General features: G+C 39.0%; 57 protein-coding genes (1 of these 57 running past the window's edge). 20 read left to right on the top strand and 37 right to left on the bottom strand.

Going from position 1 to position 57,671, the window contains the following annotated elements:
* On the bottom strand, positions 1 to 1,819 hold the 5' portion of the coding sequence (gene gcvP / locus ACTHN6_RS04260) for an aminomethyl-transferring glycine dehydrogenase (protein WP_440434479.1). The gene continues 1,064 nt to the left of window position 1, outside the view; the window shows 1,819 of its 2,883 coding nt (coding positions 1-1,819); it begins with the start codon at positions 1,817 to 1,819; the stop codon falls past the left edge of the window.
* A gap of 159 nt (positions 1,820 to 1,978) precedes the next feature.
* On the opposite strand from gcvP, the gene ACTHN6_RS04255 reads away from it, so the two are divergent.
* The gene (locus ACTHN6_RS04255; protein WP_440434478.1) at positions 1,979 to 3,115 is read left to right on the top strand and encodes a TlpA family protein disulfide reductase; all 1,137 of its coding nucleotides are present in this window, start codon (positions 1,979 to 1,981) and stop codon (positions 3,113 to 3,115) included.
* A gap of 53 nt (positions 3,116 to 3,168) precedes the next feature.
* Here ACTHN6_RS04255 and ACTHN6_RS04250 read toward each other — a convergent pair whose 3' ends face one another.
* Positions 3,169 to 4,107 carry a sterol desaturase family protein gene (locus ACTHN6_RS04250; protein WP_440434477.1) on the bottom strand — a complete coding sequence of 313 codons (939 nt, stop codon included), beginning with the start codon at positions 4,105 to 4,107 and terminating at the stop codon, positions 3,169 to 3,171.
* A 96-nt stretch (positions 4,108 to 4,203) separates the two neighbouring features.
* Positions 4,204 to 4,551 carry a hypothetical protein gene (locus tag ACTHN6_RS04245; protein ID WP_440434476.1) on the bottom strand — a complete coding sequence of 116 codons (348 nt, stop codon included), beginning with the start codon at positions 4,549 to 4,551 and terminating at the stop codon, positions 4,204 to 4,206.
* Between the two features lie 99 nt (positions 4,552 to 4,650).
* On the opposite strand from ACTHN6_RS04245, the gene ACTHN6_RS04240 reads away from it, so the two are divergent.
* Positions 4,651 to 5,103 (top strand): YkgJ family cysteine cluster protein, encoded by a 453-nt coding sequence (locus tag ACTHN6_RS04240; RefSeq protein ID WP_440434475.1) that lies wholly within the window; start codon positions 4,651 to 4,653, stop codon positions 5,101 to 5,103.
* A 29-nt stretch (positions 5,104 to 5,132) separates the two neighbouring features.
* Here the strand turns inward: ACTHN6_RS04240 and ACTHN6_RS04235 are convergent, their stop codons facing one another.
* A complete protein-coding gene (locus ACTHN6_RS04235) occupies positions 5,133 to 6,488 on the bottom strand; it encodes an APC family permease (protein WP_440434474.1) in 1,356 nt (451 codons plus the stop codon).
* Between the two features lie 83 nt (positions 6,489 to 6,571).
* Here ACTHN6_RS04235 and ACTHN6_RS04230 point away from each other — a divergent pair, with 83 nt between their 5' ends.
* Complete coding sequence (locus ACTHN6_RS04230; RefSeq protein ID WP_440434473.1) at positions 6,572 to 7,837, top strand: alpha-amylase family glycosyl hydrolase; 1,266 nt, start codon at positions 6,572 to 6,574, stop codon at positions 7,835 to 7,837.
* Positions 7,838 to 7,929: 92 nt separating this feature from the next.
* Here ACTHN6_RS04230 and ACTHN6_RS04225 read toward each other — a convergent pair whose 3' ends face one another.
* Both ACTHN6_RS04225 and ACTHN6_RS04220 read right to left on the bottom strand, forming a co-directional pair.
* Positions 7,930 to 8,307 (bottom strand): DUF1573 domain-containing protein, encoded by a 378-nt coding sequence (locus tag ACTHN6_RS04225; protein WP_440434472.1) that lies wholly within the window; start codon positions 8,305 to 8,307, stop codon positions 7,930 to 7,932.
* Position 8,308: 1 nt separating this feature from the next.
* A complete protein-coding gene (locus tag ACTHN6_RS04220) occupies positions 8,309 to 8,761 on the bottom strand; it encodes a DUF1573 domain-containing protein (protein WP_440434471.1) in 453 nt (150 codons plus the stop codon).
* 205 nt (positions 8,762 to 8,966) lie between these two features.
* On the opposite strand from ACTHN6_RS04220, the gene pckA reads away from it, so the two are divergent.
* A complete protein-coding gene (pckA, locus tag ACTHN6_RS04215; protein ID WP_440434470.1) occupies positions 8,967 to 10,571 on the top strand; it encodes a phosphoenolpyruvate carboxykinase (ATP) in 1,605 nt (534 codons plus the stop codon).
* An 84-nt stretch (positions 10,572 to 10,655) separates the two neighbouring features.
* On the opposite strand, the gene ACTHN6_RS04210 is transcribed toward pckA, so the two are convergent.
* The 8 genes from ACTHN6_RS04210 to ACTHN6_RS04175 all read right to left on the bottom strand — a co-directional run bounded on the left by ACTHN6_RS04210 (position 10,656) and on the right by ACTHN6_RS04175 (position 16,762).
* Positions 10,656 to 11,054 carry an Hsp20/alpha crystallin family protein gene (locus ACTHN6_RS04210; protein ID WP_440434469.1) on the bottom strand — a complete coding sequence of 133 codons (399 nt, stop codon included), beginning with the start codon at positions 11,052 to 11,054 and terminating at the stop codon, positions 10,656 to 10,658.
* A 23-nt stretch (positions 11,055 to 11,077) separates the two neighbouring features.
* Positions 11,078 to 11,299, bottom strand: a complete 222-nt coding sequence (locus ACTHN6_RS04205; protein ID WP_440434468.1) for a hypothetical protein — start codon at positions 11,297 to 11,299, stop codon at positions 11,078 to 11,080.
* 26 nt (positions 11,300 to 11,325) lie between these two features.
* Positions 11,326 to 11,622, bottom strand: a complete 297-nt coding sequence (locus ACTHN6_RS04200; protein ID WP_440434467.1) for a hypothetical protein — start codon at positions 11,620 to 11,622, stop codon at positions 11,326 to 11,328.
* 175 nt (positions 11,623 to 11,797) lie between these two features.
* A complete protein-coding gene (locus ACTHN6_RS04195; RefSeq protein ID WP_440434466.1) occupies positions 11,798 to 12,166 on the bottom strand; it encodes an STAS/SEC14 domain-containing protein in 369 nt (122 codons plus the stop codon).
* 53 nt (positions 12,167 to 12,219) lie between these two features.
* The gene (locus ACTHN6_RS04190; protein WP_440434465.1) at positions 12,220 to 13,977 is read right to left on the bottom strand and encodes an ABC transporter ATP-binding protein; all 1,758 of its coding nucleotides are present in this window, start codon (positions 13,975 to 13,977) and stop codon (positions 12,220 to 12,222) included.
* Entirely contained in the window at positions 13,961 to 15,682 is a 1,722-nt protein-coding gene (locus ACTHN6_RS04185; protein ID WP_440434464.1) for an ABC transporter ATP-binding protein, read from the bottom strand. Before ACTHN6_RS04185 ends, ACTHN6_RS04190 begins: the two co-directional genes overlap by 17 nt.
* Before the next feature lie 170 nt (positions 15,683 to 15,852).
* Positions 15,853 to 16,188 (bottom strand): hypothetical protein, encoded by a 336-nt coding sequence (locus tag ACTHN6_RS04180; protein ID WP_440434463.1) that lies wholly within the window; start codon positions 16,186 to 16,188, stop codon positions 15,853 to 15,855.
* A 10-nt stretch (positions 16,189 to 16,198) separates the two neighbouring features.
* Positions 16,199 to 16,762 carry an RNA polymerase sigma factor gene (locus ACTHN6_RS04175; RefSeq protein WP_440434462.1) on the bottom strand — a complete coding sequence of 188 codons (564 nt, stop codon included), beginning with the start codon at positions 16,760 to 16,762 and terminating at the stop codon, positions 16,199 to 16,201.
* Between the two features lie 177 nt (positions 16,763 to 16,939).
* Between ACTHN6_RS04175 and ACTHN6_RS04170 the strand changes: the two genes are divergently transcribed.
* Entirely contained in the window at positions 16,940 to 17,647 is a 708-nt protein-coding gene (locus ACTHN6_RS04170) for an MIP/aquaporin family protein (RefSeq protein ID WP_440434461.1), read from the top strand.
* 89 nt (positions 17,648 to 17,736) lie between these two features.
* Here the strand turns inward: ACTHN6_RS04170 and ACTHN6_RS04165 are convergent, their stop codons facing one another.
* The 7 genes from ACTHN6_RS04165 to ACTHN6_RS04135 form a co-directional block, all read right to left on the bottom strand.
* Positions 17,737 to 18,729, bottom strand: a complete 993-nt coding sequence (locus ACTHN6_RS04165; RefSeq protein WP_440434460.1) for a sugar phosphate nucleotidyltransferase — start codon at positions 18,727 to 18,729, stop codon at positions 17,737 to 17,739.
* A gap of 333 nt (positions 18,730 to 19,062) precedes the next feature.
* The gene (locus ACTHN6_RS04160) at positions 19,063 to 19,947 is read right to left on the bottom strand and encodes a sugar phosphate isomerase/epimerase family protein (protein ID WP_440434459.1); all 885 of its coding nucleotides are present in this window, start codon (positions 19,945 to 19,947) and stop codon (positions 19,063 to 19,065) included.
* A 51-nt stretch (positions 19,948 to 19,998) separates the two neighbouring features.
* On the bottom strand, positions 19,999 to 20,586 hold the full coding sequence (locus ACTHN6_RS04155; protein ID WP_440434458.1) for a TMEM175 family protein: 588 nt from the start codon (positions 20,584 to 20,586) through the stop codon (positions 19,999 to 20,001).
* Between the two features lie 168 nt (positions 20,587 to 20,754).
* Positions 20,755 to 23,319, bottom strand: a complete 2,565-nt coding sequence (gene priA, locus ACTHN6_RS04150; RefSeq protein ID WP_440434457.1) for a replication restart helicase PriA — start codon at positions 23,317 to 23,319, stop codon at positions 20,755 to 20,757.
* A 26-nt stretch (positions 23,320 to 23,345) separates the two neighbouring features.
* A complete protein-coding gene (locus ACTHN6_RS04145; RefSeq protein WP_440434456.1) occupies positions 23,346 to 23,726 on the bottom strand; it encodes an endonuclease domain-containing protein in 381 nt (126 codons plus the stop codon).
* Between the two features lie 82 nt (positions 23,727 to 23,808).
* Positions 23,809 to 24,504: a lysophospholipid acyltransferase family protein gene (locus tag ACTHN6_RS04140; RefSeq protein ID WP_440434455.1), complete on the bottom strand. Its 696-nt coding sequence runs from the start codon at positions 24,502 to 24,504 to the stop codon at positions 23,809 to 23,811.
* A 90-nt stretch (positions 24,505 to 24,594) separates the two neighbouring features.
* Complete coding sequence (locus tag ACTHN6_RS04135) at positions 24,595 to 26,016, bottom strand: chloride channel protein (protein ID WP_440434454.1); 1,422 nt, start codon at positions 26,014 to 26,016, stop codon at positions 24,595 to 24,597.
* Positions 26,017 to 26,132: 116 nt separating this feature from the next.
* Between ACTHN6_RS04135 and ACTHN6_RS04130 the strand changes: the two genes are divergently transcribed.
* Both ACTHN6_RS04130 and ACTHN6_RS04125 read left to right on the top strand, forming a co-directional pair.
* Positions 26,133 to 26,564 (top strand): OsmC family protein, encoded by a 432-nt coding sequence (locus ACTHN6_RS04130; protein WP_440434453.1) that lies wholly within the window; start codon positions 26,133 to 26,135, stop codon positions 26,562 to 26,564.
* Positions 26,565 to 26,627: 63 nt separating this feature from the next.
* Positions 26,628 to 27,806, top strand: coding sequence for a trans-sulfuration enzyme family protein (locus ACTHN6_RS04125; RefSeq protein WP_440434452.1), 1,179 nt, complete (start codon positions 26,628 to 26,630; stop codon positions 27,804 to 27,806).
* A gap of 47 nt (positions 27,807 to 27,853) precedes the next feature.
* Here ACTHN6_RS04125 and ACTHN6_RS04120 read toward each other — a convergent pair whose 3' ends face one another.
* The gene (locus tag ACTHN6_RS04120; RefSeq protein ID WP_440434451.1) at positions 27,854 to 28,810 is read right to left on the bottom strand and encodes a hypothetical protein; all 957 of its coding nucleotides are present in this window, start codon (positions 28,808 to 28,810) and stop codon (positions 27,854 to 27,856) included.
* 135 nt (positions 28,811 to 28,945) lie between these two features.
* Between ACTHN6_RS04120 and ACTHN6_RS04115 the strand changes: the two genes are divergently transcribed.
* Positions 28,946 to 29,872 (top strand): S66 peptidase family protein, encoded by a 927-nt coding sequence (locus ACTHN6_RS04115; protein ID WP_440434450.1) that lies wholly within the window; start codon positions 28,946 to 28,948, stop codon positions 29,870 to 29,872.
* Between the two features lie 63 nt (positions 29,873 to 29,935).
* Here ACTHN6_RS04115 and ACTHN6_RS04110 read toward each other — a convergent pair whose 3' ends face one another.
* A complete protein-coding gene (locus ACTHN6_RS04110; protein ID WP_440434449.1) occupies positions 29,936 to 30,634 on the bottom strand; it encodes a L,D-transpeptidase family protein in 699 nt (232 codons plus the stop codon).
* A gap of 158 nt (positions 30,635 to 30,792) precedes the next feature.
* The gene (locus ACTHN6_RS04105) at positions 30,793 to 31,368 is read right to left on the bottom strand and encodes a thymidine kinase (RefSeq protein ID WP_440434448.1); all 576 of its coding nucleotides are present in this window, start codon (positions 31,366 to 31,368) and stop codon (positions 30,793 to 30,795) included.
* Positions 31,369 to 31,431: 63 nt separating this feature from the next.
* Between ACTHN6_RS04105 and ACTHN6_RS04100 the strand changes: the two genes are divergently transcribed.
* Positions 31,432 to 32,127 carry a hypothetical protein gene (locus ACTHN6_RS04100; protein ID WP_440434447.1) on the top strand — a complete coding sequence of 232 codons (696 nt, stop codon included), beginning with the start codon at positions 31,432 to 31,434 and terminating at the stop codon, positions 32,125 to 32,127.
* On the opposite strand, the gene ACTHN6_RS04095 is transcribed toward ACTHN6_RS04100, so the two are convergent.
* Positions 32,100 to 33,368, bottom strand: coding sequence for a 3-deoxy-D-manno-octulosonic acid transferase (locus ACTHN6_RS04095; RefSeq protein ID WP_440434446.1), 1,269 nt, complete (start codon positions 33,366 to 33,368; stop codon positions 32,100 to 32,102). The two genes, ACTHN6_RS04100 and ACTHN6_RS04095, sit on opposite strands and share 28 nt — an antisense overlap.
* A gap of 130 nt (positions 33,369 to 33,498) precedes the next feature.
* Positions 33,499 to 34,086, bottom strand: a complete 588-nt coding sequence (locus ACTHN6_RS04090; RefSeq protein ID WP_440434445.1) for a DUF4142 domain-containing protein — start codon at positions 34,084 to 34,086, stop codon at positions 33,499 to 33,501.
* 212 nt (positions 34,087 to 34,298) lie between these two features.
* Here ACTHN6_RS04090 and ACTHN6_RS04085 point away from each other — a divergent pair, with 212 nt between their 5' ends.
* The 5 genes from ACTHN6_RS04085 (at position 34,299) to ACTHN6_RS04065 (ending at position 38,674) form a co-directional block, all read left to right on the top strand.
* Positions 34,299 to 34,907: a hypothetical protein gene (locus ACTHN6_RS04085; RefSeq protein ID WP_440434444.1), complete on the top strand. Its 609-nt coding sequence runs from the start codon at positions 34,299 to 34,301 to the stop codon at positions 34,905 to 34,907.
* A gap of 112 nt (positions 34,908 to 35,019) precedes the next feature.
* Positions 35,020 to 36,156 carry a DegT/DnrJ/EryC1/StrS family aminotransferase gene (locus tag ACTHN6_RS04080; RefSeq protein WP_440434443.1) on the top strand — a complete coding sequence of 379 codons (1,137 nt, stop codon included), beginning with the start codon at positions 35,020 to 35,022 and terminating at the stop codon, positions 36,154 to 36,156.
* A 117-nt stretch (positions 36,157 to 36,273) separates the two neighbouring features.
* Positions 36,274 to 37,260: a UDP-glucuronic acid decarboxylase family protein gene (locus tag ACTHN6_RS04075; protein WP_440434442.1), complete on the top strand. Its 987-nt coding sequence runs from the start codon at positions 36,274 to 36,276 to the stop codon at positions 37,258 to 37,260.
* Positions 37,261 to 37,305: 45 nt separating this feature from the next.
* The gene (gene rfbD / locus ACTHN6_RS04070; protein ID WP_440434441.1) at positions 37,306 to 38,214 is read left to right on the top strand and encodes a dTDP-4-dehydrorhamnose reductase; all 909 of its coding nucleotides are present in this window, start codon (positions 37,306 to 37,308) and stop codon (positions 38,212 to 38,214) included.
* A 49-nt stretch (positions 38,215 to 38,263) separates the two neighbouring features.
* Positions 38,264 to 38,674, top strand: a complete 411-nt coding sequence (locus ACTHN6_RS04065; protein ID WP_440434440.1) for an EVE domain-containing protein — start codon at positions 38,264 to 38,266, stop codon at positions 38,672 to 38,674.
* 40 nt (positions 38,675 to 38,714) lie between these two features.
* Here the strand turns inward: ACTHN6_RS04065 and ACTHN6_RS04060 are convergent, their stop codons facing one another.
* Together ACTHN6_RS04060 and ACTHN6_RS04055 are read right to left on the bottom strand one after the other, a co-directional pair.
* Positions 38,715 to 38,957, bottom strand: a complete 243-nt coding sequence (locus tag ACTHN6_RS04060; protein ID WP_440434439.1) for a hypothetical protein — start codon at positions 38,955 to 38,957, stop codon at positions 38,715 to 38,717.
* A gap of 17 nt (positions 38,958 to 38,974) precedes the next feature.
* On the bottom strand, positions 38,975 to 39,610 hold the full coding sequence (locus ACTHN6_RS04055) for a hypothetical protein (RefSeq protein ID WP_440434438.1): 636 nt from the start codon (positions 39,608 to 39,610) through the stop codon (positions 38,975 to 38,977).
* 155 nt (positions 39,611 to 39,765) lie between these two features.
* Between ACTHN6_RS04055 and ACTHN6_RS04050 the strand changes: the two genes are divergently transcribed.
* The gene (locus tag ACTHN6_RS04050; protein ID WP_440434437.1) at positions 39,766 to 39,972 is read left to right on the top strand and encodes a helix-turn-helix domain-containing protein; all 207 of its coding nucleotides are present in this window, start codon (positions 39,766 to 39,768) and stop codon (positions 39,970 to 39,972) included.
* A gap of 338 nt (positions 39,973 to 40,310) precedes the next feature.
* A complete protein-coding gene (locus tag ACTHN6_RS04045) occupies positions 40,311 to 41,186 on the top strand; it encodes a DUF4349 domain-containing protein (protein ID WP_440434436.1) in 876 nt (291 codons plus the stop codon).
* A 151-nt stretch (positions 41,187 to 41,337) separates the two neighbouring features.
* On the opposite strand, the gene ACTHN6_RS04040 is transcribed toward ACTHN6_RS04045, so the two are convergent.
* The 6 genes from ACTHN6_RS04040 to ACTHN6_RS04015 form a co-directional block, all read right to left on the bottom strand.
* Complete coding sequence (locus tag ACTHN6_RS04040; RefSeq protein ID WP_440434435.1) at positions 41,338 to 42,150, bottom strand: hypothetical protein; 813 nt, start codon at positions 42,148 to 42,150, stop codon at positions 41,338 to 41,340.
* A 216-nt stretch (positions 42,151 to 42,366) separates the two neighbouring features.
* Positions 42,367 to 42,492, bottom strand: a complete 126-nt coding sequence (locus ACTHN6_RS04035) for a hypothetical protein (protein ID WP_440434434.1) — start codon at positions 42,490 to 42,492, stop codon at positions 42,367 to 42,369.
* A gap of 17 nt (positions 42,493 to 42,509) precedes the next feature.
* Positions 42,510 to 42,926: a carboxymuconolactone decarboxylase family protein gene (locus ACTHN6_RS04030; RefSeq protein ID WP_440434433.1), complete on the bottom strand. Its 417-nt coding sequence runs from the start codon at positions 42,924 to 42,926 to the stop codon at positions 42,510 to 42,512.
* A gap of 98 nt (positions 42,927 to 43,024) precedes the next feature.
* Positions 43,025 to 44,572 (bottom strand): phosphatase PAP2 family protein, encoded by a 1,548-nt coding sequence (locus ACTHN6_RS04025; RefSeq protein WP_440434432.1) that lies wholly within the window; start codon positions 44,570 to 44,572, stop codon positions 43,025 to 43,027.
* A gap of 20 nt (positions 44,573 to 44,592) precedes the next feature.
* Positions 44,593 to 45,546 carry a hypothetical protein gene (locus tag ACTHN6_RS04020; protein WP_440434431.1) on the bottom strand — a complete coding sequence of 318 codons (954 nt, stop codon included), beginning with the start codon at positions 45,544 to 45,546 and terminating at the stop codon, positions 44,593 to 44,595.
* A 124-nt stretch (positions 45,547 to 45,670) separates the two neighbouring features.
* Positions 45,671 to 46,228 (bottom strand): hypothetical protein, encoded by a 558-nt coding sequence (locus ACTHN6_RS04015; RefSeq protein ID WP_440434430.1) that lies wholly within the window; start codon positions 46,226 to 46,228, stop codon positions 45,671 to 45,673.
* 232 nt (positions 46,229 to 46,460) lie between these two features.
* On the opposite strand from ACTHN6_RS04015, the gene ACTHN6_RS04010 reads away from it, so the two are divergent.
* The 4 genes from ACTHN6_RS04010 (at position 46,461) to ACTHN6_RS03995 (ending at position 49,400) form a co-directional block, all read left to right on the top strand.
* Entirely contained in the window at positions 46,461 to 47,339 is an 879-nt protein-coding gene (locus tag ACTHN6_RS04010) for a helix-turn-helix transcriptional regulator (protein WP_440434429.1), read from the top strand.
* Between the two features lie 68 nt (positions 47,340 to 47,407).
* Complete coding sequence (locus tag ACTHN6_RS04005) at positions 47,408 to 48,010, top strand: short chain dehydrogenase (RefSeq protein WP_440434428.1); 603 nt, start codon at positions 47,408 to 47,410, stop codon at positions 48,008 to 48,010.
* 339 nt (positions 48,011 to 48,349) lie between these two features.
* Positions 48,350 to 48,778: a pyrimidine dimer DNA glycosylase/endonuclease V gene (locus ACTHN6_RS04000; protein WP_440434427.1), complete on the top strand. Its 429-nt coding sequence runs from the start codon at positions 48,350 to 48,352 to the stop codon at positions 48,776 to 48,778.
* A gap of 205 nt (positions 48,779 to 48,983) precedes the next feature.
* The gene (locus ACTHN6_RS03995; protein WP_440434426.1) at positions 48,984 to 49,400 is read left to right on the top strand and encodes a hypothetical protein; all 417 of its coding nucleotides are present in this window, start codon (positions 48,984 to 48,986) and stop codon (positions 49,398 to 49,400) included.
* A 450-nt stretch (positions 49,401 to 49,850) separates the two neighbouring features.
* Here the strand turns inward: ACTHN6_RS03995 and ACTHN6_RS03990 are convergent, their stop codons facing one another.
* From ACTHN6_RS03990 to ACTHN6_RS03980, 3 genes are all read right to left on the bottom strand, one after another.
* Positions 49,851 to 53,144 (bottom strand): VCBS repeat-containing protein, encoded by a 3,294-nt coding sequence (locus tag ACTHN6_RS03990; protein WP_440434425.1) that lies wholly within the window; start codon positions 53,142 to 53,144, stop codon positions 49,851 to 49,853.
* A gap of 367 nt (positions 53,145 to 53,511) precedes the next feature.
* Positions 53,512 to 55,173 carry a RagB/SusD family nutrient uptake outer membrane protein gene (locus tag ACTHN6_RS03985; RefSeq protein WP_440434424.1) on the bottom strand — a complete coding sequence of 554 codons (1,662 nt, stop codon included), beginning with the start codon at positions 55,171 to 55,173 and terminating at the stop codon, positions 53,512 to 53,514.
* A gap of 18 nt (positions 55,174 to 55,191) precedes the next feature.
* Positions 55,192 to 57,671, bottom strand: a 2,480-nt coding sequence (locus tag ACTHN6_RS03980; protein ID WP_440434423.1) for a SusC/RagA family TonB-linked outer membrane protein, incomplete at its 5' end; no start/stop codon positions are given.

Here is a 57,671-nt window from a genome sequence, read left to right as displayed (position 1 = left end):
GATTGGTGCCATGTGCCGAAATAGGAATCAACATTATATTTCTATGCGCTTCGCCCCTGCTTTCATGGTAAGCCTTTATAGTTAATAAGCCCGCATATTCGCCCTGTGCGCCGCTGTTGGGTTGCAGGCTGCAGGCATCGAATGCGGTTATCTCGCTTAAATAATCTTCCAGCTCTTCAATCATCAACTGGTAACCGCCTGCCTGTTCTTTTGGTGCGAAAGGATGTATTTTACTCCAGTGATTCCAGCTCAATGGAATCATTTCTGTTGCTGCATTTAATTTCATGGTGCAGCTTCCCAAAGAGATCATGGAAGTATTTAAAGAAAGGTCTTTATTCTCCAAACATTTTATATAACGCATCATCTGGCTTTCGCTGCGATGCATATTAAAAACAGGATGTGTTAAGAATGATGATGATCTTTTTGCAAAAGGAGGAATATGTTCGGGTTCGATGTTTTCTTCAATGCCAAAACCAACCGGGTCAGTATCGTTTTCAAAACAGTTAATGAGATCATAGAGATCGTCCACCATCACGGTTTCATCCAGGGAAATGCCAATCAAATTATTATCAATATAACGGAGGTTGATCTTCTGGCGTTCCGCTTTTTCCTTTATAGCTTTTATATCATCAACCTTAACGGTTATGGTATCAAAATAGTTTTGCGATATAAGCTGAAAGCCTCTTGCTTCAATACCGTCAGCTACAATTTGTGCAAGCACCGCAACGCGTTTGGCAATATTTTTCAGGCCTTCGCCGCCATGGTACACGGCATACATTGCCGACATATTGGCCAATAAAGCCTGCGCCGTACAAATATTGGATGTAGCCTTTTCGCGTTTTATATGCTGCTCCCTTGTTTGTAAAGCCATGCGTAAAGCGCGGTTGCCCTGCGCGTCTACGCTAACACCAATAATACGGCCGGGAATGTTTCTTTTAAATTCATCCTTCGCTGCAAAAAAGGCTGCATGCGGCCCGCCATAACCAAGCGGCACGCCAAAACGCTGGGCGGAGCCAACCGCACAATCTGCATCTAATTCTCCGGGAGAAGTTAATAATGTTAGCGCAAGCAAATCTGTGGCCATTACCACAAAAGCATTGTTGCTGTGCACTTCGTGAATAAACTCACGATAATCTTCTATCGAACCCTTATCATTGGGATATTGAACAATTGCGCCAAAGAAAGATTTATCTATGGAAGCCGTTTTATAATCGCCAAATACCAGTTCAATGCCAACAGGTTTTGCCCTCGTTATTAAAACAGCTTTTGTTTGTGGGAAAATTTCTTCATCAACAAAAAACTTTGCCCTTTCAATATGATCATGATCGCGGTTAAGCAGGTTAAAGAACATGGTCATAGCTTCCGCTGCCGCCGTGGCTTCATCCAGCAATGATGCATTGGCTATAGGCAAACCTGTAAGATCGCTTACCATGGTTTGAAAGTTCAATAAACTTTCCAAACGCCCCTGTGAAATCTCGGCCTGGTAAGGTGTATATTGCGTGTACCATCCCGGGTTTTCAAAAACATTTCTGAGGATAACGGAAGGCGTTATAGTATCATAATAACCCTGGCCTATATAATTTTTGAAGATTTTATTTTTAAGGGAAATGTTTTTTATATGCTGCAGGTATTCGTATTCGCTCATAGCTTCAGGCAGCTTCAGCTCATGGTTCATACGTATGTTTGCCGGTACGGTTTTTTGCACCAATTCACTTAAATTGTTTACCCCGATCACTTTCAGCATTTCTTTTACTGATGTGTCATCAATGCCCATATGCCGCCCTGCAAATTCGCCGGACTGAGATTCAAATAGATTCATACTAACTCCTATAAAAAAGGGATTAAAAAAAGATGCGCAAAGTTACGCGCAATCATTTGTTAATAAAAGTGAAAGTGGAAAAGGTGTGAATGGAGCGTTAATCAGATTAGCTGACTAAAAAATTATATTTATTTTGATACAGAAAAAAACCCTTATTATATGATAGCATCATTAAAATTTTTTTTAACGATACCCTTTCTGATAATTGGAACCTGTTTGTTTGCAGCGGATTCAGCTTATGTAAAACTTAATTTTGATACTTCATTACCATTGGGCAGATTTTCTGTAGTGATTAATGATGGAATTACAGCATATAATTTCAAACCGAAAAATGATGAATATTGGAAAGGAGAATTGTTCTCTCCATTTGGGTATATTTCAATCAGATGTATAAACAGTGATACTACCAGTGCAGTTAAAAATTTTTTCTTTGCAAAAGGCAAATTGGACATTTTTATTAAACCAGCTAAAGATGAAAAAGAAATCTTTTCCATTGATGAAAAATCTTTAGAAAATTTGATTTCATACAACAAAATGGGTGGTGACCTTTTGGATTCATTTATATCGAAGGAAAACAAGAAGTTTTGGGATTTTTATCATGCAAACAGAGCTCAATTCAATGATAGTCCCTGGCTGGTACACCAGGCGTTTTTGCTTTCTGACACCGTAAATTATAAGAAAATTGAGTTCATTAAAAAATATCCAGATTCTTTCATGGCTTTCTGGCTTTTTGAAAGCCATATTGTACATACAGAAACAGTAAAGCCTGATACGCTTATGAATTTATACAATACAGTATTGACTGACAGGTATAAAAATTCTAAAGCAGGTGCCTTTATTGCTTCATTAATAAAAAATAAAATAGCAATTACCTCAAATGCGAATTTTCCAGATTTTTCCGTTTCAGATATTCGTGGAAACAAGGTTGAATCGTCAAAGTTGAGGGATAAGCTTGTATTAATTCAATTTTGGGCATCCTGGTGCCGCCCATGTTTGGAAGAGCTGCCTGTTTTAAAAGAATTGAATGAAGAATATAAGGATCAGGATTTTAAACTTATCTCGTTTAGTATTGACGAAGACTCAACTGCTTTTCAAAAAGCAATTGAAAAATATTCCATGAACTGGACACAAATTTTTAAAGGCATGCCTCTTTTTAATTCTTTGGGAGGAAGTGGAGTGCCTCAACTTTATCTGATAGACAAATCGGGACAAGTTATTTACAATAGGGATACAACAAATGATTCGGATTTGGTTTTATTGAGAAATATATTATCGGAGCATTTAAAAAATAAATGAGTTACTTTCTTGTAATTAACAAGCCATATTAAAGGAAAAAAAGATTTTATAGTTTATGCAAAGCCACTGGTTCTAATGCAACATCTTCCTTCTAAAGCCATCTCGTTTTCTTCTGCTACCCGCATTTCATCGCTCGTCATGCGGCTCCCATCATGGCTCCAGCCGGGCGGGCCAAACAAATAGCCGAGCCTTTGCTTGAAGCTGATGCCTTTTTGAAAAACGTCTTTCCACATCTGCGCCCATTCATGAAAAATAATGGTTACGGCATTTAGGTTTTCAATGTTTTTAGTAAGGCCATATTTTATGGGCTGGTATTCCTGTTCGGGCAACTCCTGTTGAAAGGTCCCGAATAATTTATCCCATACAATTAAAAACATGCCCATATTTTTATCCAGGTATCTTGGGTTGGAAGCATGGTGTACGCGGTGATGCGAAGGCGTAACAAGTATATATTCCAGCCAGCCCATTTTATTGATCATTTCCGTATGCACAAAAATGCCCCATATTTGCGTGGCAGAATACATAAATACAATGTCGATGGGTTTAAAGCCCAGCCAGGCCAATGGTATAAAATAAATAAAACGGTACAGCGGCTGAAACACAGATGAGCGGAAACCCACAGAAAAATTTAATTTTTCCGAACTGTGATGCGTAACATGTGTTGCCCAGAAAAAGCGGACTTCATGGTCGAAGCGGTGCAGCCAGTAATACAAAAAATCTTCTGCCAGCAATAATACCAGCCAATATAAGAAAGCATTATGCCATTGCATGGCAGCATGCAGAAAAAAATATTGCAGAATGGCAAGATACACGATACGAAAGGCAAGGTCAATACCGGAATTCACCAGCATTAAATACAGGTTTGTAACCGTATCTTTTAAAGTATAAGCTTTGCGATGGCTGAGATGTGAAAGCAAAATCTCAAGCCCGATTATAATAAAATAAATGGGGGTTGAAATTAAAATAAGCCATTGTTCCCTTAAAGCATCCATCAAACAGTTTTGCAGCAGTTTATTTAAAAGTGCAAAAATAACTGATGTGTTGTGAAAGGCACGTTAGAAAAATTCAGGGAAATTTAAACAGCAGATTTACCTGTATTTAAACCCTATATCTTCATAAGATTTTTTTTGGTTATCACTATTTAGTGTAGTTGCATAAATGGTTTTTCCCGTTTTACAACTACAGGCAGCACAAGATGCATCGCCGGCACTGGTTTGTTCTATCGACAATCCGGCAATATATAGATCATGTGCATTTAAATAACTGGCTACATTTTCCAGGGTTACACTATCGTCGCCACTGGTTTCCCAGGGATCGCTGCATTTTGTTTGTTCGTAATAAAAACCAATATATTCATGTTTTCCAAGAGATTCTTTTTTAGAGCACGCATAAAAGGCAATTGCGGTGATACAAAAAACAGCCAATTTAGTTTTCATTGTTAAAGTATTATATAAATCCTGCCAAATGACAGCAGCTTATTTAAAAACGTTGGAATTGCTTGTCAAAACATTTCAGCTTCCAATACCTTTGCTTTTATGCAGGTTAAAACAGATAAACTTCAACTGAAAAAATATAAGCAATTCTTGCAGCGCGCTGATAAAAACAAAGTGCTGAAAGCTTTGCCCGCATTGAATGACGAAGCCTTTGAAAAAATAAACTGCCTTGACTGTGCTGCCTGCTGTAAAAACTATTCACCCCGTTTTAAAACGCCGGATATTAAACGTATCAGCAAACATTTAAAGCAAAAGGAAAGCGATTTTATTGATACCTATTTAAGGCTGGATGAAGATGGCGATTATGTGGTAAAATCTTCCCCCTGCCCTTTTCTTGGCGCCGATAACTATTGCAGTATTTACGAAGTGCGCCCTTCTGATTGTGAACGTTTTCCCTATACAGATGAAGACGTGTTTATAAAGCGGCCAAACATTACTTTAAAAAATGCGGAGTTTTGCCCTATTGTAGTGCATGTGCTGGAGCGGCTGGTGTGATGAATTATTGCGGCGGTTTACCAGTCTCATCAATCCTTCATCAACGCTTCATCTTTAAACGGAAATTCTTTTTGATAAAATGCTTTAATCACATAAGCGATTATTCCTGCCAAAATAATTACACCTGCAATCAGCATCATCCGCACTTCTGTAGAATAAAAAATAAACAACCACATCGCAATAGCCAGCAATACAGGCAATGGAAACAAAGGCATTTTCCATTTAAAAAAGCCGCGCCCTTTGCGTTTGTGCAATAACAACAAGCCAATGGCCTGCCCCACAAATTGTATCAATATGCGCATGGCGAGAATGGCAGTAATAACATCGCCCAGCCTGAAAAGCAAGCTGAAAACAAAAGCAACGGCGCCTAATATCAGCAAAGAAATATAAGGGAAGTTTTTGGTGGGATGCAGTTTTGCAAATACAGAAAAAAATGCACCGTCTTTTGCCGCCGCATAAGGTATGCGGCTATAACCAAGTGTTGCGGAAAATACGGAGGCAAATGCCACCCATAAAATAATGGCCGTTGCAATCATGGCGGCAGTTGGCCCTGCAATTACATTAATGTATTCACTCACCACAAAGCTGCTTCCCGCAATGGTATGTAAAGGCAAAACCGAAGCCACGCTTACATTCATCATCAAATACAAAAAACAAATAACGGCAATGGAAATGAACATGCTTCGCGGAATATTTTTTTCAGGATTAATGATCTCGCCCCCCAAATGGCAAACATTATAATAGCCTAAATAGCTATACACCGTTTTAACGCAGGCAAAACCCAATGCCGCCGCAAAGCCACTGTTGAGTTCAATATTATCATTTAAATGCTGCAAAGGCATCGCTACATTGCCATGCATAAACGCGCCGATAATTATCCAGCCCATTATTACAAATACCCCAATCCAAAGCAATACGCTTATTTTACCAATAGCTTCAATTTTTCTATACAACAAAAAAACGATAAGCACCACTACAGCGCCACTTACAATTTTGCTTTCAAACCCGCTTAATGGAATGAGATAATTAAAATATTGTGCAAAGCCTATGGCTGCAGAAGCAATAACCAACGGCGCCTGTATCATGGTTTGCCAGACAAATAAAAAACTCATCGGCCTGCCCCATTTTTTACCGAAACCTTCTTTCAAAAAATTATAGCTGCCACCGGCTAACGGAAAGGTTGCGCCTAATTCGCTCCACACCATGCCGTCAATAAAAGACAGGATAGCGCCGGCAATCCAGGCATAAAGAAATGAATATTCTTCATGCATTTTTTCAACCACAAAACTCATAACCACAAACGGGCCTATGCCCACCATATCAATCATATTGATGGCACTGGCCTGTAACAAACTTATTCTCCGGGAAAGGTGTGCACTGCTCATTTTAACACGGCAAAATAATAGTATTTGTTTTGAATGCAAGCTATTTGCCACAGTTGCTTTATTTTGCTTTGCAATAATTATGTATGGCTGAAAGTATATATACACAGGAGTGGAAAAGCAGCGCCAGTATTTATGAAGTAAATATTCGACAGTTTACTGCGGCAGGAACGTTTAAGGCATTTGCCGCGCATTTGACGCGCCTTAAAAACATGGGCGTAAAAATAATATGGCTGATGCCCGTAACGCCAATAAGTATTGAAAAAAGACAAGGTACATTGGGCAGTTATTATGCCTGCAGCGACTATGTTTCCATTAATCCTGAATTTGGCAGCCTGGATGATTTTAAGGATTTGGTGAAACAGGCGCATGATTTAGGTTTCACATTAATTATTGATTGGGTTGCTAACCATACCGGTTACGATCATCACTGGGCAAAAGAGCACCCGGACTGGTATGAAAAAGATGCTGCAGGCAATTTTGTTGAACGACATGGCTGGGCAGATGTAATTGATTTGAATTATAAAAATAAAGACCTGCGAGCCGCCATGATTGCAAGTATGCAATACTGGATAAAGGAATGCGATATCGACGGCTTTCGCTGCGATATGGCGCATTTGGTACCACTTGATTTTTGGATTGAAGCCAAGGCGCAATGTGAAACCATCAAACCATTATTCTGGCTGGCAGAATGTGAGGTGCCCGAATATCATAAAGTGTTTGATGTTACCTACGCCTGGAAATGGATGCATGCCACAGACAAACTGGTAAATAATTTTGGCAGCCTGCATAATTTGAAGGTTGTTTTAAAAGAATACCAGGATTACCCGCCGGGCGCATTAAAACTGTTCTTTACCTCTAACCATGATGAAAACAGCTGGAACGGAACAGAATATGAGAAATATGGAGCGGCTGCCGCTATGCTGGCCGTATTTAGTTTTGTATGGCCGGGAGTACCGCTTATTTACAGTGGCCAGGAATTGCCGAATTTAAAGCGGCTTAAATTTTTTGAAAAAGATTCTATTGAATGGGCTGAACCCTTAAAACGCGAAAACTTTTATACAAGCCTGCTGCAACTTAAATCTTCAAATACTGCTTTACATGATGGCGCCTGCATGAACGTGTTGCCTAATGAATATAACGATCACATCTTTGCCTTCCTGCGTTACACAGAAAAAAACAAAGTGCTTGTTATAATGAATTTTAGTAACAGCGACAGGTTGCAGTTTAAAATAGAACACCCATTAATTAAAGGTGACTTTACACACTTGTTTTCAGGAATGACCTATAAACTTGGCGAAGTTCAAAGTTTTGAGTTGCAGGCATGGGAATACCTTGTATTTGTTCAATAAACCGGTGAAACTATTTTGTAAATTTTGATGAAGAGGCAATAAAACAAAAAAGCCCCGCAATAGCGGGGCCCTTTAAACCTATTTTATTATGATTATGATTTTGTTTGAACGTCACCATCAATAGTAAGTATCACCGGGTATTTAACATTAAGAAATTTTACCGTAACCCTTTTGGTAAATTTACCGGGGCTTTCAGCGTTATAGGTAACCTTTATTGTTCCGTTTTTACCCTGCTGAATAGGTGTTTTTGGATATTCCGGTGTAGTACACCCGCATTCTGCCACCGCGGTTTCAATTATCAGTGGTTTGCCGGTATTATTGGTAAATGAAAATTCAGTGGTTGCCGGTACGTGTTGTTTTATTTTACCAAATGAATGTGTAGTGGCTTTAAACACATCAATGCTGTCTGATTGCGCATTGGCGCCTGTAATAAACAGGAAAGCAGCTATACAGCTTAATATAATTTTCATATTAATTTCCTCCTTGTTTTAACTGGCTAACCGCGCCATTGGCCGGTGCAGCATTATCGGGCGCTTTAAAGGTTTCACCGTGAAATTTAATAACCTTGCTTAAACCGCCTTTAAAATATAGGGTTACCACTTTACTGAAAGCGCCTTCTGTATAACCGTTAAAACCAATGGTTATATCAAAATCCTGGCCGGGTGCATAAGGGCCGGGTTTCCATTTAGGCGTGGTACAGCCGCAACCCACTTTCACGTCTTCAATTGCTATAGAATCGGCAGAAATATTTTTCATATCGAGATTAAATTCTGCAGGTTTTCCATAAGGTATTTTACCAAAATCGTGGTCTGTTTCCTTAAATTGTATCACTTTTGAAATGTCTTCCACCGGTTGCGGATCCTGCTGGGCATTAACAGAAATTACTCCGGCTAATGCTATCATTAGGGCAAAAACTTTTTTCATGCAAATTGTTTTTAAATAATTGGGCTAAATTAAAAATTATTTACCAAGTGCTCAATGTGAAAGTATAAGACTTTCTCAATTCAACCTGTTAGTTGGCTTTTTTTCCTAAAAGTTTAATCAAAATAAAAAATGATAAAAAAAACTAACGGTAGTAAGTTTTTGTAAATACATTTGCCCTTTCTATCTGTTTAACTAAAAAAATTCTATGGCAGTTGAAACAGCTTTTGTACCAGCCGCACAGTTAAAAAAGATCGGGCTGACCGTACCGCACATTCATTACCAGCTTTCACCGCATGAACTTACAGCACAAACTTTACACCGCAGGGAAGGCGTGCTCAGCAGTTCCGGTGCCTTATGCGTGCTAACCGGCGCTTTTACAGGCAGAAGCCCTAAAGACAGGTTTTTTGTGGCCGATGCAATTACAAAAAATAGTATAAACTGGAGCAATTTTAATATTGCTATTGATGAAAAATATTTTTTTCAATTAAGAGAGAAATTAACACAGCATCTAAATTCACAAAAAGACATTTGGGTGAGGGATTGCTATGCCTGCGCTGATGAAAATTACAGCTTCCCTATCCGCATAATTAATGAAAACCCGTGGAGCAATTTGTTTGCCTACAACATGTTCATACGGCCAACCGAAGCAGAACTGGAAACATTCAGGCCCGGCTGGCATATTTTACAGGCGCCATCTTTTAAAGCTGATCCAAAAACCGATGGCACACGCCAGGAAAACTTTGCTATTATTTCCTTCACTCATAAAACGGTTTTAATTGGCGGCACAGGCTATACCGGCGAAATAAAAAAAGGGGTTTTCTCCATTTTAAATTACCTGTTACCGCGCAATGAGGGTGTATTAAGTATGCATTGCAGCGCCAACATTGGTAAAAAAGGCGATGTAGCTGTATTTTTTGGTTTAAGTGGAACGGGCAAAACAACGCTGAGTACAGACCCGGAAAGAGAGCTCATTGGCGATGATGAACATGGCTGGACAGATACAGGTGTTTTTAATTTTGAAGGCGGCTGTTATGCAAAATGTATTGACCTGAATAAAGAAAAAGAACCTGAGATATTTCATGCCGTAAAGCCGGGTGCGCTGGTGGAAAACATAACCTTCTTTGATGGCACCAATGAGATTGATTTTTCCAGCAAAAAAATAACGGAAAATACAAGGGTAAGTTACCCGCTCGATTTTATTTCCAATGCCGCACATCCCAGCATTGGCGGAACACCAAAAAATATTTTCTTTTTAACCTGTGATGCTTATGGCGTTTTGCCGCCAATAAGCCTGCTTACACCGGGCCAGGCAATGTATCAGTTTTTAAGTGGATATACGGCAAAAGTTGCCGGCACAGAAGAAGGCGTTACAGAACCAAAAGTTACTTTCAGCACCTGCTTTGGTGCGCCGTTTTTACCATTGCATCCCGCCTGCTATGCTGAAATGCTGGGCAATAAACTAAAAGAACATAATGTAAATGTATGGATGGTAAATACCGGCTGGATTGGTGGCCCTTATAATGTTGGAGGCCGCATTAAGTTAAATTATACACGTGCCATGATAGGTGCCGCTTTAAATGGCAGCCTTAAAAAAACAGCATTTGAAAAACATCCTGTGTTTGGTATGATGATGCCCAGCACCTGCCCTGGCGTGCCACCGGAAATATTAAATCCGCGAAATACGTGGTCGTATAAAAATGAATACGATGCACAAGCGAATATGCTTGCCGGTTTATTTATAAAGAATTTTGAAAAATATGCGCCAAATGTTACACAAGAAATTTTAAATGCGGCGCCCGTAGTTGTCTAAATTATCTGTTTGATTTATTTTATGAGAAAACAAAAGAGGCTGCCTTAAAAACAGCCTCTTTCCTTTTTACAAGTAATACAATTTTTAATTTACAGGTATATCCTGTTGTGGCGTTTCCTTGCCAGGTATTACCGGCAGGCTTATCTGCAATACACCATCAATATAATTTGCCTTGATATTGTTTGTATCGATGGAATCATCAATAGTAAATGTGCGTTCAAAACCACCGCGGCTGTATTCTTTTTTAAGCCAATCCGGGCTTTGCAAACCTTCCTGCGGTTTATAAGAAACCACCAGTTCGTTGCCTTGTGTTTTTACATTGAAATTTTCTTTAACCCTGCCCGGTGCAAAAACCATTATTTCAAAACTGTTTTCAGTTTTATAAATATTTACCGGCGCACGAAATATTGATTGCATAAACGGATGATAATGCCTTCCGCGGGCAGCACGCATAAATGGCGCAAATGAATGTTTGTTGTACATACTTCTCTCTTTTTTTACTATAATTAATAACTGTAGCCTGAGTCCCTGTTTTGCCTGTTTTCATTTTGCAGGTTTTTATCATCATTGTTGCGATGATCATAATAACGGCCGTCGCAGTGATGAAACCGTTCATATCGTGCAAAGCGGTTATGATAATAACCAGGCCCGCCAAATGCCACGTTTAAACTTATAATGGTTATAATAGCTGCTATAAACCCTATAAAAAATAAACCACCTCTTCTCATGATTGAAATGTTTTAAAATGATGTAATTATTCAGATGCAATGTTTGTTTTAAATAACTCATTTTCCATTTTCTGAATGAAAGTTTTACGTTCTTCTTCGCTCATGTTTTGCCAGCGTTGCGTGTAAGAAGGGTTCCAGAAATGATGGCTGCCGAAATTGTTGCGGCCATATCCTCTCCCCCATCTTCCCCAGGCAAAAAACCTGATGATAAAGAATATAAAAAAGAACCCGAAAAAGAAACGGAACGGGAATGGAATGAAAAATAATACTGCACCGGCAAGTATGCCAAATGCTATTGCTTTTAAAATTTGTATCGTCTTCATAAAATAAATTTTAAATAGTATTTATAAGGAAGACGAGCAAGCGAAGAAATTACTTTAAAAAAGAGAAGAAATTTTGTTGAAAAAAAACACTCAATTATTCATCCTGGTGATTGATGAAATATTGAGTGCTTATTACAAATGAAAAGGACTGTATGCGAATGATGTATGGGAAGGATCAGTTTTCCGAAGCTACCCATTTTTTGGCGGCTTCAAGTTCTGATAATTTGAATCCTCTTGTTTCACCGGGAATCATAACGCCGATTTTATCGGTGATAGCTTCTACTGCGTGTTCATCTGTTACAATGGCAATTTTTTTCCAGCCCCTGAAGTGTTTCAGGCCCGTCCATGCATCTTCTATCCATGCTCCAACAGAAAAATTTTTCACAGGCGTTTCCAGCACATACAAAAAGTGAATATGGCCATGGGCTTTATCTATCCTTTCAATCTCAGGCATTAAAACATTTTTGTAATCATCTTTATCTATTTCGCCTGTGGCTTTAAATGCAGCAACATAATCGGGTACATCTGTAATTTTCGTTAACATAATAAAACAATTTAGTATGCCAATAAACTACAAAACACCTGCCATTTATATTATCAGCTCACACGTTTATTATGAAGCAATTTATCAATGGCATCATTGAAGGAGCCGGCGCGCATAACTTCACCTGCATTTACAAAATAGATTTCATCGGCATTCTCAATGGTATTAAGCCTGTGTGCTATGATAATGCGTGTTGTGCTTTCAGGGAGCTTGTTTAAAATATCTTCCAGCAGTTGTTCGGTAACCGTATCGATGTTTGCAGTGGCTTCATCTAAAATCAATATCTCAGGATTGCGCAATACGGCCCGCATGAATGCAATCAGTTGCTTCTGGCCAAGGCTGATATTATTACCGGATGATGTAACTTTTGTTTGCAAGCCGTCTTCAAAAACATCTATAAGGCTTTGCAGGTTTGCTGTATGAATAAGTGTTTCCGCCTGTTCATCCGTATAATTTTTATAGGCTTCATTGCCATATAAAATATTATCTTTTACCGTGCCTGTAAACAAGAAGGGTTCCTGCAATATAAATCCGATTTTTCCGGAACGTTCCTCTGGTGTGTACGTGCGGATATCTTTTCCATCCAGAAAAATTGTGCCCTTTACAGGATCGTATAAACGTGCAATTAAAGAAGCGGTTGTTGTTTTTCCGCCACCGGTTGGCCCTACAAATGCATACGTTTTTCCTTTGGATAATTTGAGTGAGATATCATGCAATACTTCTTTGCTGTCGTAACCAAAATGCACATGTTTAAATTCGATCAACGCATCAGATGCAATTGAATGATTGTTATTAATTGTAACAAGATCTGTTTGCATTGAAAGTATTTTCGATATCCTGTCCCATCCCGCCATAGCCACCTGGAAGTTTGTCCATAAAGCAGCCAATTGCCGCAGCGGGTTGTAGAAATAAGTAACATAAGCCAGGAAACTTACCAGCAGGCCAATAGAAAAACTTCCGTTTATAATAAGATAAATGCCAAGTGTTAACACTATTAATTGCGCAAGGCCTGAAAAGAAACTATATACCGGTAAAAATAAATTATTAGCCAGCCCTGCGCCAACAGCTGTTTTATAATTCTGCTGGTTAACTTCATCAAAACGTTCCCTGAAATAATCGCGGCGGTTGAAGGCGATGATCACTTTAAAATTGTCAAGGCTTTCCTGTATTTCGCCGCTTAAGCTGCCAACACTTTTAAGATTGGTTGCATTCTTTTTCTTTATCCAGGGTGACAAAAGCTTTGTAAAAATAAAAATGAGCAAAGCCGGTGCAAGCGCTGCCGCACCCAGCTCAACGTGTATGGATAAAAGAAAAATACCGGCGCCGGCCATAGTCATAATGCTGCCAATAAACTGCATAAGGCTTTGGGAAAAGAAACTGTTTATCTTATCCGTATCATTATTTACCCTTGATATAAGATCGCCGGCTTTATTGGCATTAAAAAAAGCTACAGGCAACGATTGCAGTTTATGAAAAATAGTGTTGCGCAGAGTAAATAACATGCGCTGGCTGATGCTTCCCATTATCTTGGTTTGAAAATAACTGGTGAACAGGCCCATCAGGTAAATCACCAATAGTATGGATGAAAAAAACAGCACACCATTATAGTCTTTATGCTGTACATAGCGGTCAATGGTATAACCAATAAGCAATGGCCCGATAAGATTAATTATGGCATTGAGCAATATGATAACAAATGCCAGCACCAGGTTCTTTTTTTCATGCGCTATTAACTGCAACAGGTTCCTGAGCGCAGGCCAGGTAGATATTTTTTTCTTATTATCAACGGTTTCATTAAGATTGTAATTCATAACTGCTGGTGCTTTTTTGTGAATTCAATAGTTGAACATATTCAGGGCTGGTATGCACCAGTTGCTCGTGTTTGCCTGTGGCAATGATTTCGCCTTCCATCAATAAAATTATCTGGTCGTATTCTTCAACGGTTGCCATTTTTTGTGTTACAGAAATCAATGTAAGGCCTGGATAATTTTTTTGTATGTTATCAAGAATTTTCTTTTCCGTATTGTTGTCAACACGCGATGTAAAATCATCCAGCAATAAAATTTTAGGGTTTAATGCCAGCGCCCTGGCCAGCATAATTCGTTGCTTCTGGCCGCCAGAAAGGCTTGAGCCGCGTTCTGAAACAATGGTATCCAATTTATCGGGAAGGCTGTTAATAAATGTTTTTAATTCGGCGGTTGAAACAGCATTCTCCAGAGATTCATCTGTAACTGTATCGCTGAATGCAATGTTCTCGCGTATGCTCATATTGAAAATAATACTATCCTGGAAAACAAAACCCACCTGCCTGTGAAAAGCTTCACTGTTATATTCTTCAATCGTATGCCCGTCGAATTTTATATTGCCCGAAGCAGGTTTTATTAAACCGGTAAGCAGGTATAATAATTGCGTTTTACCGGCCGCTGTAGGACCGATAATTGCTATGCGGGAAGAAGGCTTAACGCTAAAGCTGATATCTTTTAATACAGGCGTTTGGCCATAAATAACATTTACATTATCAAGCTGCACTGCACCTTCAAGCGGTTTTGTTATTGTTCCGGATTCAGGTGGATCGGGCGCTTCAATTATATTGCTGATGCGTTGGTACGAAGCTGTTGCCTGCGCAATTACATTACTCATAAAACCAATAACAAGCACCGGGAAAATGAGCATGGCAAGATAACTGTTGAAGGCAGCAAAATCACCAAGGCTCATGCTGCCTGAAATAACAAAATGACCGCCTAATGCCAATATGGTTAATGCAGCCATGTTTGATGTGAATGTGATAACGGGAATGAGGCCTGCAAATAATTTTAATATAGATAAACCAAAATCCCTTGCTTTTGTATTGGCTTCAAGAAATTTGTTGTATTCTGTTTGCTGTGAATTGACCACGCGGATAATAGCAGCGCCTAAAATACTTTCATTAATTACTTTATTCAGCCAGTCAATCACAGCCCGGCTTTGTATAAATAAAACCCTCACTTTTTTTAATACCACAAAAAAAGTAACGCCAATTATTGGAATGATGGCTATAACGCATAAAGCAAGTTTCCAGTTAATGGTAAGCAACAAAATACTTGCGCCGATTATAATGAATGCAGACGATGTGATGGAGACTATTGCCTGGGAGACAAACATTTTTATGGAATCAACATCGGCAGTGAGATTGGTTAGCAGTTTGGATGGATTAGCTTCTTCAATAAAAGCATAAGATTGTTTTGAAATTTTATCAGACAACTTTGTACGCAGGTCTCTTGCCACCCGTTCGGAAGCATAAGTTTGAATGATGCTTTGCAGATATGAGAATATGAATATGCTCACAACTGCTATGAGAAATTGCGTTATAGTTGTTGTATAAGAAAAATGCGCTGCACTAAAATTGTCAATGCCGGATGCTATAAGCTTTGGTATTAATAAATTTATCCCATTGCTTAAAAGCGTGAACAGTATTAATAACAATACAATGCTTAAATAGGGTTTCAGCAAACTTAATATGCCTGGTTTTTTCTTCATGTTTAAGTTGATAGTTTAAGCGTTGACCTCAATAACCAATCAAAAGTTGCAACTGTCTGCGTATATAAAAGATGCAAAAATATCTTTGTTTGCTATTGCAGGCTTTTATCTTTTAGGTTTAATAACAAAAACCGTAGGTAAATAATCAAATTAAGCAGGCGAATGCATTTTTATTCCTGCCGTGGCTTTTGGCAGCGCTGCCTCAGTGCTTCGCGGAATTTTGCCCTTTCTTCATCACTCATATTTTTCCATTTCTCCCGCAACTGCCAGCCGCCGCCACGCCGCCACATTTCAGGCCCGCGCCCAACAGGCGGCCTTCCCCGGAAACCGCCAAATAATATTTTTGATAAAATAAATAAGCCAAGTGCCTGCCAGTAATTAAGTGTTGATGCGTGAATAGCAACTGGCATAATTGCATTCCATAACAACATCACAATAAGCCCTGCCAATAATATCAATGGCAATATTAAAAACGGGAACGGGAACATTCTTTTATTGCGTGGCATAAAATGTATTTTAGTAATTTATGAATTCATTATATAAGTCTTCAAGCCTTTTGCGTAAATGATTTACTGCATACCGCTTTCTTGATATGATTGTTTTTAAATTTTCGCCCTGCATATCGGCAATCCGCTGCAGCGTTTTATCTTCCAGTTCATTTAAAATAAAAACATCGCGCTGGCTTGCGGGCAGTTCTTCCAGCGCATTAAAAAACGCGTCCCAAAACAGTTGCTGCAATTCCTTTGTATCGGCATTACCATCATCTTCCGCCATTAAAATATCAGCAATATTCAATGCATCTTCATCTTCTTCCATGCCGGCATAATCTTCAAGGCTTTGTTCTTTTTTCTTGCGGTATTTATCGGTTATTTTATTACGGGCCACACGGTGCAGCCAGCCACTCATGCTTTCAATTTCATCTGCTGCAGGCTGGTTGCTCAACTGGTACCAAACATCCTGCAAAATATCTTCTGCATCTTCATTGGTAGGCACACGGCTGCGTATAAAGCCAAACAATTGCTGGCCATATGATTTTATAATTTGTATGATATTATTTTTCTCCGCGGCTATTTCAGCCATGCCCGTAATTTGTAAAGAAGACGATTGAAAAGTAAAATTACTTCAATAAAGATGAGATTATTTTCTCTGAACCCTGATTTGGGCAGGTTAACAGATTGCACGGATTATTTAGTAATCATTATATATTTACAGCTCTTAATCAATAACCTCAATTGAATAAAAAAAACATTCTGAAGTATGACTGCTTTTACAGGCGAACTTGTAGGAACGGCTTTATTAATTATTCTTGGCGATGGTGTGGTTGCCAATGTTGTATTAAATAAAACAAATGGTTTCAGCAGTGGCTGGATAGTAATTACAATGGGTTGGGGTATGGCTGTTTTTACCGGCGTATTTGTGAGTGCGGCGGCGAGTGGCGCCCACCTTAATCCAGCCGTAACCATTGCACTGGCGGCAGCCGGAAAATTTAGCTGGAGCCTGGTTCCCACATACATTGCTGCGCAACTGCTTGGCGCTATGATAGGTGCCCTGCTGGTTTGGATAGCTTATAAGCAACATTTTGATGCAACGGAAAATACCGCCACCAAACTTGCTGTATTTTGTACTTCGCCCTCCATAAGAAACGCAAGTCATAATTTAATTACAGAAATAATAGGAACGTTTGTGTTTATCCTTGCGGTACTGTTTATTGTTTCCCCCGCTGATAAATTAGGCTCGCTTGATGCTTTGCCTGTGGCGCTGCTTGTATTGGGCATTGGCTTAAGTATGGGCGGCCCCACCGGTTATGCCATCAATCCGGCAAGGGATTTAGGCCCGCGCATTATGCATGCTATTCTTCCAATAAAAAATAAAGGCGGCAGCGATTGGAAATATAGCTGGATACCTGTGCTGGGGCCAATTACAGGTGGTGTGCTGGCTGCAGTGCTCTTTAAGTTTATTGGCTGATTATTTATTGAATAGTTGATAAGTTGACTGGTTGATAAAGTTGATTGGTAAAAATTTTATATCATTATTCATATTAACGATGTAAAAAATTATCCAAAATCTATTTCTGTATTATCGCCAATATTCAATGTGCGGCTTAAGCCTTTAACGCTGGCATCACTCCCAATAAGCGAATTATCAAGCACCACTTCAAAAAGGTTAGTATAAGCGCCCACAATACTATCGCGTATAACAGAATATTCCAGCGTGGTATTGGCACCAATGGATACATGCGGGCCAACAATAGAATTTCTTAACCTGCAGCCGGGGCCAATAGCTACCGGTGGAATGATAATAGAATTCTCACGCTGAAGATTGGTATCTACTGCCCCACCAAATTTTTTCAAGAGAATAGTATTGGTTTCAAGCAATGTTTCTTTCTTGCCGCAATCAAACCAGTTTTTTACCTTAAACGATTTGAACTTTACGCCACGCCGCATCATGCAATCCAGTGCATCCGTTAAATTATATTCACCAAAGCTGGTTATGTTTTGCGAAAACAATTGTTCCAGGCATTTAAATAAAACAGCAGTATCTTTTATTTTGTAAATGCCTACCAGCGCCATATTGCTTTTGGGAATAGCAGGCTTTTCAATTACATGCTCAATCATTCCTTCGCCGTCAATTTCAGCTACGCCAAAATTGCGCGGGTCGTCCACTTTTTTTACCCCAAGCAGGTTGCCCGGTGCAGTAATCACTTCTTTAATATTATACTCGCAAATAGTATCACCGAGCGTAACCAAAACTTCATCGTTACCAATAAAAGTTTTGGTTAATTCCACTGCATGGCCTGTGCCATGCCGTTCGTTCTGCTGCACAAAATGACAGGTAAGATGCGGGTATGTTTGCAGCACATATTCCTGTATCTTTTCGCCGAGATAACCTATTACGAAAATAAATTCATGAACGCCTGCCTCATGCAACTGGTCAACAATAAAGCTTAAAATTGTTTTACCGGCAATTGGAATTAGTGCCTTTGGCTGTGTATATGTATGCGGCCGCAACTTAGCGCCTGCGCCTGCAACCGGGATAATCGCTTTCATGGAGAATGTTAGTGCAAAATGTGAAAATTACACATTCTGCAACGGCGTGAAATTAATAACTTTTTCCACAAACAATAGAATTGTATTTTTTACATTTAATCCCCGCAAAGTTTCGCTGTGCATTTACTTTGTAAATGTTAATTTATTTTTACGATTGCGCCAGTTGTCTTGCATAGCGGCACGGTTGGCCGTAAAGATGCATATCATTCAAATAGCCAATGTTTAAATGATAAATCAATGTTCAATAATCAGTATCTAACCGTTTTGAAAACGATTATTTATTGTTTGCAGAGATCCCCAAATACCCCGACATTACTATTAACCACTAACGGTTTAAATAAGGTTCTTTTTTATGTAATCTATACTTTTTGTAATGCTGATGAAAGGATCACCAGGTGTTATGTCCTGCTCAACAAAGAAATATTTTAAGCCGGCTTTATTTGCGCCTTTAAAGATGGTTTTAAAATCAATCACGCCATTGCCCACTTCGGTAAAAGACTTTTTCGGTGTGTTATCCATATCTTTTATATGCCATAACGGGAAACGGCCGGGGTTTGCATTAAACAATGCTACCGGGTCGTGGCCCGCCCTGCTTACCCAGTAAAGATCAAGCTCAAATTTCACAAGGTCTTTATCTGTATTATTTAATAGTATATCATAAGGCAACTGGCCGTTATCTTCTGTAAATTCAAAATCGTGGTTATGATAGCATAACTGTATGCCTGCTTTTTTGCAGGTTTCGCCGCCCTTGTTTAAACGCTCTGCAAGCAGTTTATAATGATCAATATTGCCGCGTTCAGCCGGTGAAAGCCATGCACAAACCATGTATTTAACATCAACAGCCTTTGCATCATCAACCGCTTTATCCCAGTCATGCAAAATAGTTCCCATAACATCTTTGCCATTTTCCTTGTCTTCACCCAGGCGGTAATGACTGCTGGGCATAATTAAACCATTTTGTTTAAGCAATGCCGCAAATGATTTTGCATCCATGCCATAAAATTTTTCTGTGCCGGTATAGGTTGCGCCTTCAACAGAATTATAACCAATGGAGGCAACTTTAGCCAGTGTGCCAGCCGGGTCTTTTCCCATAGCATCCCTTACAGTATAAAGCTGTAAACCGATGTAGGAATTTTTAAAATGCATAGAGCCGGGCTTAATAAATAATGCAGCAGAAGCAAGGGATGTTGTTTTAATGAAAGATCTTCTTGTTGTCATGTTAATTGTTTGTCGGTAAGAGAGATATTATTTTAAAAGCACAGATTAAAGTTATTCACTTTCTGTTGTTGTAAGGTGTTCAATCTTTTTGTCGGGAATAATCCATACAATTGCTATGCCCACAAACAGGCAGCCTGAAATAATTGTATTTATATATGCTAAAGGCGCGGCAGCAATGTAAATAATAAAAGATATTATGCCCTTTCTGCGCTGTGCCATCATTATTTGTTTTAAAGCGCCCTCGCTTTTATGGCATTTGTCAATTGTTACCTGGAGTATGGTATAAGCAATGCCGCATACTGCCAGCAATATGCCGTATAATGCCACAGGTAACGGCTCATAATGATTTTCATCCATCCATGCAGTTGCAAACGGAATAAGAGAAAGCCAGAATAATAAATTAAGGTTTGCCCACATTATACCGGCGCTTATATGTTTCACCAAATGCATTAAATGATGATGATTGTTCCAGTAAATGCCAATATAAATAAAGCTTAAGGCATACGTAAGAAATATTGGCAAAGCCGTTTTCAAAGCCTGCAGGTTTGTTCCTTCAGGCACTTTTAATTCGAGCACCATTATGGTTATAATGATTGCGAGAACACCATCACTAAAAGCTTCGAGTCTTGTTTTGCCCATATTATTGTATTGATTGATTGTTAAGCGTTTCTTAGAAGCCCAATTGCCAGGCAGTTTTTTGTTTTGATGATGAAAGTTATACAGCAATTTAGTTGAGATAAAAATAATGGATAAAAGTTATTGCCTTTGCAGGAAGTTATGCGAAATGTTTTCATTAACTGATTAACATTATACCGGGTCAACATCAGGAACGATATCCACGCTGCTGTAACGCTTATTGAATTTTAAAATAGCAATCTGTTGTTCCGCCTGCACTTTACAATGATGTATAAGCTCTGAATTGCGTGGCAGTTTCAATAATAAATCCCAGATATACTTATTACGCAAACGGTTGATGACAGGCTGGGCCGGGCCTGTAATGTATGGTTCAAAATCTTTTTTAATACCCGCTGTAAAAATATTTGCCGCTTCTTCTGCAATATGGTTTTCCTTATGACGGAAAGAAAAATGAATCAATCTTGTAAATGGCGGGTAATGGTAAAACTGCCTGCTTTGAATATCGAAATCATACAAGGCTTTATAATCGTGTTCTTTTACAAACTTTAAAACCGGGTGATGCGTGTTGCGCACCTGTATTAATACCTTGCCGCTATCATTTTTACGGCCAGCCCTTCCACTCACCTGTTCCATCAATTGAAAAGCACGTTCATTTACGCGGAAATCAGCAAAATACAAAAGGCTGTCTGCATCTAAAATGCCCACAAGGTTTACATGTTCAAAATCCAAACCTTTTACAATCATCTGCGTGCCAACCAACAGGTTTATTTTTTGCTGTTCAAATAATTTTATCAGTGTATCATGATTGTTTTTGCCTTTCATGGTATCGTAATCCATACGGGCCACTTTTGCAGCCGGAAATGTTTCAACAACTAGTTCCTCCAGTTTTTCCGTACCAAAATTCCGCTGTTTAAAATCGTGGCTGCCGCATTGCGGGCAGGTGTATAAAACGGGATATTCAGTGCCGCAGTAATGGCAAACCATTTTATTCTTTGCCTTATGATATGTTAGCGTTACATCGCAGTTTTTGCATTGCGGAATCCAGCCACAAACATTGCAAACCATGTAAGGTGTATAACCACGCCTGTTTTGAAAAAGCAAGACCTGTTTATGTTGCGCCAGCGTTTCATCAATAGCTTCTTTCAGTTGCGGAGAAAGCGGCACCCGTTCTTTGGAAGCAATTTTTGTAAGATCAATTATTTCTATTGAAGGAAATACAGCATTGCCATAACGCTCTTTTAATTCAACCAATGCATACTTTTTTGTTTGCGCATTAAAATAACTTTCCACCGAAGGCGTGGCGCTGCCCAATAAAACTTTTGCACCACCGCCTGCATCAAATAAAGAGGCGTAATAAATTGCCGTATCCCTTGCATGATAACGTGGTGCCGGGTCCTGCTGCTTATAAGAGGCGTCATGTTCTTCATCCGCTATAATTAACCCAAGGTCTTTAAATGGCAAAAACAATGCAGAACGTGCGCCCAGTAACACTTTCAGCTCGCCACTTTTAATACGGTTCCATATTTCAACTCGTTCGTTTGCATTGAATTTGGAATGATATACGGCAATATAACCGCCAAAATGTTTTTGCAGCCTGCGTATAACCTGTGCTGTTAATGCAATCTCCGGCAGCATATATAAAACCTGTTTGTCCTGCTGAATATATTGTTCTATCAGCTTAATATAAATCTGTGTTTTACCGCTTGCCGTAGCGCCATGTAATAGACAAACATTTTTTTCTTTGAATGAACCATCAATTTCATTCAATGCGGTTTGCTGGGCAGATGATAAAGTGAAATCGATATGAACATTCTTTGGCAGGCTTCTTATGCGGTTGATGGAACGCTTTTCTGCAAGCAAAATATTTTTATCAACCAGCCCTTTTAATTGTGCAGCGGCCGCATTGGATTTTTTTAATAATGATGATTGTGTTACTTCACCTTCTTCCTTAATCAAATGCAGGTAAGATAAGAGCAATTCCATTTGCTTCGGCGCCCGGGTTGAAGTATTTAATAACCCGGCCAGCTTTTCTTCATCCTGGTATTGCGGATGAAGTGTAATATAGGTTTCTGTTTTCTCTTTATATTTTTCTTTCAGCTCTTCCCAAACATGGCAAACGTTTTTTTCAATCAGTTTTTTTATTACAGGATAAACGTGCGATGCATCAAGCAACTGCTGCACTTCACTCAGTTTTAATTCTTTCTTGATGCTTAATGCTTCGGCAACAATATATTCCTTGTCATTCAAATTGCTGAAATCTTCGTTGTGCTCATCATTCCAAACTAAAATAGTTTCACTTGACAATTTAAGATTGGCCGGCATGGCAGCCTGCATTACTTCGCCTTCACTGCACATATAATAATCTGCCACCCATTGCCATAACTGCAATTGCTGCCGGTGCAATAATGGCTCATCATCCAGGATATTAAGAATAGGTTTTGGCTGAAAATCTTTAGGTTTTTGATGAATGAGCTTTTTAATAATCCCAGAATAACGTTTATTCCTTAGCTGCACTTCAACACGAATACCCGGCTTTGCGGCTTGCTGAAATTGTGCGGGAATAAGCCATGTATAGGTTTGCGGCAATGCAAGCGGGATGATGATTTCGGCGAAAAGAGCATCCTTGGAGCCCCCTGCCCCTAAAGGGGGAAAGCCATCCGCAGTTGCGCCGTCGTTAAATTTTCTTTCGCCGCTATTTGTTTGAGTTGTACCAACATTGTTACTGGATGATTGCATCTCGTCAATTTTCTTTTTAATACTGGCTAAACAATTTCCGGCTTGTTTATTACCTCTTCATTTTTAAAACGTATAATCGCTATGCCAAGGCTTATTACATTAGCTTCCCTCTCAGCATCATTTCTTTTAACATCTTCTTCATTATGAACGGAACCATCAATTTCTATTATCAGCTTTAAAGTGTGACAATAAAAATCTGCAACATAAATTGACAAAGGATGTTGCCTTCTGAACTTTAATTTCCATTCATTGACTTTAAGATAATTCCATAATAACTCCTCTGCACGTGTCGTCTGGTTTCGCAAAGCTTCCGCTTTTTGAAATATAAGAGGGTGTGCTCCGTAATGCATTCCTTCCTTCCAATCTGGTTTAGGTGAATATTGAAATGAAATTTTATAAGTCAACATTGTTTGAAGCGCACAATTTTAATATTTATTCAGGCCTGGTATAAAATTAGGGAAGTTAAATAACTCCCTTTAGGCCTGGGGTTCATTTTCTATATCTCCTTAATCCTTCCTCCATAACATCATATACTTTTTGCTTAAGCAACTTTATATCCTGTTTGGCGGTATAACCTTCAACACTTATTTCATCTAAATAAACACAACGTGAAATCCCGGGTGTTAATGAAAAGATACTTTTCTGGTTAAGTCTTTTATAGTTATCAATAAACAAAATTGGTTTTATGGGCGTTTGCGTTTCAACAGCCGTGCGAAAAGCGCCATCATAAAATTCTTTTAAGAGGTTTCCGGTTTCATTAAATGTGCCTTCAGGAAAAATAAAAATAGAAATGCCATGTCCAATGGCTGCTTTTAAAGCCCGTAAGCTTTTTGCACGATGCGCCGCATCACTCCTGTCAACCAAAATAACGGCCACACGATAAATAAAACCAAAAACCGGGTAATGCACCATTTCATATTTACCCAACACACGCACCGGTTGGTGCATGCTCATTACAATGGAAGGAATATCCATGTAAGAAGAATGGTTGGCAACAAAGATGTACTGGTTATTCCTGCTATGCGGCGCCTCATAAATTTCCTTATGTTTTATACCAATAAGAAAATACCATATAACACCCCATACATGACATGTTTTATAAACAAGGTTTCCCGCTTTTACTTTACCCAGGGGCAGGTAAATAAATACCAATATAAAAACGATAAGCATTAAAGCAATGAACATAAGCATTGCATACAACCAATATAAAAGCTGAAAAAAGCGGATAATTATTTTCACGCAGTCAAAATAAGTATATCATCTGAATTCCGGAATTTATTCATTTTTCTGCGCATCGCCCTGTTTTGCATCACTGGTAGTTTGCTGTGGCTTTGCATCATCTTCATGCATTAATTCATGCTGATACTGGTCTTTAAGATGATGGTATAATGAATGTTTATCTACCAGCAGTGAAGCGATGCTTGCAACAAGTCCGGCAAACATTAAATGAAAAATAAGGTTATTGCGGTCAGTCATTTCCAAAACAAGGATGGCGCAGGTAAACGGCGACCGCGTAACGCCTGTGAGAAAGCTTACCATACCGCAAAGAATAATAATGTTGGCATCGCTGCCATTTAAATTAAACCAGCCTGAAACCAGCGAGCCTATGCTTGCCCCCGCACTTAATGCAGGCGCAAAAATACCACCTGCACCACCGGCAGTGAATGAAAAAATGGTGCCCGTTATTCTAAGCACCGGCATATACCAGGTAGTATATTTTTCTGAAGTAAACAACGCCTTCACCATTAAATCTTTACCGGAGCCAATGGCATCGGCGCTAAAGAAAAAAGCAAAGCTGGCAATAAGCAGCGCACAAAATACCAGGTATAAAACATGCTGGTATTGAAATTTAAATGTTGACTTCCATTTCTGTATAAGCAGTACAATACGGCTTGAGTATGCGCCAAGAAAACCGGCTACGGCGCCCACAACGATCACCAAGCTGAATATCCACCATGAAAGCGCATTAATTTGCGGGTAGCCTAAATATAAATAAGAACCTAAAAAGCCCTGTGCCGTTAAACCGGCAATAATAACGGCCGTAAATATGGCCGTTTTAAAATAGCTGAGATGTGTTTTGGTAAGCTCTTCAATAGCAAACACAATGCCACCAAGCGGTGTATTAAAAGCAGCGGCAAGCCCGGCTGCAGCACCGGTCATGATCATAATACGCTTTGAAATTTTTGGGTACCATGCAGGCAGCCACTCATTTACCTTCCTGAATATGGAACCGGCAATTTGTATGGTGGGCCCTTCCCTGCCTATAATGCCGCCGCCCAATGTCATAATTAAAGAAGAAATGATTTTTACAAAAATGACGGGAATGCTCAGCATCTTTTTTATTTTGCTGTTATACCTCGGCGTTGACAATTCTATAGCCGCCATAACCTGTGGAATACCGCTGCCTTTAGCATAAGGCGAAAATTTTGCAACCACCCACCATGAAATAATAAAACAAACAGGTGTTATTATAAAGAAAAGCCATGCATGTGTATCAAAAAGCCAACCTCTTATTGATTCTGCGAATGCAAACATTTTTGTATAGAGTACTGCAATTAACCCTGTTATAATTGAAGCAATCCAGAAGGGCACTGCCTGCAGAATATTACTTTTAATGTTTTCATTGCTGATGGCATCGAATGCACCCTTTAGCTTAAGACGGATATTGGTATAAATCTTCCTGAAAAAATCTTTCATTAAATATTTTTACTATTTGCGATGTGGCGGCAAATTTAACAATATGTGTTTCCAATATCATAATATAAAATCAAATTGATAACATACAGTATTTTTGCCGGCAAATAATTTTAAAAATGATAACAGTTGAATTAAACCGGGTGCATGGGGATTATGGTTTTGAAGTAAAAGATGAATACGGACAATCTGTTAAGATAGATAACAGCTCGGAGCATGGCGGGGATAATTTTGGCGTAAGGCCAATGCAGATGGTATTAATGGCACTTGCAGGCTGCAGCGGCATGGATGTGATATCAATTCTGAAAAAGCAAAGACAGAACGTAACAGATTATAAAACTATTGTGCGGGGTGAAAGGGAAGCCGGTGTTGAACCTTCTGTATGGAAAAAAGTGGAGCTTGAATTTATAATTTATGGCGATGTGGATGAAAGCAAAGCACAACGGGCTGTGGAATTATCCATCAATAAATATTGTTCCGTAGCTGAAACATTAAGAAGGGCAGGCGCTGATATTAAATGGAGCGTGAAAGTAGAAAAGGAAAACGGATAACAAATGCTGGCGTTGATCAGCGTGCTTCGTAATAAAAAAATATCAAATCAATAACCAATAAAAATGAGCGATACAAGCAACAAACCAAATGAATTAACCGAAGCAATAAGAATACAAATTGACAGGACAGGCGAAATGGAACATTCCACGCCGCTTTATTTAACAAGCAGTTTTTGTTTTGATGAAGCGGAAACCATGCGGGCTGCATTTGCGGATGAAAGGGAAGAAAACATCTACAGCCGTTTTACCAACCCCAACGTTGATGAGTTTATAAAAAAAATGTGTGCGCTGGAAGGCGCCGAAGCAGGTTATGCAACGGCATCGGGCATGGCGGCAGTGTTTGCATCCATGTTTGCGTTGCTGAAACAGGGCGATCATTTAATATGCTGCAGCTCGGTATTTGGCAGTACCCACACAATGGTCACAAAATTTTTACCGCGTTATGGTATTGAAACTACTTTGGTTGATGCAGATGATAAAGCGGCCTGGGAAAAAGCCGTGAAGCCTAACAGCAAGATGTTGTTTATTGAAACGCCAACCAATCCGCAACTTGAAATTATTGACCTCGAATGGGCAGGAAAATTTGCCAAACAGCATAATCTTATTTACAATGTTGACAATTGTTTTGCAACGCCTTTGCTGCAAAAACCTATATTATACGGTGCAGATATAATTGTGCATTCTGCAACAAAATGGATTGACGGCCAGGGCCGCGTTTTAGGTGGCATTGTTGTTGGCAGAAAAGATTTGATAAAAGATATTTATTTATTCAGCCGTAATACAGGCCCTTCTTTATCGCCCTTTAATGCATGGATATTAAGCAAGAGCCTCGAAACATTGGATGTGCGTTTACAACGCCACTGCGAGAATGCCGTAAAAGTGGCGCAGGCATTAAAACAACATAAAAATGTGGAGTGGGTAAAATATCCGTTCATGGAAGATCATCCGCAGTATGAAATTGCAAAGAAGCAAATGAAAGCGGGCGGCGGCATCGTTTGTTTTGAAGTGAAGGGCGGCGTTGAAAAAGGAAGGCAATTTTTGAATAAACTGAAGATGCTTTCCATGACAGCCAATCTCGGCGATACAAGAAGCATCGCATCGCACCCTGCCAGCACCACACATTCAAAGCTTACAGAACAGGAAAGACTGAATGTGGGCATTACGCCAGGTTTAATAAGAATTTCTGTGGGACTGGAATTTGTGGATGATATTATTAATGATCTGAACCAGGCACTGGACTAACGCCTGGTCTCCGATTTGCCAATAGCTGAATGCTGACACCTCTTGCTTCATTGCAACTTCGCCAGCCATAGCGATGCATTCATAAAAAAGCTGGAATGGTTTTCACCAACCGCATTCCAGCCATCATGCAGTTTGTTGCCTTTGGCACCGGTGCCGTCATCAGCGGGGGAACTATCTCCAATAACAACTATCCTTCCTTTACCATAAGTGCTGTAAGCAGCCATTACACGTATGTTATTTTGAGGATAATTATTCATCCAGCATAAACCTTTGGCAGTTGGCGATGTAAGCGTAATAGTTGCGCCGTTATTGAATTGCAGGGATGTTACTTCTCCCCGCCTGCCTTGTGTAATTGGATTTTCAAGTGTTGTAATATTGGAGGACCGCTGGCTGATATTTGTTTTATAAATAGAAAACCCAAAGGGGTCTTTTTGAAGCGTATTATTATTCATTAAATCATTCCATATAGCAGGCGAATCCCAGCCATCATTATTGCGGTCTGAATGATCATGATCTGTAATCATAAACAAGCCACCACCATTCTTTACAAAATTTATAATAGCTGATTTTTCATCGTTACTGAAACGGATATTGGGTTCATCCACAATAAAAACATTATAATGCGACAAGTCTTGTATATTTTTTGAATCGCCATAAGTAATGTGGCCATTTTCCTGTAAGGTTTCTACCGTTTGTTTTTGTTTCACCAATGCAATGCCCCATGATGATAAAGCGCCCATCCAGTAAGTTTCAGGTGTTGAAGCATTAATGTTTTCCTGCACTGGCGTTGGCAACCGCTTTGCAAGATTATTATCTTCATCAATCACCCAATCTGCATTACCTGCGGTTTCTGCTTTGGTGTTATCAAATAAAAATTTTTTTACAATAGTTTTATTGTTGCTGACTGACTCATCAGCCAAACTCTTTTGTGCCGTATTATTTTCATCATTGCCGCATGACACAAAAAATATAAAAACAAAAAATAAAACCTGTAACCTTTTCATAATATCCATTCTTACTGATAAAATATTTTATTTTGAAGAATACAGCGCACATTAAACATGCTTTCGTGAATAATTTATTATAATCTAATGTTTAATTGTGTATCCTGCGGCAATTTAAAAGCAATATTTAAACGAATGACAATAATTCCTCCATACTTAAAACCAGGTGATACAATTGGCATGATTTGCCCTTCCGGCTGCATGCCGTTGGAAAAAATGCAGCCTTCTATTGAAACCCTGCACCAATGGGGTTTTAAGGTTAAACGTGGAAAAACATTAGGCGCACAATGCAGTTATTTTTCAGGTACGGATGAAGAACGCTTAGATGACCTGCAATCTATGCTGGATGATGAAGAAGTTAAAGCCATTTTTTGTGCAAGGGGTGGTTATGGTCTAAGCAGGATAATTGATGACATCAATTTCATAAAATTTGTACAGCATCCCAAATGGATCATCGGTTACAGTGATATAACCCTTCTTCTCTCCCACATTTATTCAAACTATAACATTGCTTCACTACATGCACCGATGGCTTCCGCTTTTAATGAGATGGAAGAAAGTGAAATTTATATCCAATCAATCTATAACAGCATTACAGGCAAACATCAATCATATACAATTGCTTCACATCCTTTAAACAGAAAAGGAATTGGTGCAGGGGAATTGGTTGGCGGCAATCTTGCGCTGCTGGCGCATATTGTTGGAACACGCTCAGACATCAGCACAAAAAATAAAATACTGTTTATAGAAGATATTGGCGAGTATTTATACAATATCGACAGGATGTTGCTGCAACTAAAACGGGCTGGTAAATTAGACGGTCTTTCAGGCCTTATTGTTGGCAAATTTGCCAACATGAAAGACACAACCATTCCTTTCGGGCAGGAATTATATGAGCTGATAGTTGATAAAGTGAAAGAATATAATTATCCCGTTTGTTTCGATTTCCCGGTTGGACATGTGAATGAAAATTATGCATTAAAAGTGGGCGGCAATTTTCAGCTTAATGTAAATGAAACCGCTGTAATGCTTACGGAACAAGTTGATTGGTTGATTAGTTGACGGGTTTAGAAAGTTCCTATGCGCCCGGTCAACTATTCAACTTATCAATCATCAACTATTCACCTATTCCCCAACCACTTGCAATAACACAGGGTTTTTCGCTGAATCCAGCCAGTAAATTAATTTCAGCATATTTTCTTTTGCCATGGCCGTACAGCCGGAAGTTGGCGTATTTTCATCGCTCCACACATGCAAAAAAATACAGGAGCCGTTACCGGCTATTGCAGGATTGCTGTTGTATAAAACCCAAACACCATATTCATAACCATTGCTGTTAAGTTTCATGTGCTCGAAACTGTTGAAATCTTTTGCAACGGTATCAGCAAGCACAAGCTGGTTATAATAACGGGAGTTAACATCATCCACACAATAAAAATTCGTATCAACCTGCACAAAAGGCATTTTTAAATGTTGCAGGTTATGATAACTGAACACTTTCCACAACTTAAAAATGCCGGATGGCGATTTACCATCGCCTTCATGCTTCAGCGGTAAACTATTATTCAATGGAATTGCAGTATGTGCATCTTTGGCAAGGCCGGAGCGCCCAACCGTTATTGCAAAGGAATCACGTAGCTTCCAGGACTGTTTATCATTTTTTCTTTCATACAAAAACATCTTTCCCTTAATTGAACTGGCAGAAGGCGTTTTTACAAACAGTACCTGGTTGCTGTTAGGCACATATTGATTAAAAGAGCTGTTTGATTGCGCTTTGGCAAATATGATCAGGATACAAAAGAATAAGATTAAAACAGGTTTCATTGATTTTGTTTGCCGGTATTCCATATTAAATCTTAACTGTAAACACGATCTATAAAAAAAATAGAGTCGCGGCACCCTTTAAATATTCAATGGATATTAGTACGATTCCAAATTACCAATTCCAATCTCTTATCAACCCATCAACTATTCAACCACCTTCACATCGCATCCCCTTTCTCATAACAAACCCTGCATCTTGGTTCATACACATCCAGTTCGCCAATTACTACCTGCCCGCTTTGTTTTGTTTTACGGTACGATATACTGGCAATATTGCCGCAATGCACACAAATAGCATGCAGTTTGGTAATATAATCGGCTATGGCGAGCAACTGTGGAACAGGCCCGAAAGGCTTGCCTGTAAAATCCATATCAAGCCCGGCAACAATTACGCGTGTGCCGTTTAAAGCAAGTTGTTCGCAAACATTAACAATGCCATTATCAAAAAACTGCACTTCATCTATGCCTATTACATCGGCATCGGTTGCCAGCAATAAAATATTTTGTGAATGTTGTACCGGTTGCGCTATAATAGTAGTTTCATCGTGGCTTACCACATTCATTTCATCATAACGTGTATCAATGGCTGGTTTAAATATTTCTGTTTTAAGATTGGCTATTTGGGCCCGCTTCAGCCTGCGTATAAGCTCTTCCGTTTTGCCGCTGAACATAGAACCGCAGATCACTTCAATCCATCCCCGCCTTCCTCCTTTTATGTGTGGTTCAATAAACATCGAAATAAATTTTAACTTTACATCGTTATTCCATAACGTAAAGCTTTCAAATATAGATATCTTATGGAAAAAGCCGGCTTATTGATAGCACGCTTACAGGAACTGTATGACAGTAACGCAGGAAATGAACAATTGCGCATAACAGCACAATTGCTTTTATCTGAACTGGAGAGGTCTGCCCAAAACGAACAGTACCGGCAGGAATCCATTGCAGTATTTTATCCTGCCGCCCGCAGTGCCATTGTGAGTGAAACCAGCATTGAAACAATACTTCCTCCGGTATCAACAGATCCACAGCAACCTGCTCCAATTATAGAAACTGAAGAAAAGGAAGAAGCAGTGTTTCAGCCGGATGAAGAGGAAGATAAATTTAATTATTTCAATCCAATGGTAGAAATACCAACGCTTGCACTGAAACAACAGGAAGTTAACGAAACGTTATCACAGCAGGAAAGTTTGAATGACAGGCTGAAACAACAATCATCTTCGCAAAAGGAAGTTGCACAAAACATAAGCACAGGGCCTATAAAAGATTTACGCAAAGGAATTGGCATTAACGACCAATATCTTTTTATTAATGAATTGTTCCGCGGTGATCAAACCATGTATGACCGCAGCATTAAAACCATCAATAGTTTTAATATTTACGGCGAAGCGGAATTATGGATAAAAAGAGAATTGAAATTAAAACTGGGTTGGAACGAAAACAGCCCGGCATCGGTTTTATTTGATCAATTGATAAGAAGGCGTTTTTCCTGAATATAATTCATAATAATGCCTGCTGCGCCTGCATTGTTTTTTACATAATCACCGGCAATGCGGCAGGCCTGCCTGTATAAATATTCATCCTGCAATAACTCATCTAATTGCGCTTCCAGTTCAATGGCATCTTCCACATCAAAGGCGCCGCCTTTATCAATCAATTGCAAGGCTTCATAAAATTTATCAAATGCCGGCCCGAATAAAACCGGTTTATAATATACAGCCGCTTCAAGAATGTTATGAATGCCATCATCGCCAAAACCGCCACCCACATAACATATAGCGGCATATCGGTATAGAAATTTAAGTGTGCCGATATTATCAATAATCAATGTATTGATGTTATCAGGCAATGGCTGGCTGCCGGCAATGGCTTTATTATATTCAGAAAATAATATGGCATGCTTATACAATTTGCAGCATTCTTCCAGCCTTTCCTTACTTATATCATGCGGTGCAACTATAAATCTTAACTCCGGGCGTGTGTTGGCGAAATGATCAAGCGCTTCATCATCTTCTGTCCACGTGCTGCCGGCGACAATAACTTTTTTATCGCCAATAAAATTTTCAATTACCGGAAACTGTTTTAATTCGGATGCTACTTCCAATACACGATCAAACCTCGTATCTCCGGATACGGTTACATTATTAACATTAATTGAATGCAACAGGTTTTTAGAATCTTCTGTTTGTACAAAAAAATGCGTGAAGAATGTGAGCATTTGCCGCTGCAGCTTTCCATACCATTGAAAAAAAGAGAAATTAGGAAAGAAAATACCCGATACAAGTATTAACGGGATATTGCGTTTATCGATTTCTTTTAAATAATAAAACCAGTATTCATATTTTACAAACACTACAAGCGAAGGCTGGATTAACCGGATAAACTTTTCAGCGTTTGCCTTTGAATCAGCAGGCAGGTAAAATATATAATCGGCGATCTTGCTATTCTTCTGCACTTCATAACCGGAAGGTGAAAAAAAAGTCAACACCAGTTTATAGGAAGGATACGATTGCCTGAATTTTTCAAGCAATGGCCTGCCCTGTTCAAATTCACCAAGCGAAGAACAATGCATCCATATTTTTAATGACGTATCATCAGCAATTGCTTTACTTACCTTATTAAAAATATTTTTTCTGCCTTTTATCCAGAATGCAGCCTTTTCATTAAATGGCGATATTATAGTAGCGCCAATTGGATAAAGTTTTATAAAGATGTTGTAGAAAAATGTAAACATGCAGCAACAAAAAATAAAATTATTATATATGGCGCTTACATCAATTTTAATTCAAACAATCCTCTTCACAATTTATATACATAAAAAAACCGCCTCTTAAGGAGACGGTTTTTTATTGATTATAGTGGATTTATTTTTTTCCTGCTATTGCTTTTATTGAATCCTGGTGCATTTGAATTGTAGGCAGGGTTGTAGACGCGAAATTCTTTAAATCGGCGTCCTGTAAATTCTTACTGCCTTTATCAAAAGCATCTACGGCATCCTTATGCCCGTCAAGCATATCGTTTGTATAAGCTTTATCAAAGTCTTTCCCTGTCTTTTTATTCAGGTCATCCAGCTTTTTCTGTGAAGCATCGCTCAGCTTATCCGGCAGCGTAATGCTTTTTGCAGCGGCAAGTTGTTTTAACTTATCAGCAGCGGCAGTATGATCTGTTACCATCATATCCGCAAAATCTTTAAGCCTTGGGTCGCTGGCTTTTGTTTGCGCCACCTTGCTCAATTCTATTTCTGTCATGCCTGAATTGGCAACATCCACAGCCCATTTGGCATCTTCTTCCGATGCGGGTGCTGAATTCATAGCAGATGAATTGCTATCGGGCAGCATACTGTCGTTCATGTCCTGCGCACTATCTACGCTGTCCTGATTTGAAGAACTGTTGTTGCAGGCGCCAAACACTCCAAGGCATCCTACGCAAATAATACCTATTAACTTTTTCATAAATTATTATTTTTTGTAAAGATTAGAATGGTGTAATTGTTTCAAATGCCAAGCCATAAATTTTCCTCCTAAGCAGCCCGCCTAATAATTATATTTATGTGGATATTTTTACGCTACGTTTAACCAATATCATTTAAGTATTAAATAAATAGTTCTTTAAAAAACAAAATACTTCATGGCATTGTTTTCGTAACTTCCAAATTAAAAAGCATATGGCTGATAAAAATTTAACCTCTGACATTCATGATTCAGAAAAAGATAAGGCAAAGCTTGGGCCTGAAGAAACAACAATTGACTTGCCCGATGTAAAAGATATTCCCGGCCAGGAAAATGTTCATGTGCCTGAATTGCGTGAAATGGCCGATACAACCATTTCCAGCGATGATGAAGAAGGCGTTGGAATTTTTGGCGAAGATGAAGCCGAATACGCCAGTGAACGGTTGCCCGTGGGTGAAGAGATTGATGAAAACGACCTTATTATATCAAGCGATGAAGCGCCTGAAACAACAGAAGAACCGGATGGAAATCCAGATGAAGATGATGCGGATATAATTGATGAACCTTCAGGCAATGATGCCGATGTAACGGAAGATGAGAAAATTGCACTGGAAAGAACGGAACAAATGGATACGCAAGACAATGAAAACCTGTTTGAAGCGGAACTGGATGATACGGATGATGATGGAGAGAGATTAAATGAAGGAGAAGACTTTTCTGGCGATGATCTTGATGTGCCCGGCGAAGAAGATGATGATGCCGATGAAGCTATTGGAGAAGAAGATGAAGAAAATAATGCTTACAGTTTAGGTGATAATGAATAAAAAAACACCAACCATCAAGCCTCCGCATAGCGGGGGCTTTTTTATGACAGTATTGTAAAACCTGAAAAACATACTCCTTAACTTTTCCTACTTTTGCCCGCAAATTTTTCTCATGCGTGCTATACAAATGGTTGACCTGAAAACAGAGTATCAACATTTAAAAAAAGAAATTGATACGGCTGTAATTGATGTAATAGAAAGCGCTGCGTTTATAAACGGCAGGCCTGTGCAGGAATTCAGCAAAGCCCTGGCAGCATATTTACATGTAAAATACGTTATTCCATGCGCCAATGGCACGGATGCGCTGCAAATAGCCATGATGGCTTTAGACCTGCAGCCCGGTGATGAAGTCATTACCCCATCGTTCACTTATATTGCTACAACGGAAGTGGTGGCTTTGCTGCGCTTAAAACCTGTTTTTGTAGAGGTAGATAAACAAACTTTTAATATTGATATTGATAGTTTACGCAAAGCCATCACGCCAAAAACAAAGGCCATTGTACCGGTTCATTTATATGGACAAAGTTGTGATATGGAAGCAGTGATGCAGGTGGCCAAAGAACATAATTTATTTGTAATAGAAGACAATGCGCAATCTATTGGCGGCGATTATTTTTTCAAAGATGGCAGCAGTAAAAAAGCAGGGACGATTGGAACCATTGGAACAACTTCATTCTATCCTGCAAAAAACCTTGGCGCTTATGGCGATGGCGGGGCCCTATTAACAAACGACGATGCATTGGCGCAAAAGCTTACCATGATTGCCAATCATGGCCAGAGCAAAAGATATTATCACGATGTGGTGGGTTGCAATTCAAGGCTGGATACTATACAGGCTGCCATTTTAAATATAAGGCTGCAGCATCTTGATACCAACATTAATGCGCGTATAAAAGTGGCAGATTATTATGATGCAGCATTTGCCAATCATTCCGTTATAAAGCCGCCATTCAGGGCAAAGAATAACAGGCATGTTTTTCACCAGTACACGCTGATCTTAGATAGCGATAAAAAAGGTTTGCGGGATGAACTGAGCGCTTATCTCTCAGATAAAAAAATCCCAAACATGATCTATTATCCCGTGCCCGGCCACAGGCAAAAAATGTTTGAAACCTTTGGCGGCTTTGAATATGATCTGCCTGTTACCGACTGGCTTACAGAACGGGTTATTTCATTGCCTATGCACCCCGAATTAGATGATGAGCAACTGAAATATATAACAGAAAATATGCTTGCATTTTTTAATTGATACGGCAGCATAGTTGCAAGCACTGCAAAGCAGATTAATTTATCAAACAATATTCTATAACATATTTACTTATCATTGCACTACCACCAAAACAAACATTTACAAATAAAAAATATTATGAGCAAAAGAATTCTTATTACAGGCGCCGCAGGTTTTTTGGGGTCGCATTTATGTGACCGTTTTATTAAAGAAGGTTACCAGGTTGTGGCAATGGATAATCTTATAACGGGAGATATTAAAAACATTGAGCATCTTTTTCCTTTGAAGGAATTTGAATATTATCATCACGACGTTTCAAAGTTTATTCATGTGCCCGGCCATCTTGATTATATATTACATTTTGCATCGCCTGCAAGTCCCATCGATTATTTAAAAATACCTATTCAAACATTAAAGGTTGGCTCGCTTGGCACGCATAACTGCCTCGGTTTGGCAAAAGATAAAAAAGCAAGAATACTGGTGGCATCTACCAGCGAAGTATATGGCGACCCAATGGTGCATCCGCAAACAGAAGAATATTGGGGCAATGTAAACCCGGTTGGCCCACGCGGCGTATATGATGAAGCCAAGCGTTTCCAGGAAGCTATAACCATGGCGTATCATACATATCATGGCGTAGAAACAAGAATTGTTCGCATCTTCAATACTTACGGGCCACGTATGCGTTTGAATGATGGCCGTGCATTGCCGGCATTTATTGGCCAGGCTTTACGCGGAGAAGATTTAACGGTATTTGGCGATGGCAGCCAAACGCGTTCTTTCTGCTATGTTGATGATTTGATCGAAGGCATTTATCGCTTACTCCTTAGCGATTATGCAATGCCTGTAAACATTGGCAATCCCCACGAAATTTCTTTAAAAGATTTTGCGGAAGAAATTCTAAAACTTACAGGCGCAAGTGTAAAGATTACGTATAAACCGTTACCGGTTGATGATCCCAAGCAGCGCCAGCCGGATATTACAAAAGCAAAGAATATCTTAGGCTGGGAACCCAAAGTAGGCAGAACGGAGGGCCTGAAGAAAACGTATGAATATTTTAAAAACCTGTCAAGTGAGGAATGGTATAAACTACCTAAAGAATTTACAAAGCAGAATAAACTTTAATCGTTTCTCTAATTATAAAAACTACCTGGTAAGAGAATAATTTGTATGAACTATATTTTAGTTTCAGGGAAAAAAGGGCAGCTTGGCAGCGAATTGAAAGACATTGCATCGAAAGATAACTGTCAGTTTATTTTTACGGACAGGGATGATTTGGATATTACAAGCGAAAACATTCTAAAAGAAGCTTTTGAAAAATATAAGCCAGCTTTTTTTATCAACTGTGCTGCTTATACGGCCGTTGATAAAGCGGAAACAGACCAGGTAACGGCTTATAAAATAAATGCGGAGGCGGTTGGCAATATTGCGAAACAATGCCATCAATATAATGCCAGGCTCATTCACATTTCTACAGATTATGTTTTTGATGGAAAGGGTACGCAGCCTTATAAAACAGATGCTAAAACCGATCCGGTAAATTATTATGGTTATACCAAGCTAATGGGTGAACAACTTGCACTCAATAATAATCCGCAAACTATTGTTATCCGCACATCGTGGGTGTATAGTGCATATGGAGCCAATTTTGTAAAAACCATGTTGCGTTTAATGAAAGAACGCAAGGAACTTAATGTTGTAAGTGATCAGTTTGGTTCGCCCACCTATGCAAGAGACCTGGCAGAAGCGATAATACAAATTATAAGTGGTGAGTTGTCAGTTGTGAGTGGGGGAAAAACGGAAGAAAGTACGCAAAGCTTACAGCTCACAGCTCACGGCTTTCCCGGTATTTATCATTTCAGCAATGAAGGCGATATATCATGGTACGATTTCGCGGTTGCCATAAGAGATATTAAGCAGTTAGATTGTGCAGTAAATCCCATTCCCACATCAGCTTATCCAACGCCTGCAAAACGGCCGGCTTATTCTGTGTTTGATAAAACAAAAATTGTAAACACTTTCAATATTCAGTTAAAGCATTGGAAAGATAGTTTGAAAGAATGTTTGGAAAAGCTTTAGCTTACGTTGGCTTTCTCACAGCTCATTATTCATTATTCATTACTCATATATGGCTTACTGGCTTGTAAAATCAGAACCTTCTAAATACAGTTGGGACCAGTTTGTAAAAGATAAACAAACATTCTGGGATGGCGTTAGAAACTACGCTGCACGCAATAATTTAAGGGAAATGAAAAAAGGCGATGAAGTGCTGTTTTATCACAGTAATGAAGGCACTGAAATTGTGGGCATTGCCAAAGTTGCAAAAGAAGCGTACCAGGATCCTACTACCGATGATACAAATTGGGTGGTTGTCGATTTAAAGCCTGTTAAGAAAATAAAGAAGCCTGTTACACTATCGCAGGTAAAAGCCGATGATCGTTTAAAAAACATGGCACTGGTAAGGCTTGGCCGGTTATCTGTTCAGCCTGTAACAGATCAAGAATGGAATGTGATAATGGAGCTGGGTGGGATGAAGTAAAGCTGCAGGCAAAATATTTTAGCATTGTTTATCATTGCGCTTAAAAATTTATATATTTTAATATGATAGCAAAAATACCTATTACAATTGCCCAGACAATGCGTTTAACAATCTCCTTTTTTTCCATTCTCTGAGCGAATATTAAAACAATAATTGTTTCTGCTATAAGCATACCCAAAATACCATAGTATCTATATGGTGATAATGCAGGTAATAAGTTAAGCGGTAGTAATAATAAGGCAGGTATTACTGCTATTAAAGTAAATTTTTGATTTCTTGTCATATATTTTTTTAAATGCCCTATACAGTGCTGATATGATGTTTGAATACTTGAGCGGCATTCATCAGCTCCAAGCTTTGTTTCAACGGCACAGCTGCGCCAAGCCATGGATTAATAAACCCTCCTAAAATACTGCATCCTATCATGAACCATTCTGTATGGTCGCAACCTTCGAGCCCATCATCTCTGTTTTTTTCGCATTCACCTGGAACATGCATCGCACCAACTCCTCCTCCATTTGTGCTATCCATGTATGTAGTAACCTTATTATGCCAATCGATGGTAGTGTTGGAAATATTGGCAGTTAAGTTTTTACATGAATATGCTGCGCTAACTAATAAATTAACATCATTAGCAGTAAACCTTTCACTTAAAATTGAACGCACCTGAGTTTCTGAAGTAGCATTTGCTACTCTTTGAGCATATGCGCTGTCAAGTGTTCTTGTGGGTCTTTCTACAATATTTGTTATTAAATCTGCATTACTCATGCAAGTATTAAAATCCTGATCTGAAATTGGGTGTTTTGTTGTTGCATTTTCAACTGAAGCAGTTAACGTCTTTGATTGAGTAATTTCCTTATCACCGCACTTACATAATAAAAAAGCAATACCTATTACTAAAAACAAAAGCTGCGGCAGAGGGGAGATTTTTTTCATTTCAAATGGCTAATTGTATATCAAAATTAATAACTGGGTATAGCAAAAACAACTACAACATTTCAAGTAATACTTGAAATTCGATAACAACTAAAAAAATTCTTTCTACCTTTAATTTATAATATCCCAGCTGCCTATAAGTTAAAATATAAAAAATGCAGGTAGGAAAAGCCATTAAGGAAATCCGCAGATCAAAAAACCTTAAACAAACTGTTATTGCAGATTGCATTGGTATATCCCATACTGCCTACAGCGATATAGAAAGGGGGAAAACAAGCCATATTACATTGCAAAGACTTGAACAAATAGCCACAGCATTGGATGTTTCAATTATAACAATTATATTGACTGCCATAGGATAGTTAGCTATAATGATTTTAGAACAGAAGTTATTTAATGCCACATTTATTGTGATGCTTCTAAAAGCATATATTATCCTTCACTTTCTTTTAACTATCATTGTTGGTTACAAAAATTGCTGCCCCGTAATTAATTCACGCAGGCTTGCAAATCATTTCAAATTTCTAAAAATCAAATTTATGAATCAAGATATGTTGTGTTTATAGTGCAGCATAGTAGCCGCTGTCTGTAACAATATTAATCACCAAATCAAAAAAGTTAACCTGCATAAATGGTAAGCCTGCATTTATGTAAACAGATTGTTTTTGCATCTTATTTATCAACCAAATAATCAACTTATATGAAACGCTATATTTATTGCATGGCAATACTTGCCATGATGTTATTCGCTTGCAATAGAGTGAAGGAAACGAAGGATATTCAATTAGAAGATCAAACTATAACAGATCAAGACAAGGCAACAGGGAAGCAGGAAGAACAGCTAACAGCGGCCGACACAACCGGTTCGCCTGCGGCAAACAATGTTCCCGGCTTAACGAAAAATGGCAATGCAGACTGGGACAGGAAAATAATTAAAACGGCTGATGTACAATTACAGGTAAAAGATTATAAAATGTTCAATACATCTGTTCACAATTCACTGAAACAATATGGGGCTTACATAGCAGGGGAAAATCAGCAGGAAACAGATTACAGGATTGAAAACACAATTACCATTAAGGTGCCTGTTGCCCGGTTTGATGCACTGGTAAATTCGTTTGGCGGCGACGGCATTAAAATAGTCAACAAGAATATTTCAACTGCAGATGTAACAGGCGAAGCTGTTGATACAAAAGCACGCATGCAGGCGAAAATAGCCGTGCGTGATAAATATTTACAGCTTTTGAAACAGGCAAAAAATATGAATGAAATTTTGCAGGTACAAAATGAAATAAATGATATACAGGAAGATATTGAAGCGGCAAACGGAAGAATTAATTACCTGCAGCATTCATCTGCATACAGCACCATTAATCTTAGCTATTATCAATATATCAATGGCTCAACGTCAAAAGATGAAAAGCCAAATTTCTTCCTAAAAATGACAGATGCTTTTTCAACAGGAACATTGTTCATTAGTAATCTTATATTGTTTCTTATCAGCATCTGGCCTTTACTCATTGGCGGAACAGCCACGCTTATTTATATAAAAAGAAACAAGCTTAAAAAAGCTTAAGCATAAAAACAGTTCTCATTGCAATACCCAAACCTGGGTATTGCAATGCCGTTCTGCCCTCTGCCCAAAAAATTTTGCTTAAAGTTTAATCAGTTGCTATGCGTCTCTTACTTCCCTGCTATAAAGCTATAAACCTACAGCAATAATTTCTTCACAGCCTTTCCGGAACACTTGTGTGCTGTTTGTTATTAAAATAATACCTGGAAGAAGGTTTGACAAGAAGCCATAAAGCCAGTATTGTTCCGTAACTGCCCCCGCGTTCAATAAATTCAAATATTTCCCATTGCGGGTAAAACATTTCGCTTAATACCTTCCATATAAAAAATATAAGCAGTATTGAATGCACAGGTTTTATAAGTGATATACATGCAGCTAATATTTCCAGTGAACCCACAATGTGTGCCATACGTACTGTATTGGAAAAGCCAAGCGATGCATATTGATTCAATAAAGATTTCTTTTCTATAAGGTTAAGCCAGCCGTGGCCAAGCAGTAGCAGGAATACAATTATTCTTAAAGCTATATAAATCCTTTTAATGATTACCGGGTTTGACTGCACATCGCCAACATCAACAATTTTAAACCAGTGCTTAAAATTGTTGCGGCCTTTAAAAGTTAAAATCAATAAAGCCAACGGTGCACCATAATTACCCGCACGTTCAATAAACTCCGCAAACGGTTCACCGGATAAAGGCCGCATAGATGCTGTAATGAAGCCCCATATAACCAGCCATCCAAAAACCGCCCTTAATGGATAAAACAGTATAAGCAAGCCCATGCCTATATCCATTATCCCCACGTAAGGCATAAGTAGATATGATGTGTTATGATCAATATTAAACACACCAAAATAATTACACCATACTTCTTTGGTAATAATGCCAAACGATCCATGGCCGATGAAACACATGGCGCATGCAATGCGTAATGTGTAATATATCTTTTGTTCTGTTCCGTCTTTCATTGTTTATAAATCAAATACCGAGGGGGTAACAAATAGAATATTCATATCATTATGACAAGTGATACTTCGCATTCTCCTCCGTCGAAATGGCGGTTCATTCTTCTTCTATATAATTTAATAGCACGCCGCATTATGTATATTATTACGCTGATTGTTTTAAAAAATGCCCCGTTAAGAATAACAGGGCGTGTTTGCTTGTATTATAATAGAGAATCTTTATTCAGTTTCCACCGGCGTTACAGCGTTATAGCCCCTTTCCGCAAGCATTTCACCCATTGGCATGAATGCTTCATCGGTATCAGGCGCCCATGTTGCAAGCCCGTCCACATAACGGTTATACATGCAAAAAGCAGCCGCTATTAAAACCGTATCATGAATTTCTTTATCGGTATAGCCCCTTCTGCTTTTGCTTTTTCTATATGTTCAGAAGTTACATGCTTCCCTCCTTTCTGCACCTGCCGGGCTATGGCAAGCAGCGCCCGCATTTTATCAGAAACCGCTGTTTGCTGCAGGCCGTTTTTTATATCTGCTATCAGTGAAACCGGCTGGTTTAATAATGCAGCCGCAGCGGCGCCATGCGACGTGTGACAAAAATGGCAATCATTCCAGTATGAAACGGAAGATGCTATCAGTTCCCTTTCGCCGCGTGTTAAACTGTTATCATTTACCAACAATACTTCAGCCAGCTCATTTAAAGGCTTTGCCGTTTCAGGACTGTAATGCATTAAACCAATTATACCCGGTAAATTTTTATCATTCAATTGTATGTGCGCCATAAGTTTTTTTAATTGATAAAGTTTAAAAAAATTACACTGCCACGACTGGCAGTGTCTAATGCTTGTATTATTGATTGTAGAAATTCATGATTGATATTTTACTCAGCTCCGTCTGTCCTTGCCTTTAATACAGTAAATTCACCAACCCTTTTTCCGGCAGCAAGCCCGGAATCGCAATCCATTTGCGTATGTATGCCTGAAATAAACCTTGACATGGCGGCTTCTTTCGACATAGCTTCATACTTATCTGCATTGGCAGGAAGAATATGCCCTAATATAGTTGCAGCCGCTTCACTGAAGGTGGAATGGCCAGATATATAGGAAGGGAAATTCGGAATACCTGTTAACGTTTTAATATCCGGCATCATCTGCGTAGGCCGCGGGTTGAAATAAAAATATTTTGTATTCCAGCAAAGCGTGGCCGCATCCATCTGACCCATATTCAACAAAGCCATGTTACGCGCCCAGCGCACCTCACTGTAATTTTGTTTAATGAAATCTTCGGCGGCTATCGCATTCCAGTGCCCCGACGGTGTATAAGTACCTACGCCATCTGCCCAGTATTGCACAATGCGTTCCTGTTCCCGCGTTGGATTTTTTATCTGTTTATAAGCCGCATCATTTTGCTGGGCAAACTCGCTGCTTTCTGTGGAGAAAGGCGCGGCAGGCCTTATACGCACAAGGGTAGCCGAATCAAACAGAAATGTTTTCACTTCTCCAAATAAAGGCAGCATGGGCGGGCGTTTGGGCACCTCCAGGCTTTGCCAGGGTTTTTCTCCCCTTGCGGCGGTATTGTTGGCCATGTTATTCCATAATTCAGGGTTACCGCCTGCCTGGCCCGCTTTATCTGTTCTTGCCCTTGCCGTAAATACAGACGCTATTTGCCTGCCCAATGTTTCACCGGCTTTAATATCGGCGCGGGTGGCAGCACCACTCATTACGGCCGCTTCTTCCTGGTCTTCCAGTTTTTGCTGAACAAAAGCCACTTCGGTTGGGAACATCATCTTCATTATCTCAACTGTAGCGCCGGCTATAACGGCTGCCTCTGAAGGATAAGAAGGCAGATCAACCCTGCCGCTTATAGCTTTTACACTTGAATCAACATCATAAGGCCGTTTTTGATTGTATAATTTTTTGTAATACCAGCAGGCAACCAATGCATCGTATTGCGCAGCACTTATATAGGCATAAGCCCTTGCTGCGTAAGGAGGGTTTGCAAACGGGAACATCGGGTAGTTAAATGGATCTGCTGCATTAGGCGCAGGATAAGTACCGTCATCATTCTGGTAAGGTGGCAGATTATATTTGGCTACAAGCTCCCGCATAATCTCATTCCACCGCAAAACACCGCCCGCCGCCCAGTAACGTACGTTATTCATTTGTTCGCCTGATAATTTTCGCTGATATCCCTTTATTTCATTCAGGTAGCCGGTATATTCAGGTGTGCCTGGCGCTGCCGGTGCTGCCACGGCAAATGTATCCGGTCTTGAAAGCAAAACGAGCTTCCATTCACCGGCATTAAGATCCTGCGAAACCGGGTTAAGTGCAGGCGTTTTATCTGTTCTGCCTTCAACATTTTTAGAACAGGAAAAACAGATAACGGAACTGAGTGCAATGCCTGTTATTATATAAAATATCTTTTTCATAATCTTAGTGTATTTAAAGGTTAACGTATGCCGCAAAGCTTGCAGGAATGAGAAGAGCTTACCCTTGAATGGCCTAACGGGAATATATAAAAAGCCGAAACGTTAAACTCCCTGGCCTGGCCTACGTTCCTTCCTTTCAATACATAACTGCCGCCGGCTTCCAGTGAAAGATTAGGCAGCTTTTTTAATATATATTTAAAATGAGCGCCCGCAATGCTTGCATTCATGCGGTTACTGGGAAAAGGCATATCGTTTCTTCTTATATCAAAACCACCTAAAGTATAGTTTTGCTGAAAGAAAGCCTCTGCAACTATCCTGAAAGTTCTTATGCCTGTTCTTACATTGTAGCTTGCCATATCAGGCATTTCCACTTCATTGGAAATATGCATTTCATCGGTGTAATAAGATGTGCGGTCAATATGAATATTGTTCCTGTATTGATAAGTGCCGGAAGCCGTTGCAAAGAAATCTTTGTTTTGATAGTCAACCATTAACCGGCCGGAAAAATTAGTGCTGTGCAGGCCAATGGCAATGGGCAGGTAATCTGCCTGGTAATTGGTTAAAGGCGTAGAAAAACCGCCAAGTGTATAAACAGAGAATACGGAACGGGAACCAAGTTTTTTTTCTACAGGCATCCATTTAAGCCATAAAGAAAGATCCTGTATGCCGGCGTCTTTGTGCAGTGTTCCGGCAGTTACCTTATTTTTTATATAAGGCACGCCAAATAATACATTCAGCCTGTCGGAAATTCCATAATTACCCATAAGGGCAAACATATTGGAGTTGAAAGTGCCAATGTTGTCGTTATCTCTTTTTAAAGTGCCCTCCCAATAATTTTTCCAGCTGCTATGGCTGTAAACAGGGCCGACACAAAAATTGTTTTTAGCCATCATAAGGCCGTCAATATCAGTTTGGGCATTGGCCATAAACTGAATAGCCAATAACAGTAAACATGTAAGCAGGTTACGCTTCATGAGGTTGCAATTAATAGTTAGTTGTTCGTTTATTGAAAATGAAATGTACAAGCATGCGGCAGTTACCTGCCGTATTGTAATACAAGCAATGCCTTTAAGCTATTGCAACAAAAATTGAAGACAATTAAGCTTCGGGAGGCTGTTCAGGCGCGGCGCCTGCGCCTTTTAGTAAGGCGTAATTAAAATAAGATGGGAATAATTTTGTTTCCGATGCAAATGCAAATATGGAAATGCTGGTTTGCATTTCTTCATAATCGCTTACAGCGAATTTTACAACCTGGCTATGATCGCCGGCTTTCTTTGAAGCGGTATTATTGCTTTGCAGTTCGTTGGCAAGTTTGAAGAAATCGTCTTTTGCCGATTTTAAATGTGTTTTTTCATTATCAGGAAGACACATTAAAACAAGGTTGCCCTGTGAAATTTTTTGCTTTACGTAGTGATATATTTTACCGTTAAGCGTTATCTCACCATCCTTTCTTTCAAAATCCTTTGAATCCTGTATGTAAGGCATGGAGAGCGGAACGGTTAGCGTAATAAGGTCTGCATCATTATAAGCTTCTCTATCAATCTGTGCTACAATTGTATGGTTAGCCTTCTCTTCCAGGAAGGCAAATAATAAGCGGTAGCCAACAAAATTGAATGCTAAAAGCAGTAGTAATAATATGGTTGCAAACTTCTTCACGAATAGTTAGTAGCAACAAATTAAAATATTAAAATGCAAAACGCAAAAAATATCTTAAATAATTAAATCCGGAATAATGTACTATGAAAAATGAAGATGAAGATTACGAAGCAGATAAGGATAGAATTGCAGACATAAACTTCCACTAATATTGCATCGGTAATAGGGCGAACGTCGAATATATTCTCCGCCTTTGTTCATTAATCAAATTTATCACATACTTCAACTTATAATGCTGCAAAATAATCTCAACGCGATGATTTATCATTTTCCCCCAACTCAGCTTGACACCCATGACGACTCCTTTCTTATTATTGAAAACACCTTTTTTGCCAAACATAAAATCGAGCATAAATCAACTTTAAAAAAAATCTTTCTCACAGAAAATATGCTGGCTTTCGTATTAAAGGGATATAAACATTTATATATAGAAAATGAAACTATTAAAGTTACGCCGCAGGAAATTATTTTCTTAAAGAAAGGAATTTATGCGATGGCTGAATATTTTGAAGAAGAACAACAATTTGAAGCCATCCTGCTATTCCTGAATCAAAAAATATTGCAGGAAGTAATTGCCGAATACAAAGTAAAAACTTCTAAATTCTCTAACATTCCATTTTTGAAAATAAATACCAATTCAATTATAGATACCTACAAAAGCCAATTGATCCAGTACTTTACACAGCATGCACTGAAGGATAAAGGGATACTGTTGCTTAAACAAAAGGAAATTCTACTGTACATTCTTAAAACCATACCGGCTTCACAAAGCACTCCTTTTTGGGATTCCATCATATCCACTGCTACGGAAAATATAATGTATGTAATGGAAAAATATTTATTTCAACGATTGTCTCTTAACGATTATGCCAACCTTACAAACAGAAGTTTATCTACATTTAAAAGAGATTTTGCTTCAATTTACCATACCTCACCGGCAAAATGGATTAATCAAAAGCGTTTGGAACACGCCTGCCTGCTTTTAAAAAATACAAACGACAGTGTTTCTGAAATTTCTGAAAATTGCGGCTTTGAAAGCCTTTCTTATTTTACAAGGCTTTTTAAAAGAACATACAATTTAACACCCACTGCATTTAGAGCCAATAGTTAAAAGGAATGGACTTTTCCTATTAACACCTGCACTACTTCGCACTATAGTTTTGCATAAAATAAAGTAGTATGAAAATTTTAATCGTAGGCGGTTCCGGAACCATTGGAAGAAAAATTGCAGCAGCCCTAAAGGCGAAACATGAAGTTATTACTGCAGGCAGAAACAGCGGAGATATGACCGTTGATATTTCAGACAAAAATTCAATCGTGAAAATGTTTGAGGAACTCAAACAAATAGATGCTTGTGTATGCACGGCAGGAACAGGATTTTATGGCGACTACCATACAATGACGGAAGAGGATTTGATGCCCGGCATAAAAGGAAAAATGCTGGGCCAAATGAACCTTGTGCTCATAGGGAAAAGATTTATTTCAAAGGAAGGGTCTTTTACCCTTACATCCGGTATTGCCGCAGAACAGCCTGCAAAAAATGGAACAGCCGTTGCAACGATTAATGGGGCCATTAATAGTTTTGTGCTGGCTTCTGCACAGGAATTAAAAAACGACGTAAGAATTAATGCAGTAAGCCCCGGGCTTGTTGAAGACAGCTTTGAAAAGTATGGCAATTTATTTCCCGGGTATAACCTTGCCCCAATGAAAAAAGTGGTAAACGCTTATATATTAAGCATTGAGGGTGCAGTAAATGGGAAAATATTGAAAGTGTATTCATAAAAGCGCTGCAAATAAGGTATTGGCAATACAGCGGCCTGATGTCAAAAGCTCAACAGTATTATTACTATTGAGCTTTTGTGCTATATTTAGCTGACGGATTCCTACTGCCCCACACCGCCAATGGCTAATTCGTTGACAGCTATAATATTGCAGCATGAAATTCATAATCACGCTTGTCTTTTTGATACTGCATTTATTGATACAAGAACAGGCACAAATTATTTCAACTAACCGCCCATGAACACTGCGCCTGCAAAGAAAATTACAGTTTCAGGTTTTATTTTTGCCGGCTCCAAATTCTAAAAATGTTTTACTAAAATCTATAACTGAAGAAGACAAATGAGAATCTGGTCAATTCATCCAAAGTATTTAGATACAAAAGGGCTTGCGGCGCTTTGGCGTGAAACACTTCTTGCCAAACACGTTCTTGAAGGTAAAACCAAAGGCTATCGCAATCATCCTCAACTTAACCGCTTCAAACGGACTGATAAGCCGGTTGACAGCATCAATCAATATCTGGCAACTGTTTATAATGAAGCATTGGCGAGGAATTACAAATTTGACAAAGAAAAAATTGACTGGAATTTTGAGTCTTCAGTTATGCGTGTAACAACCGGGCAAATCAAATATGAAATTGCACATCTGCTCAATAAGCTAAAGATTCGGGATAAAGATAAATTTGAGAGATTGACCAATCCTGAACAGATTGACCAGCATCCGATTTTTAAAATTATAAAGGGAGACATAGAGGATTGGGAAATAACTTAAAAAACGGCTGCTTAAATAGAGCGATACCTGGGGGGCTTCACTGCATTAATGCAATGGTATTTACATTATCTCCGCTATGACGGTAACCATGTAATGTGATAGACAATGAAACTTAATCATATCAACTTAGTTGTTTCAAATGTTGCAGATATCTTAGCCGACAACCGACAATATAATTGGAAATCTCTAATGACGTAAAAGCAATATGAGGCTAAACATTCGTGCTTTATTGCAATCATACCTTCACAAGAATCAAAATAAGATTGAAGACAAAGGTAAGCTGCTGCAAGAAATTATTTTTCTGCCAAGGCTTTATCATAATCGAAATATATCAAGCTTTGAAATCTTGAAACAAAGTGGTTATTTTAAATGCAACAATCAAATAACCAATCTTGACATTTTAAATGCAATAAATAAACAACCGGAAGTTGTTACAGATTGGCTAACCTGGTCGGAAAATAAAAGAACAGGTAAAGGTTGGGTTTTTGAAAAATCTGGTGAAAAATATAGCGTCTACTATTATCCCTATAAAAAAAAGCAGGAGGCACTTACATTCTCAAATGGTAACGAAGCCTGTGCGGCTTTTATTAAAAACGAAATTGAAGATATACGAAAAAGTTAGACAAGCATAGCATGCAACTGCCCGTTTCAATAGCATGGCAGATAGTATAAACATTGGCTCCAATCATATTCAGCTTTCGTTTAGCAGATTATCACACGTTAATCATTATTCTTTAACTTCAACGGTCTTTCAATTAAGCCTTTGCCAGGCTAACCGAAGTGCTATTGCCATGTCTTCATCAATGCCTTAATGCTACAAACAACATAAAATGACACACCTAACTACAATAAAATGAAAAAGCTATTGCAAATTTTAGCGAATAGCCAATCTCAATTTATTAATATCACAAGAATATCCATTTTATAGTAATGTATGGATAGACGGACTTAAAGCTTTTCGTTGCGCTCAATATATGACCGGTATCATCAGGAAACGAAACCCCAAATCTCTTTGCATAACTCAAAGATCTTTACTGTAAAAAATATTATCGCCCGGCTTTGACTCATACAATCATTTCATTTTATAAGCTTCAATGCCTTTTTGAGAAACACCAAAAAGCAATGTATTGTTTATGTGTATGACAGATCGTACATCGCCGCGTATTTGAAATCCTGATTGCTCCTGTTTTATATAGGAAAAATTTCCATTACCATCGCCCTTTAGTAAAATACCATAATTAGCATCATAATTACCAAAACGTAAACGGGTATTATTGATATTTCCGCACAGTAATAGATCTTCATTGCCATCTCTGTTATAGTCAATTGCTGTGATGGTGAACACAGGTGAAAACTGCGCTTCCTGTGGCAGGGCTTTTCTTTGAAACCGGCCATCGGGTTGCCGGATAAAGCAGGCTGTAGTTAATGTGTTGGCGCTTAAATGGCCTGCATCTTTTAGCTGTTCACTTGAAAAAATATCCTGCAATGTTGCATCAGCATAAGATTTATAAGTTGGATATTTTTTAGCCAGTCCGCTTATTTGACTTACAGCTTCATCCTTTGATAAGAAAGGATAGCTTTTGCCTTGTATGTAATAACAAAGCACCGGTTCGATTATGCCGTTTGCATCAAAGTCTTTATAATACATTTCAACAGGTTCTTCATCACTTGCCTTGCATTGTGCATTCAAACCGAAATTGCTGATTACCAAATCATCTTTGCCATCTTTGTTCAAATCCGCTACTTCAATTTTATTCCACCAACCGCTATAATCTTTGTCAAAATACTTTTTTGTTTGATTTTCCAGTTTGCCATTACTATTGATGAAAACGCTTACCGGCATCCATTCGCCCGCTACTATTAAATCAGGCCTGTTATCATTATTTAAATCCAGCCATGCAGCATCTGTTACCATTCCGATATGCTGAAGGAAAGGAGCAACAGATGAAGTTGCGTCGGTAAAATGCCCCTTGCCATCGTTAATCAAAAGATAGCTTTGCGGGGTAAGCGGATATTGACCGGAGATTACCCTTCCACCTATAAAAAGATCGGGGAATCTATCACCGTTTACATCTGCCATGCGAACACAGCTTTTGCTTACATGCATCAGCGGCAAGGCGTTATTATTTTTTATGAAGTTGCCTTTTCCATCGTTTATATAAAGCCTGTCCTGCAGCAAACTATCACCGGGTTGGTAATTATTATAGCCGCCGCTTACTATATATAAGTCATTAAATCCATCATTATCAGCATCGAAAAATAATCCATCAGCATCTTCACTGGCTTTATCACGCTCAAACGATGCTTCATGTTTTTGAACAAACGTACCATTTGCCTGTTGAATATACAAACAGCCTGCTTTACCGTTGCTTCCGCCAACATATATATCTTCCAGTTTGTCGCCGTTTGCATCACCTTTTATAATGCAATGGCCTGCATGAGATAGCGGGTTAACCAATAAAGGCTGCCTGCTAAAATCATTCATATCTTTTAAACTGTCATTAAAAACAATGGGTGATTGTATGGCCTCAAAGAAAGGCTTTGGCGAAGGCGGTGTTATGTATGGCAGCGTGGCATTTTTTTCATCCAGTGTTATAAATTGGTTTGATTTTACATTTTTTAATACCTGCATTTCACCGCTCTGCCATACTATTTTCAACGAATCAATACTGCTGTCTTTTCCAAGCCCAAAGTGCATTACAGGCGTTACGGAAGACTGGAATCCTCTTGCGATCATCTGCTCCTGGTATTGTTGTTTTCCATTGCTGAATAAATAGACTTTTGCTCCTAATCCCTGCGTATTATTACCGTTTCCATTAAGTTTTAATTCGATAAAATGATGCAGTTGCGGATTGGATTCATTGCGATATATAAAAGCAGGTCTATTAACGTTGTTTACTATCAAATCCAGGTCGCCGTCATTATCCAGGTCCGCATAAGCAGCACCATTACTGTTTGAAAAACTGTCTATTCCCCATGCATCATTCATGTTGCTGAATGAAAGATCCTGGTTATTTTTAAAAAGATAATTTTTTATATCCGAAGAAGGCATGTGCTGCAAAATCTCAAATAATTGTTCGCGGCGAACACCATTCTGTAAACTTTTTAACTGGTTGCCCATGTACGTTAAAAAATCCATGTTTGTATAATCTCGTAAATAACCATTGGTGATAAAAAGATCTTTCCATCCATCATTATCATAATCTGCAAACAGCGGCGCCCAGCTCCAGTCGGTGTTTGAAATACCGGCCAATTGTCCTATTTCACTAAAGCTTCCATCGCCATTGTTTAGCTGGAGCATATTGCGCATATACTGCCGGTGAAAACCTGCCCGTATATTCATATCAAATGTTGTATAATCATCCTGGCCAAATAATATTTTCTGGCGGTGATTATCTTCGGGCAACATATCCAGCGTAAAAATATCCGGAAGGCCATCATTATTTACATCAGCTATATCGTTACCCATAGAAGACAATGAAGTATGCTGCATTGCTTCGCTTAATTTATCTGAAAATGTTCCGTTACCATTATTGATATACAGGTAATCCGGCACGAGATAATCATTTGAAATATAAATATCCGGCCAGCCATCATTATTAACATCAGCTATACCGGCCGCAAGATTATAACTTAAAATACTGTTGGTGATGCCTGCAGTTTCAGTTACATCATCAAAATGATTGTGATTGTTTTTAAACAATCTTGTGCCGGTTTCACTACTATGTGTGTTGATATATTCATGTATCGAAGAGTCATTAAGATTGCTGAATCGTTTTGGGTTATGATTAATGAACAACGCATCTAAGTCGCCGTCTTTATCATAGTCAAAAAAATAAGCCTGGTTACAAAACATTGAATCGTTCAGGCCGTATGCTTTTGTTTCATCTTTAAAATGCGGAATGCCATTGTTATCATTTCCTTCATTAATAAGTAGCTGAGGTATTCTTTTCATGCCATTTATCTTGCCCGAATAGCAAACAAATAAGTCAATTCTTCTATCACCATTTACATCAGCCATTGTAACGCCTGTCTTCCATGGGCCCGGCCTTCCCGTTACACCTGCGATACTCGTAATATCTTCAAACTGCATATTGCCTTTGTTCAGGTACAGCACATTCTCTGCCATATTTGCACTGAAATAAACATCCTGTAATCCATCTCCGTTTACATCACCAACAGCCACGCCCCCACCGTTAAAAAAATATTCATACATTAAAACATTAGTGTTTAACCCTTCTGTTAAAGTATTAGAGAAAGTAATGTTTGTTTGCGATGGCGGAAGTAATGTGAACAGTGGTTGAACGTTTTGCGCTTTTTCTTTTTTTGTGTTGCAGCTAATATTAGTTATTACAACAATTAGCATCAGCAATAATTTAAAATAAGTTCTGGATAAGACTTGAAGAATGAAAATATTTTCTAATGAAGCAGAGGCCTGGCTCGTCATGTCGAACGATAGAGAGACATCTCTACGTGAGTTTAAACTCCAAAATAATTTAAGAGATTTCTCCTTCGTCGAAATGACGTTGAGAGAGTTTTTATGTTTTACAACCTTTTTTACTTTCATAGAAACATTTCAAACAACTTGTTTTAAACTCTCATTAACTTAAAATAATGAATACTGTAATTAAATAGCTTACGTTTCATCAGCAAATATTCGTTAAAAAAGAAATTCTTTGTTATGCAACAAAGAATTTCTCAAACTTAAAAACAACTGCTTGTATTTAAACAAATCAATAACCAGGATTTTGGGTAAGCTTACTGTTTTTATCAATTACAGATTGAGGTATCGGGAAAAGATAATTTTTAGCTGCATAAAATTTCCTGTCGCCGCCCCTTGCCGGAATGTAATTGTACTGAAGTGCACCACCGGCACCAACAGTAATGGAAACGCCATGCAAAGGCTTGTTGAGATTAACTTCGGCGATGCGCCAGCGAATCAAATCCCAAAAACGCTTGTCTTCAAAAGCAAGCTCCACTCTTCTTTCGCGGCGAATGGCTGTACGCATTTCATCTTTGCTTAAGCCAGCCGGCAAATCAGGTAATGCAGATCTTTCTCTTATTTTATTTATTGCATCATATACAGATTGATCAGGGCCGGCCACTTCATTTTGCGCTTCGGCATAATTCAGCAGCACTTCGCCAAACCTAAAGATGATATAGTTTTGATAGCTTGTATAACCACTCCAGTTGGCAGCGCCAAGTACCAGTGTTTTATCGTCGAGACGTTTGCGGACATAATAACCTGTTTGTCCGGCATCATCCCTGTCAGTCAGATCAATTTCATTTTTGCTTCCTACGCCAACCCTTGTAAAAATGGTATCATTATAAAAGAAATCTCCATCGTGCACAATGCTTTGATAAAAACGTTGCTCCCTGTGTTCATAAGGATGTGTAGGATCATATCCTGAAGTGGGATCGGTGATAACTTTACCATTGTCCATAGCATAATCATCCACCAGTTCCTGCGTCGGGTCAACGCCGCCCCAGCTTGTTTCGGCGCCGCCTGCAGTAAACGTTGGGCCTACCGTACCATCAAGATTGGCTCCTTTGCCTTGGCCCGGCGGACTGTATTCCCTGTAAAAAATAGCTTCCTTGCTTTCAGCACCTTTGGTTAAAAACAATTTAGCATAATCCGGATCTAATTCATATCCTAACTCATCTATTATTTTTTTATTGCTGGCAGCAGCATCTGCAAATTTGCCTGCAAATAATTCGCACCAGCCTTTTAATGCCATGGCTGCGCCTTTGCCCACTTTACCGGAAGCAGGCATATCGGGCAAATCATTATAGGCTTCACCGCATTCTGATGTAATAAACTGCAAGGTTTCATCCGATGTATTTCTTGCATAAAATATAGAATCACCCTGCGTATCAGCATTCAATACCTCTGTAATGATGGGCACGCCACCATACGTCATCCAGAGAACCTGGTAGAAATAGGCCCTTAGCACCCTTGCTTCTGCTATCTTCTCCGTTTTAAAATCATCTGCAAAAGCGGAAGCTGTTACTTTACTAATAAAAACATTGCATTTCCTGATGTTGGTATATTGAACAGTCCAGTCTAAAAAATTTGATACATCGCCTGAAAAACCTGCATTGGCAGGCGACTGAAGGCTTTGCTGGATATTCTGTCTCGAATTTGGCCACGGGAAACCGCAGATGGAATTGTCTGACCAGTTTTCGATGGGATCATACCAGTTATTGCCATCCGGCAGGCCCGTATAAATATCATTCAAGAAAAGATCTGCAGTACCCTGGTCTGTCCACACGTTTGCATCTGTTAAACGATCCGTGGGCGTAACATCCAGCACTTTATCGCTGCAGGCTTGCAAAAAAATTATAAATGCAGATAAGGAGAGATATATTGATGTTCTTACAATTTTATTTATCATATAGCAGAAATTTAAAAATTAGAAAGTAATGTTCAGGCCTACTGTTATTACCTTTTGTTGCGGATAAAACTCGCCACCGGAATTGCTGGCTTCCGGATCAAAGTCTTTCATCTCCTTTGACCATGTAATTAAATTTTGGCCCGATGCATATATCCTTATCATTTGCAGTTTTAATCTTGACATAACGTTTGGCGGAATTGTATAACCTATTTCTGCAGATTTAAGACGCAGGTAATTTATTTTACGTAACCACCAGTCAGAGGTTTGCCTTGTGTTTGCACTTGGTTGCGGAAGTATGACCGGATAACGTGCGTCTGTATTTTCAGGCGTCCAGTAATCCAGGTTGGCAGCCAGCGCCGATGCACCATTTTCAAAAGGCCAGGCTGCCTGTCCGCTCAGATAAAAACTTCCTGCACCAGCGCCCTGGAACAATACATTCAAATCAAAACCTTTGTATGAGACAGATGGTGAAAAGCCATAGATCAATTGCGGGATAGGCGGGTTACCCATTGCTTTCAAATCATTATTATCAATAACATTATCGCCGTTTACGTCTTCAAATTTAATTTCACCGGGACGCAACGTTGAAAATTGTGTTACAGGATATTCACTTTGATCTATGATGCCATCTTTATTCTTATCGTCACTTTCCTGGAACAATCCTAAAGCATGATAACCATAATAAGTGTTGATTGGCCGACCGGTTTGTCTTCTGTTAGGATTGTCATACGTTGCAGCCAGTTCATATATCTGCACATATTTGTTTTTTGCATAAGTAGCATTGGCAGTTATGCCGATGCGTAAATCAGGTGTTATGTTATAAACAGAACTAACTGATAAATCAAATCCATGATTGCTGACAGCAGCAGAGTTGGTTTGCGGCAAACCGATACCATATTCTGCCGGCACCTGGTTTTGATTGGCAATTAGAATATCATTTCTTTTTTCAAAGAAATAATCTGCTTCAAGGCTGAATAAGCCTTTAAAAATTGATAGTTCAAAACCAATGTCTGTCTTCTTTGCCTTTTCCCAGGTTATGGCAGGGTTAGCCGGTGAGGCTTCTCTTACACCCTGTGATACCGCGCCGCCAAATATGCCGCTGTTTCCAATTAATGAATAAGCGCTTAAATATTGAAAAGGCAGCAGGTTTCCATTAGTAGCATACGGCAACGCACCACTTTCGCCATAAGAACCACGTATTTTCAGATTATCCAGCCAGGAAATCCCCTGCATAAATTTCTCTTCTGAAACGCGCCATCCTGCAGAAAACGCCGGAAATAATTGATAACGCTTGCCGGGCGCAAACACAAAATGCCCATCGTAACGCCCGGAGGCTTCAAACAAATATTTATCATCAAAACTATAGGCAAGCCTGAAGATAGCGCCCCTTTGCTTTAGTTCGCTTGATGAACCGTAGTTGGTAATATCATTGGCATTGGAACTGCCGTTGTTTAATTCAGGAATGTTTACATTAAAGTTTACACGCTTTGCACCAAAATTGGAGAACCTGGTATTACGTACTTCTAATACTACGGTTGCACCTATATTGCTTTTGCCAAAACTATTATTATAGTTGATATATCCCTGGTAAGTAAGTGCCTGTACCTGGCTGTTATAAACTTCATAAGAAGGTTTCTGCGGGCCATCAGAACCAATCTGTGAAATTGTATATGGACTGGTAGTTGTATCAGTAACAGCATAATAAGGTATAGGTGTTAACCAGGTTTTTTGAGTGCGGCCATCGGGATCATTATAGTCATAACTAAATACAGCTTTTAAACTCAGGCCTTTTACCGGTAGCTGTTGTTCAAGGCTTATTTGTGTTAACATAATTTGCCGCAGGTCTTTGGTGTAACCACTGCTGTATATATTTCCATAAGCAGTGCGGCCAATATAAGAACCCCACAAACCATTAGAGAATAATACAGGCGCTACCGGTGGTGTGCGATACACCTGGTAAAATATGCTGCCTGCAGAAATACCTGGAAAGTTTCTGTCTTCTACCCTTCCGTTTAAACCAATGCCCAGCTTTGTGCTGTTGGTAACCTGTATGTCAACATTCGATGTAAGATTATACCTTTTAAAATTAGTGGGCCCCCACATGCCATCCTGTGTTAAAAATCCAAGCGCTCCAAAAAATTTCACTTTATCTGTTCCACCCGATACAGAAAGGTTATGCGACATCATGGGTGCATTCTTATTAATAAGCGTATGCAACGGGTCATTTACAGGATATAAATCCGGGTCGGAACCATCTTTAAATTTTTGCAGTGCATAATCACCGTAAACAGGTCCCGTATTCTCATTGGCATTGGCCGCATTACGCAATGAAGCATATTCATAAGAGTTTACCATGTTTGGCAACTGCGCAGGATTTTGCCAGCCATAATAACCATTATAGGTTAATTGCGGTTTGCCGCTCGTACCGCGTTTGGTAGTCACCAATATTACTCCATTAGCCCCGGCAACGCCATAAGGTGCTACGGCGGCAGCATCTT

The sequence above is a fragment of the Parafilimonas sp. genome, from assembly GCF_051953455.1.
Taxonomy (GTDB): domain Bacteria; phylum Bacteroidota; class Bacteroidia; order Chitinophagales; family Chitinophagaceae; genus Parafilimonas.
The sequence above is the reverse complement of the archived record's forward strand: the minus strand, read 5'-3'. Positions and strand labels throughout refer to the sequence as shown.

Coding starts and splice junctions, on each gene's coding strand:
- ACTHN6_RS04095 (WP_440434446.1), bottom strand. CDS start 33,368: ATGTTTACATTTTTCTACAACATCTTTATAAAACTTTATCCAATTGGC.
- ACTHN6_RS04205 (WP_440434468.1), bottom strand. CDS start 11,299: ATGAGAAGAGGTGGTTTATTTTTTATAGGGTTTATAGCAGCTATTATA.
- ACTHN6_RS04100 (WP_440434447.1), top strand. CDS start 31,432: ATGGAAAAAGCCGGCTTATTGATAGCACGCTTACAGGAACTGTATGAC.
- ACTHN6_RS03990 (WP_440434425.1), bottom strand. CDS start 53,144: ATGCTAATTGTTGTAATAACTAATATTAGCTGCAACACAAAAAAAGAA.
- ACTHN6_RS04065 (WP_440434440.1), top strand. CDS start 38,264: ATGGCTTACTGGCTTGTAAAATCAGAACCTTCTAAATACAGTTGGGAC.
- ACTHN6_RS04175 (WP_440434462.1), bottom strand. CDS start 16,762: ATGGCTGAAATAGCCGCGGAGAAAAATAATATCATACAAATTATAAAA.
- ACTHN6_RS04130 (WP_440434453.1), top strand. CDS start 26,133: ATGATAACAGTTGAATTAAACCGGGTGCATGGGGATTATGGTTTTGAA.
- rfbD (WP_440434441.1), top strand. CDS start 37,306: ATGAACTATATTTTAGTTTCAGGGAAAAAAGGGCAGCTTGGCAGCGAA.
- ACTHN6_RS04110 (WP_440434449.1), bottom strand. CDS start 30,634: ATGAAACCTGTTTTAATCTTATTCTTTTGTATCCTGATCATATTTGCC.
- priA (WP_440434457.1), bottom strand. CDS start 23,319: ATGCAATCATCCAGTAACAATGTTGGTACAACTCAAACAAATAGCGGC.
- ACTHN6_RS04190 (WP_440434465.1), bottom strand. CDS start 13,977: ATGAATTACAATCTTAATGAAACCGTTGATAATAAGAAAAAAATATCT.
- ACTHN6_RS04055 (WP_440434438.1), bottom strand. CDS start 39,610: ATGAAAAAAATCTCCCCTCTGCCGCAGCTTTTGTTTTTAGTAATAGGT.
- ACTHN6_RS04035 (WP_440434434.1), bottom strand. CDS start 42,492: ATGTATAACCGTTATGTGGACGGGCTTGCAACATGGGCGCCTGATACC.
- ACTHN6_RS04145 (WP_440434456.1), bottom strand. CDS start 23,726: ATGTTGACTTATAAAATTTCATTTCAATATTCACCTAAACCAGATTGG.
- ACTHN6_RS04025 (WP_440434432.1), bottom strand. CDS start 44,572: ATGAAAAAGATATTTTATATAATAACAGGCATTGCACTCAGTTCCGTT.
- ACTHN6_RS04245 (WP_440434476.1), bottom strand. CDS start 4,551: ATGAAAACTAAATTGGCTGTTTTTTGTATCACCGCAATTGCCTTTTAT.
- ACTHN6_RS04075 (WP_440434442.1), top strand. CDS start 36,274: ATGAGCAAAAGAATTCTTATTACAGGCGCCGCAGGTTTTTTGGGGTCG.
- ACTHN6_RS04005 (WP_440434428.1), top strand. CDS start 47,408: ATGAAAATTTTAATCGTAGGCGGTTCCGGAACCATTGGAAGAAAAATT.
- ACTHN6_RS04105 (WP_440434448.1), bottom strand. CDS start 31,368: ATGTTTATTGAACCACACATAAAAGGAGGAAGGCGGGGATGGATTGAA.
- ACTHN6_RS04045 (WP_440434436.1), top strand. CDS start 40,311: ATGAAACGCTATATTTATTGCATGGCAATACTTGCCATGATGTTATTC.
- ACTHN6_RS04060 (WP_440434439.1), bottom strand. CDS start 38,957: ATGACAAGAAATCAAAAATTTACTTTAATAGCAGTAATACCTGCCTTA.
- ACTHN6_RS03995 (WP_440434426.1), top strand. CDS start 48,984: ATGAGGCTAAACATTCGTGCTTTATTGCAATCATACCTTCACAAGAAT.
- ACTHN6_RS04195 (WP_440434466.1), bottom strand. CDS start 12,166: ATGTTAACGAAAATTACAGATGTACCCGATTATGTTGCTGCATTTAAA.
- ACTHN6_RS04210 (WP_440434469.1), bottom strand. CDS start 11,054: ATGTACAACAAACATTCATTTGCGCCATTTATGCGTGCTGCCCGCGGA.
- pckA (WP_440434470.1), top strand. CDS start 8,967: ATGGCAGTTGAAACAGCTTTTGTACCAGCCGCACAGTTAAAAAAGATC.
- ACTHN6_RS04235 (WP_440434474.1), bottom strand. CDS start 6,488: ATGAGCAGTGCACACCTTTCCCGGAGAATAAGTTTGTTACAGGCCAGT.
- ACTHN6_RS04230 (WP_440434473.1), top strand. CDS start 6,572: ATGGCTGAAAGTATATATACACAGGAGTGGAAAAGCAGCGCCAGTATT.
- ACTHN6_RS04255 (WP_440434478.1), top strand. CDS start 1,979: ATGATAGCATCATTAAAATTTTTTTTAACGATACCCTTTCTGATAATT.
- ACTHN6_RS04135 (WP_440434454.1), bottom strand. CDS start 26,016: ATGAAAGATTTTTTCAGGAAGATTTATACCAATATCCGTCTTAAGCTA.
- ACTHN6_RS04120 (WP_440434451.1), bottom strand. CDS start 28,810: ATGAAAAGGTTACAGGTTTTATTTTTTGTTTTTATATTTTTTGTGTCA.
- ACTHN6_RS04000 (WP_440434427.1), top strand. CDS start 48,350: ATGAGAATCTGGTCAATTCATCCAAAGTATTTAGATACAAAAGGGCTT.
- ACTHN6_RS04020 (WP_440434431.1), bottom strand. CDS start 45,546: ATGAAGCGTAACCTGCTTACATGTTTACTGTTATTGGCTATTCAGTTT.
- ACTHN6_RS04030 (WP_440434433.1), bottom strand. CDS start 42,926: ATGGCGCACATACAATTGAATGATAAAAATTTACCGGGTATAATTGGT.
- ACTHN6_RS04185 (WP_440434464.1), bottom strand. CDS start 15,682: ATGAAGAAAAAACCAGGCATATTAAGTTTGCTGAAACCCTATTTAAGC.
- ACTHN6_RS04115 (WP_440434450.1), top strand. CDS start 28,946: ATGACAATAATTCCTCCATACTTAAAACCAGGTGATACAATTGGCATG.
- ACTHN6_RS04155 (WP_440434458.1), bottom strand. CDS start 20,586: ATGGGCAAAACAAGACTCGAAGCTTTTAGTGATGGTGTTCTCGCAATC.
- ACTHN6_RS04160 (WP_440434459.1), bottom strand. CDS start 19,947: ATGACAACAAGAAGATCTTTCATTAAAACAACATCCCTTGCTTCTGCT.
- ACTHN6_RS04010 (WP_440434429.1), top strand. CDS start 46,461: ATGCTGCAAAATAATCTCAACGCGATGATTTATCATTTTCCCCCAACT.
- ACTHN6_RS04200 (WP_440434467.1), bottom strand. CDS start 11,622: ATGAAGACGATACAAATTTTAAAAGCAATAGCATTTGGCATACTTGCC.
- ACTHN6_RS04040 (WP_440434435.1), bottom strand. CDS start 42,150: ATGAAAGACGGAACAGAACAAAAGATATATTACACATTACGCATTGCA.
- ACTHN6_RS04240 (WP_440434475.1), top strand. CDS start 4,651: ATGCAGGTTAAAACAGATAAACTTCAACTGAAAAAATATAAGCAATTC.
- ACTHN6_RS04165 (WP_440434460.1), bottom strand. CDS start 18,729: ATGAAAGCGATTATCCCGGTTGCAGGCGCAGGCGCTAAGTTGCGGCCG.
- ACTHN6_RS04125 (WP_440434452.1), top strand. CDS start 26,628: ATGAGCGATACAAGCAACAAACCAAATGAATTAACCGAAGCAATAAGA.
- ACTHN6_RS04170 (WP_440434461.1), top strand. CDS start 16,940: ATGACTGCTTTTACAGGCGAACTTGTAGGAACGGCTTTATTAATTATT.
- ACTHN6_RS04090 (WP_440434445.1), bottom strand. CDS start 34,086: ATGAAAAAGTTAATAGGTATTATTTGCGTAGGATGCCTTGGAGTGTTT.
- ACTHN6_RS04220 (WP_440434471.1), bottom strand. CDS start 8,761: ATGAAAAAAGTTTTTGCCCTAATGATAGCATTAGCCGGAGTAATTTCT.
- ACTHN6_RS04080 (WP_440434443.1), top strand. CDS start 35,020: ATGCGTGCTATACAAATGGTTGACCTGAAAACAGAGTATCAACATTTA.
- ACTHN6_RS04225 (WP_440434472.1), bottom strand. CDS start 8,307: ATGAAAATTATATTAAGCTGTATAGCTGCTTTCCTGTTTATTACAGGC.
- ACTHN6_RS04140 (WP_440434455.1), bottom strand. CDS start 24,504: ATGTTCATTGCTTTAATGCTTATCGTTTTTATATTGGTATTTATTTAC.
- ACTHN6_RS04250 (WP_440434477.1), bottom strand. CDS start 4,107: ATGGATGCTTTAAGGGAACAATGGCTTATTTTAATTTCAACCCCCATT.
- ACTHN6_RS04085 (WP_440434444.1), top strand. CDS start 34,299: ATGGCTGATAAAAATTTAACCTCTGACATTCATGATTCAGAAAAAGAT.
- ACTHN6_RS03985 (WP_440434424.1), bottom strand. CDS start 55,173: ATGATAAATAAAATTGTAAGAACATCAATATATCTCTCCTTATCTGCA.
- ACTHN6_RS04050 (WP_440434437.1), top strand. CDS start 39,766: ATGCAGGTAGGAAAAGCCATTAAGGAAATCCGCAGATCAAAAAACCTT.
- ACTHN6_RS04180 (WP_440434463.1), bottom strand. CDS start 16,188: ATGCCACGCAATAAAAGAATGTTCCCGTTCCCGTTTTTAATATTGCCA.